The organism is Variovorax sp. Root411 (genome assembly GCF_001425205.1).
Taxonomy (GTDB): domain Bacteria; phylum Pseudomonadota; class Gammaproteobacteria; order Burkholderiales; family Burkholderiaceae_C; genus Variovorax.
Window position 1 is genome coordinate 1 of record NZ_LMDW01000006.1, and the last position, 57,671, is coordinate 57,671.

Here is a 57,671-nt window from a genome sequence, read left to right on the forward strand (position 1 = left end):
GTTCGGCCTGTCCGCGGGCATTGCGACCACCAGCCTGAAGTACGCCACGCACTTCAAGCGCCACAGCCAGGCCGGCATGGTGATGGTCAACCTGCCGACAGCGGGCGTGGACTACCACGTGCCGTTCGGCGGCCGCAAGGGCTCGAGCTACGGTCCGCGCGAGCAGGGCAAGTACGCGCAGGAGTTCTTCACTACCGTGAAGACGGCGTACACGGCAGCCGGTTGAAAAGCCATGACGCATCGTTGCGCCTGCTTCATCGCGCTGATGGGCCTGTCGGCTATGCCGGCAGTCGCTCACGCGGCGCTGGCACAGCCGTGGGACTGGCTGCTGGCCCCGCTCTCCGGCGCCATCGAGCATCACATTGCCGGCAAGGCAGCCTGGCATGCGCGGCTGATGGTGCTCGGCTGGGGCATCCTGTTGCCGCTCGGCGCGTTGGCGGCGCGCTTCTTCAAGATCATGCCGGGCCAGGACTGGCCGCAGCAGCTCGACAACAAGGCGTGGTGGCATGCGCATCGCGTGTTGCAGTACGCCGGCGTACTTGCGATGACCATCGGGCTCGGGCTCGCGTGGGGCCTCGGCGGCAGACGCGACACCGCGGCACAGGTGCATGCGTGGCTCGGCTGGGGCCTGTGTATCGCGGGGTGGGCGCAGGTTGCCGGCGGCCTGCTGCGCGGCGGCAAGGGCGGCCCTACCGATGCCCGGCTTCGCGGCGATCACTACGACATGACTCGCTGGCGCATCGGCTTCGAGTGCCTGCACAAATCGCTGGGCTGGCTGGCCATCGCCCTGGCGGTGCTGACCATCGCTCTCGGGCTCGTCATCGTCGACGCGCCGCGCTGGATGGCCACCGTTCTGGCCCTCTGGTGGGGCGCCTTCGCCGCGGTCTTCATCCGGCTTCAACGCCAAGGCCGCTGCATCGACACCTACCAGGCCATCTGGGGACCGAGCGCCGCGCACCCGGGAAATCGACGCCCCCTCATGGGTTGGGGAGTTCGCCGCTACACGGCGTCCGCCTGGCGAGCCCGTTGCGGCCGACCCTGACCCTTCCTTCAAAAACCAACTTCAAAGAGACAAGATGTCAGGACTGGAATTGAACAACGTGGTCAAGCGCTTCGGCGAGGTGACCGTGGTGCAGCAGATGGATCTCGCCATCGACGATGGCGAGTTCGTCGTGCTGCTGGGTGAATCGGGCTGCGGCAAGAGCACGACATTGCGCATGATCGCCGGGCTCGAGGAAGTCAGCGAAGGGCACATCACCATCGGCGGGCGCGACGTCACGCGCGTGGCGCCGATGGCGCGCGACATCGCGATGGTGTTCCAGAACTACGCGCTGTATCCGCACATGGACGTGGGCACCAACATGTCGTTCGCATTGCGCCTGGCGGGCCGGCCGAAGGCGGAAATCGACAGCAAGGTGGCTGCAGCCGCCAAGGTGCTGAACATCGGGCACCTGCTCGCGCGCAAACCCAAGGAGCTGTCGGGCGGCCAGCGCCAGCGCGTGGCGATCGGCCGGGCCATCGTGCGCGAGCCCAAGGTCTTTCTGTTCGACGAACCGCTGTCGAATCTCGATGCCAAGCTGCGCGGCCACATGCGCGCCGAACTGGCGCTACTGCACGAGCGCCTGGGCAAGACCACGGTCTACGTGACGCACGACCAGGTCGAGGCCATGACCCTGGCCTCGCGCATCGTGATCTTCGACAAGGGCCGCATCCAGCAGGTGGGCACGCCGTCGGAAGTTTTCACGCGGCCGGCGAGCCTGTTCGTGGCGGGCTTCATCGGCACGCCGACCATGAATTTCTTCAAGGCCCGCTATGCCGAGGAAAACGGCCGGCGCGTGCTGCGCGGCGAGGGTTTTGCCTGGCAACCGCCCGCCTGGCTGGCGGCCAATCCACCCGACCCCGGGCAGGAACTGACGCTGGGCCTGCGTCCGCAGGCGCTGCGCGCCAGCCCGGACGCGGCGCAGCTGACCGTCAAGGTGGAAGTGGTGGAGTACCTCGGCACCGAAAGCCAGATCGTGGGCCACATGGTCGCGCCCTCGGGCCAACGCGTGGCCGCGATGCTGCCGGGCGATGCCCATGCGCAGTTGCACCGCAACGTCCACCTGGGATTCGACAGCGAAGACCTGCACGTTTTCGACAGCGACAGCGGACGCTCCCTGCGCCGCTGATTCCGCTCTCATCCATCAACAAGAAATGAGACAGTCATGAAGAGAAGAGATTTCGTCAAGAGCAGTGCGGCGACGGTGTTCGGCGCCGGCCTGCCTTTTCACGGGGCGCTCGCGCAGAGCCGCTACGCCAGGTATGCGGGCCAGACCGTGACCTTCAGCATCCCGGCGCATCCGCACTACGACGCGATGCTGAAGATCCTGCCCGAATTCACCAAGGAGACCGGCATCAAGGTCGACGTGGACAAGCTGGCCATGGGCCGCATGAAGGAAAAGCAGCTGCTCGAAATGGCCAAGTCGCAGGGGGACTACGACCTGGTGAGCTACGTGGTGATGTGGAAAGGCGAGTATGTCGCCAAGAACCTCATCCATCCCCTGGAGCGCTTCTTCAAGAATCCTGCCCTGGCCGATCCCGGGTACGACCTGAAGGACATCATCCCGATCTACCTGGAGAACCTGGGCATGGTCGGTGGCCCCAAAGGCTACCTGGCAGGCCCTGGCGCCCAGCTCTACGGCCTGCCCTATGGCGCTGAAACCTCGGTGCTGGCCTACCGTCGCGACATCTTTGCCAAGCACAACCTGCAGCCGCCCGGCAACTACGACGATTTCGCCAGGCTCCTGCGCCTGCTGAAAGACAAGGAAGGCATTGGCGCATTGGCCTCGCGCGGACAGGCCGGCCACCAGTGCGTGCACGCCTGGCTGCTGCACCTGAACCCGCTCGGGGGCAGCATCTTCGACGACGAATGGAAGGTGCGCTTCAACGATCAGGCGGGCGTCAAGGCGCTCAAGTTCCTGCAGGAGGTGGTGGCCACCGGCCCGGCCGGCATCCCGGCCTATGGACAGGGCGAGAGCAATACGGCCTTCCTGCAAGGCCAGGCTGCGATGTACCTCGACTCCACCTCGCTCGCCGGTCTGGTCAACGACCCCTCCAAGTCGCGGGTCGCGGGCAAGGTGAGCTGGGCGCTGCACCCCATGGGCACCAGGCGCGCATCGCAGTCGGGCGGCCTGGGCCTGGCGATCCCGAAGAACGCGAAGAACGCCGATGCCGGCTTCCTGCTGATGCAGTGGCTCACCTCGAAAGCACAAGACAAGGCCTGCACCCGGGCCGGCGGCACGCCGGTGCGCAACTCCACGATGCTCGATGCCGAACTGGTGCGCCAGTACCCGGAATTCATCACCTTCAGGGAGGCATTGAAGTACTCCAATCCCGATTGGCGGCCGATCATCCCGGTGTGGGACAAGATCAACGTGCAGGCCCTGGGCGTCGGCATCTCCGAGGCACTCACCGGCAGGAAGACGGCCGAGGCCGCGCTCAATGACCTGGTGGGGCCGGTCACGCAGATCATGCGCGAAGCGAACTACAAGGTCTGATCGCGATGCGCACATCTCCCTGGATTCCGGCCTTCTACCTCGGCCCGGCCGTCCTCATCATGGTGGCGGCCTGCCTCTACCCCGTTCTGTCGGCCTTCCAGCTCGGCTTCTTCGACTGGAGCATGGGCACTCCGTGGAGCGACGCCCGCTGGGTCGGGCTCGACAGCTTCGTCTCGGCACTCTCCAATCCGCGCGTCTGGTCGTCGCTGTGGACCACCCTGCAATTCGCGGCGGTGAGCGTCAGCGTGGAGATGGTGGCAGGCATCGCCTTGGCGCTGGCGCTGGAACGCCCGGTGCGCGGCACGGCCTTCTTCCGCACGCTGTTCATCCTGCCGATGATGATCGCGCCCATTGCGGTTGGCCTGGCCTGGCGTTACTTGTTCGACGCGCAGTTCGGCCTCATCAATGCAGTCCTTGGCTTGTTCGGCATCGCCGCACGAGGCTGGTTGGCCGACCCGACCCTGGCCTTCGCCGCAATCGTCGTCGCCGACATCTGGCAGTGGACGCCCTTCGTCTTCATCATGATGGTGGCGGCCCTGGCCAACGTGGACGCGGCGGTGATCGAGGCCTCGCGCATCGACGGCGCCAAATGGTGGCAGATGACCTTCATGGTCAAGCTGCCGATGGTGATGCACGTGATCGCCATCACGCTGATGATGCGGCTGATCGATGCCTTTCGCGTGCTCGAGGTGATCTACGTGTTGACCTTCGGCGGTCCTGGCGATTCGACAGAAATCCTCGCCCTGCATATCTACAAGACGGCCTTCGTCGGCCAGCAGCTTGGCGCTGCGGCGGCGATCTCGGTGCTGTTGCTGGTGGTGGTCGTGGCCCTCTCCTGGGGCGCGTTGCGGCTGTCGAACCCGCTCAAGAACGATAGGTGAGACGACAAGCATGAAACAGCATTCCCCTCTTTTCGCGGCGCTGCACTACGCGATGCTGATTGCGCTCGCGGCGCTGTGCATCGCGCCGATCGCCGTGATCTTCACCACCAGCCTGCGCCAGCAGGTGCAGATCTTCGCCGAGCCACTGAACTTCATCTTCACGCCCACGCTGGCGAACTACCGCGCCGTGCTGCAGGAAGACAAGTTCAGCAGCTATCTGATGAACAGCCTGTTCGTCGGCATTGTCTCCACGGCCGTCACCCTGGTGCTCGGCTGCATGGCCGCTTACGGCCTGGCCCGCTTCCGCTTCGCGGGGCGCAACGTGGTGGCCTACACCACGCTGCTGCTGCGCACCGTGCCGCTGGCCGTGCTGGCCATTCCGGTCTTCATGATCTGGAACCAGTGGCACCTGGTCAACAGCCTGTGGGGCCTGGTCCTTCTGTACGTGGCGGTCAACCTGCCCTTCACCATCTGGCTGCTTTACGGCTTCGTGCTGCAGGTTCCGATCGAACTGGAAGAAGCCGCGGCCATCGATGGCTGCGGTCCGATCAAGGTGTTCATGAAAGTGCTGCTTCCGCTGATGGCGCCCGGCTTGGCCGCGGCTTCGATCTTCACCTTTCGCATCGCGTGGAACGAGTTCATCCTGGCCCTGGTGCTGACCGACCGCCACACCCGCACGCTGCCCGTGGCGGCCTCGCTGTTCATTACCGACATGGGCGTCGACTGGGGCAAAGTGATGGCGATGGGCAGCCTGATCGCGATCCCGCCGCTGATCTTCACGTTCGTCGCCGCGCGCCAGATCATCACCGGGCTCACCGCGGGTGCGGTCAAGGGATGATGGCCCTCCACCGCACCAGGACTGTCGAGGAAGCATGCTGAAGGATCGATCTTCGATTGGCCGGCGGACGCTGATACAGGCAGCAGGCGCATATGGTGCCGCTGGCTGGGGGCTCGGCGCCCGCGCACAGAACTCGAGCCAGCGCACCTGGGACAAGCTGCGCGGCCAGACCATCCGCGTGAGCTATCCCGGCCCGCACCCACACTACGATGCAGCCGAAGGGCTCTTCGACGATTTCACACGCGAGACGGGTATCAGGATCGAGCGCGACCGGACACCCTACCTTGAGATGAAAGACCGCCAGCTCGCGGGAATGCGCAAGCCCCAAGGCGACTATGACGCCATCACCTATCTGGTGGTGTGGAAGGCCGGGTACATCAAGGAAGGCCTGCTTCGGCCGCTGGACGAGATGCTGGCCGACCCATCGCTGGCCATGCCGAACTACGATTTCAAAGACCTGATTCCCGCGTATGTCCAGGCCATCGGCGTGGCTGGTGGTCCGAAGGCGTCTCTGCCCGGTCCGGACGCTCGGCTGTACGGACTGCCCTACGGTGCGGAAACCAGCGTGCTGGGCTTTCGGCGCGACATCCTGGAGCGACAGAAGTTGCAGGTACCGTCCACCTACGGAGAATTGCTGCACGCTTGCGAGGTGATTCACGACAAGGAAAAGATCGGCGGCGTAACCTCCCGCTCGCAGGCGGGCCATCAAATCACGCATGCTTGGCTGCTGCACCTTTCGCCATTCGGCGGTCAGGTGTTCGATGCCGGCTTCAGGCCTGTGCTGCACGAGGATCCAGGCATCAAGGCCGCCGAGACGCTTCGCCGCTTGGTCGAGACGGGGCCGGTCGCGGCCGGCAAGGCCGGTTTCGAGGAGATGCAGGCCGCGTTCCTCCATGGCGAATGCGCGTTCTATCTCGACACGCTGGCCGTCATGGGGCCGGCCAAGGATCCGAAGCGTTCGAAGGTGGTGAACAAGGTCGCCTACGCGATGCATCCGAGCGGCACCCGCCTGTCGGGGCAGACCGGCGGCTTCGGGCTTGCGATTCCGAAGAACGCGCGCCATCCCGAAGCCGCCTGCGTGTTCATCCAGTGGTTGACCAGCAAGGCAAACGATCTGCGTGTGGCAACGCTCGGTGGCAACGCGGGCCGCTGGTCGACATTGGCCAACGTTGATTTCAAGCTCAGGAATCCCGAGCAAGGCATGCTGCCTTTCGTGCTGCGCGCTGCCAACCCCGACTGGCGACCGTTGATCCCGGAATGGGACGAAATGAGCAAGAACGTCATCGGGCAAGTCCTGCCCGACGTGTTGACAGGCAAGCGCACGGCGCGCGAGGCCCTCGCTTCCACCGTGCCGCAGCTCGAGTCGCTGCTGCGAAGCGGTGGTTGGATAGGCAAGGCCGTACCCACGGGTGCTGCAAAAGGATGAAACGCATGGATACCCGGATCGAAATCTTCGATGCTCGCCTGGACCCCGTCGTCCAGGGTGCAAGGCTCGAGAAACTGTGCACCGGGGCGCAATGGAGCGAAGGCCCGGTCTGGATGCATGAGGACGACGCCGTGCTCTGGAGCGACATCCCGAACAACCGGATGCTGCGCTGGTCCGAGGTGGAGGGCATGAGCGTGTGGCGCACGGGCGTTGAATTCACCAACGGCCACACGCGCGACCTCGACGGCGACCTGCTCCACTGCTCGCACGGACTGCGCGCCATCGTGCGCACGCGTGCCTCGGCCGGAGGCGTGCTTGCCGATACACCCGACGAGATCGTGGTCGACCGCTACCTCGGCAAGCGCCTCAACTCGCCCAACGACGTCGTCGTGAAGCGCGACGGCACGATCTGGTTCACTGACCCGCCCTACGGCATTGCCAGCGATCGGGAGGGCCACCGCGCGGAGCGCGAGCAGCCGGCCAACTTCGTGTTCCGCTTCGATCCGGCGAGCGGCCGCCTCGACGCCATGACCGACGCGGTGCAGGAACCCAACGGCCTCGCGTTCTCGCCCGACGAATCGCGGCTCTACGTGAGCGATACCTCGGCCGCGATGCGCAGCGACGGCAGCGGCCGCCACCACCTGATGGTGTTCGACGTGCGCGGCAATGCGCTCGCCAACGGCCGCGTGTTCGCCGAGGTGAATCCCGGCCTGCCCGACGGCTTCCGCCTCGACGCCCAGGGCTGGCTCTACACCAGCAGCCTCGACAGCGTGCAGGTCTACCACCCTGACGGCAGCCTGCTCGGCAAGATCCATGTGCCGGAGAAGGTGGGCAACCTCTGCTTCGGCGGCACGCGGCGCAACCAGCTCTATATCGCGGCGAGCACATCGCTCTACCGAATCGCCCTTCATACCGAAGGAATCCAGCGTCCATGACCAAAGAGATCCTGCTGCTGGTGGAAAAGTGCAGCCACTGCTTCAGCTACTACGACATCGAAAGCGGCGAGCGGCTGCACAGCATTGCCCTCGAGGAGTTTCCGCACGAGTTCGTGGTGGACGCAGCGAAGCGTTTCGCCTACGTGGGCCACTACGGCGTCGAGACCTCGGGCCACCTGGGCCACGGCGGCACTCGCATCTTCCAGATCGACATCGCGGCGCGCAAGCTTGCACGCACTATCGACATCGCCCCCTTCAACCGGTTGCACGGCATGCAGATGGACGAACAGGGCCGCCTCTACGTGCTGAGCGAGGAGCGCGCGCAGCTGGTGGTGCTCGACCGTCCGGAGTCCGACACCACGCCGCGCCGCGCAGTACCCACCGGCGGCATCAAGAGCCACCTGTTCGCGCTCACCCGCGACGGACAGACCGCTTACGTGATGAACCTGCTCTCGCACACCGTGACCAGGATCCGGCCGCACGAAGCCACGGTCGCGCCGGTGCCCTGCTCGCCAGGCGAGAAGCCCGAGGGCTGTGCGCTCTCGGCTGACGAGAAGACGTTCTACGTCACCAACCGGTGGAGCAACACGCTGGCGGCCATCGACACCGCCACCATGAAGGTGCTGCGCGAAGCCCCCTCGCGCGAGGACGCGACGCGCCTCTACCCGTATCGCGACGGGCGTCTGGTGGTCACCAACTACGGCGATCGCAGCCTGTCGGTGGTCGACCCGGCGAGCCTGAAGGAACTGGCCTGCATTCCGATGGAAGCGCGCGCGATTGCACTGAGCTTCCATCCGACCCGGCCGCTCGCCTTCGTAAGCCAGGACAACGACCAGCTCGGCTACTTCAATATGGAGACGCTGGCCTTCGAACGCTTCATCGGCACGCAGCGCGAGCCGGACGTGTCGTGCGTGGTGCTCATGTGAAGCTGCGAAGCGGAAGGCTGATCCAGAAGGTCGTGCCCGCGCCGGCCGCGCTCGCAGCCTCGATGTGCCCGCCATGGCGCCGCACCACCGTGCGCACCACCGCAAAGCCCAGCCCCATGCCCCGGCGCCTGATGGGCGCATGGGGTTCGTCGGCCGAACCATGCATCACCTCGTCGTTGCTGCGCGACGGCCGCGTTCCACTCAAAAGACTGTTCAGTTGCGCATGGGGCATGCCCTCGCCGTCGTCGCTGACCGCGATGAAGGCCCGCGCATCTTGCTCTGCCCCGGCGCCGGGCTCGGCCGCGAGGCAGAGCGTGATGCGCCCGCCTGCTGCGCTGTGGCGGATGGCGTTGTTCAGCAGGTTCACGATCGCACGGGTGAGCAGCACACCGTCGGCCTGCATGGTGAGTTCGTCGGCGTCGCTGATGCGGGTCTCGATCTGCACCTGGCTGGCGCGCGCATAAGGCCAGACCTGGTCGCGCGCGTCGAGCAGCACGGTGCCTAGGTGGGTATCTTCCATGCTGTAGTCGTCGGAGCCCGCTTCCACGAAGTCCATGAATCCTTCCGCCAGGCTCACGGTGCGCTCGGCTTCGCGGCGCACCGCGTGCAGCAGCACGTCGATGCTTTCCGTGGGCCTGTACATCGACAGCAGGCTGAGGATCGTCATCTGGGGGCTGCGCAGATCGTGCGACAGCAGGCGGCGCCATTCTTCCCGCTGGCTCTGCGCTTCGCGCTCGGCGGTCAATTCGGGCAGCACGACGATCCAGTTGCGATCGCCTGCTTCCGTGGTGCCGAAGGCTTCGGCTTCGAGCTGAAAGATGCGGCCGTCGGATGTCCGGTACTCGCGCCGCAGATCCTCGCTCCAGTGGGCACCGATGGCTTCGATGCCCTCGCTCGCAACGCCGCCAAGGCTGCCGAGCAAGGTCGGCAGGTGCATGCCATGGGGCGGCCGTGCCGGGGCGTGCATGGTGGCGGGCAAGGTTTCGTCGAGCAGTCGCCGCGCCGCGGCATTGCTCGACCCGATGTAGCCGGTGTCATCGCAGATCAGCACGGCCGCCGGCATGATCTGGAGAGCCTCGTCCATCAGCGTCTGCATGCGGCCGATTCGCGCAATCGCGCGGTCGAGCGCCTGCTGCGGATTTGCCGGCGGAGCCTGCATCGGGATGGCCAGGGCCGCCAGCGCCTGGAAAGCGCTCGCGGGCAGGCTGTCGAGCGTTCTCGCGCGCTGCCGGAAATAGACGAACTGTGATTCGAGCCGGCGCCAGCTCCACAGCAGGTAGAGCGCCAGCATGCCGAGGACGGGCGCCGCCGGCGGCAGCCACCAGTGCAGCAGCGGCATGGCCAGCACGCAGAGCAGCAGCCACGAGAGCGCGAGGCCGGAAATGAACACCAGCGCATGGCGCCTGGCATGCACCAGGAGCAACAGCACCAGCCAGATCGGCAAGGTGGTCCATGCGGCATAGGCCAGCGGTGCCGGCATGCGCACGTTGCGGCCGTGCAGCAGTCCGTCGATCAGGTTGGCATGCACCTCGATGCCCGGCAGCGCGGCGACGCCTGCGTTCGGCGTCGGCACCTGGCCGCCGAGCCCGTGCGCCGTGGCACCCACCAGCAGCAGCTTGCCGCGCAGCAGTGCGGCCGGCACCTCGCCACGCAGAACGCTCACATACGACACCGTGCGGTAGCTGCCCCGTGCCCCGGCGAAGAACATGCGCACGGGCTGCTCGTGCTTCCAGTCGCCAGGCGCGATCGCTGCCGGCTCGGTGTCGGCCTCGGCCTCGGCCGCCGACCCGTATCCGGCCATCAGCGCGCCTACGTAATATTGACCAAGGCCGGCCGGACCTTCGCGCAGGTACAGCGTGCGCGACACGCCGTCCCCGTCGAGCGCCAGCTCCGCGTGGCCGACGCCGCGCGCATGGGCGGCGAACAGCGGCAAGGGTGGCAGGAAGCCCGGCCAGCGGCCCGGCGAAGGCGCAGTGCCGCTGTCGCGCAGCAGCGGCAGGTAGACGGGCAAGCGATCCATCGCCCGGGCCAGTTTCTCGTCGTCGCCGGCGTCCGGGCTGGGTTCCGTCAGGAACAGGTTGAGCAGCACCGCGCGGGGTGCTGCCTCTGCGAGTTCTTCCAGAAGCCGGGCATAGAGTTCGCGCCGCCACGGCCAGCGCCCCAACTCGCGCAAGCTTCGCTCGTCGATCGCAACGATCAGGATGTCCGGCGACGGCGCGGGCGCCGCGAGGGGCAACACGGAGTCGTAGACCATCGTGTCGAGCACTTGCAGCCAACCGGGCCGATCGGCGAGCCACAGCATGGCTGCGGGCAGCAGCAGCGCTATCAGCAGCCGCGCGACCATCGCACGTGGGCGCGTGCGGGCGGGGAGGCGCTGGCGATCACTCGATCGCTGCATCGAGTTTCGCGGGTCCACGGTTCAGGCGGCCGCTTCCAGCGTGGCGTCGAGGCAATAGCCCCGCCCGTAGACCGTGCGCAGGGTGAGCCCCTGCGCGGCCTCGAGTTCGAGCTTGTTGCGCAGCCGGTAGATGTGCATGTCCAGCGTGCGCGAGGGCAGGTCTCCGTCGTAGCCTGCGCTCTCGAGCAGGTGCGCGCGCGAAACCACGTGGCCGATGTTCTGGAACAGCATCAGCGCGAGCTTGAACTCGCGGCTCGAGAGTTCCTGGCGCCGCGGCGCTGCGCCGTCGTCGTCGTGCTCCGGATGGATCAGCACGCTGTGCGAGACCTGGTCGAACTCCCAGCGTCCGAAATGCCTGCGGTCGGACGGCTCGGGCGAATGGCTTCTCTTCAGCAGGCGGTGCAGGCGCGCTCCCAATTCCAGCAGGCGCACAGGCTTGACCATGTAGTCGTCGGCACCCAGGCCCAGGGCTTTTGCCACGTCGCGCTCTGAAGATCGCGAGCTCAGCATCAGGACCGGAACCGGACTCTTCTGCCAGGTGCGCAGCCACTGCAGCAGCTCGGCGCCGTCGAGCCCCGGCACGTTCCAGTCCAGCACGAGGAGGTCGAAGGTTTCGCGGCGCAGCGTTCTCTGCAGCGAAAGCCCGTCGGCGAACGCAACGCAGGTGCTGGTGACGTCTCCTTGCGTGAACTGCTCCTGCAGCACGCGGACCAACTGAGCCAACTGGTCGGGCTCGTCTTCGAGTACGGCGATACGCATGGGTTCGGTGGTCGGTGTCCGGTACCGAATGCGGAGCCTCGACTGCGAGCGGCTGCAGCCTTGGCGCCCACGAAGACTGGCGGTGACCAGGCAATAGAAGTGAGTAACAACTGTTAATAGTTTATCACCAAATCTCACATTTGTAAGACGGGCCAAATCGATCTTGGGATTATCCGGGCATGGGAAGCCATTGGATCACTGAGAGATGATGAAGATGTCTTTGAATGATGTTGACGTTCGAACCGAAAACCTGAATTCGAACGCGGGCGCACAGGATTTGATATTGCCGGATGTCCGGCTTTTCGTGAAAGCCGTTGAGGCCGGGGGCTTGATGCACGCAGCCGCGGCGCTTGGAATTCCCAAGGCCACCGCATCCAGGCAGCTCAAGCGGCTTGAATCGACACTCGGGCATTTATTGATGCACCGCAGTGCGCATCGATTCGGATTGACCGACGAAGGGCGTTCTTTTTTATCGGCTGCGCGCGACATTCTTGTCGCGGTCGACGACGCAATGGCGCAGCGTGCGAGCACGAGCGACGACCTGAGGGGGCGGCTTCGCGTCTCGGCCTCCAGCTATTTCGGCCGGGATCTGCTGGCGCCGCATCTTCCCGCTTTCATGGCAGCGCATCCCCGGCTCGAAATCACGGTGCGCCTGGGGTCCCACAAGGTGGATCTTTCCCGCGAGGAGGCCGACGTGCTCATCCGGGCGAGCCGTGAAGGGTGCGAAGACCTCGTGGCGCGCCGCGTCGCGAGCGAGCCGCTCGTGCTGTGCGCGGCGCCGTCTTACCTCGAACAGCATCCCGCGATCAAGGATCTGGAAGACCTCGCGCAGCACGCATTCCTGGCTTGCGACGCCGAGCGCCCTGGCCAGGAAATGATCATTCCGATTGCTTCCCGGGAGCACAGCGTGCTGCCCGCAGGCCTGTTTCGCTCCAACGATCCGGAATTGCTTTTGAGGCTCGCTTGTGCAGCCAAGGGCATTGCGCTGATTCCGCTGCTGCTGGCAAAACCCCAAATAGAAGATGGATCGCTCCTGGTTGTATTTCCGGCGCTCGAATTGAGGCCCATGGAATTCGACCTGATGTATCTCCCCGGCAAGCGAAATTCCCGCAAGGTCAGGGCCTTTGCCGATCATCTGCTTTGCGCCCTGAAGCGACCGCCCGGCCTTTTTCCGTTGGCAGCCTGAGGCTTGCGCTTTTTTCACATTTTTTCCAAAAACCGGTTGTTCTGCGGTTTCACGCAGATTGTTGCGCGTTCGCATCAGGCTCCGGTGTTGAGGCTTATATCGCTCGATAGTGGATTTTGAGATCCAAAGTGACGAGTTTGAGCGTGGTTAGTGCACTTTACTGGCTTGACCCATCCTTGGTTGTCCCGGCTGGAACCAAGGGTCTCGATCAAAAAGTGGAACTTTTATCGTAGAAAAATGGTAGATCGCTTACATAATTAACAGTTAGAAATAAATGTTTCCACCGCAGTCCCTTGCAGCCCGCGCTGCTGTTTTCCCCGCCGGCGATGGGCCGGCATGCCTGTGACTTTCGAACCCGGAGCAAGCATTCGTGCCAACTGAAAAATCGACTCAATCCTTTTCCCGCCACCGCATGGGCGGCTTCCCGGGGCTCGCGGCCCGAATGGCGGCCGGCGTGCTCGTGGCAGCCAGCCTGATGGCGCCTGCGGCAGCGCAGCGCGTCGCCGCGGCGGAGGCCGGCGCCGGCAGCAAGACGGTTGCCGTGGTGCTGACGCAGCACAAGGTCGTGAAGGCCGCCGACGGCAAGGAGCAGCTGCTGGAGGCCTCCTCGGTGAAGCCGGGCGACATCCTCGAATACCGCGCCACCTACACCAACAACACCGGCAAGGCGGTTTCCGGCCTGGTCGCCGACCTGCCGATTCCCGAGGGGCTCGAGTACCTGCCCCGCAGTGCCAAGCCCGGCGCGGCGCTGGTCAAGGCGGCCACCAAGGACGGCGTCTACGGGGCCGAGCCCTTGATGCGCAAGGCCGACGGCAACAAGACAGAACCGGTGCCCTACAGCGACTACCGCGCGCTGCGCTGGACGCTCGGCCAGCTGCCCGCCAATGGCGTGACTGCCGTGAGCGCGCGCGCCAAGGTCGAGGTCGTCGTTCCGCCTGCTCCCAAGGCCGCCGCCGCGGCCGTGCAGGCACCCGCCGTCACGGTGCAGCCCGCTCCCGCGCGCTGATCACCCGGACAGCGGTCTCTTTCTTGGGTTCATTCCGCTGATCGCACGCAACCCGGCCGATGTTCCGTTCGCGGACGGGGCCGGGATTTTTTTGTCCCCTTTCTTTGACAACAACCGAGGAGAAACCACGTGAGTCCCATCTCGCCAGCCAAGGGCGTCGGCTTCAGGCCGAACGCCACCTGGGCGGGCGCCGCAGTTTTGTCGCTGGGCTTCCTGTTCGGAAGCTCGAGCGTCTTTGCCGCGCCGCCGCCCGCCAACACCGTCATCGGTAACCAGGCTTCGGCCACCTATTCGGATTCCGCCGGGACAACGCAGTTGGCAACCTCCAACCTGGTGCAGACCACGGTGCAGCAGGTGGGCTCCTTCACGCTGGACACGGTCAACCAGGTCACGACCACGGTCGTCAACACCAAGCTGGGTGCCGCGGGCTCGGTGGTCTACGCGCCACACACCCTGACCAACACCGGTAACGGCACGGACAGCTTCACCATCACGGTGGACGCCGACACCAATGCCTTCTCGAAGGTCGAGGTCTATGCCGACACCAACGGCGACGGCGTACCTGACAACACCACCTGGCTGTGTACCGCCACCTCCGCCGCGGTCTGCAGCGTGCCCGCGCAGAACGTGCCGGGCAACAACGGCACCTTCCAGTTCGTGGTGGCGTACACCATTCCCGGCACGGCCACCACGCCGACGACGCCTTTCGACACGGCCACCATCACTGCCGTTCCCGGCACGCCGGCCCTGTACACGGCGCCGAACACCTCGGCGGCGGACAAGGACCAGGTGAACCTGACCATCGCGGCGGCGTTCAGTGCCAGCAAGAGCCTGAGCGTCCCTGCGGTCGCCTGGTCCGCCAACGGCGGTAGCTGGCCCGCGGCGTCGGTGAGCGGTCCCCGCTCGACGGCGGGCTGTGCCGCCACTGTCGCGGGTGCATCCACACCGGCCGCAGGCTGCGTCTACACCACCTACACGTTGAGGTTCAACAACTCGGGTGGGGCGGCCGGCAGGTTCGCGTTGACGGACACGCTGCCGAGCGGCTTCACCTACGTGCCCGGATCCGCGGTCTGGAGCAATGCGCCGGCCGTCGCGCTGACGGATGCGGCAGGCACCGATGCGGCAGGGATTGACTTCAAGGCAGCGGGCAATACGTTGACCTTCGTCGTTGACTCGCTGGCGCCCAACGTCACGCAGACGGTGAGCTTCGTCGTGATGGTCAACGAAACGGCCGCCATCGGCACGTCCACGACGACCAATACCGCCAATTACAACCCGCAGACAGCAGGTCCGAGCGCCGACTCCAACTCGCCCGGCTTGACCAACTCGCCGACCAATCCGGCGAGCTACACGGTCGTGGGCACCTTCGGCATCGTGCTTGGCTCCGCAAGCGGTAGCCCGACCACCTCGCTGGACACTGGCGTTGGCAACCCCAACGCGACCGCCGCGGATACGACGACTGTCGCCAGCGCGGCCGTGGGCACCACGGTGAAGTTCACCCAGACGATGTTTAACGCCGGAAATGCCACGGACCTCGTGAACCTCACGGCGGCGCTGGGCACCTTCCCGGCGGGCACGACCTTCAAATTCTTCGCCGCCGATGGCCTGACGCCGTTGATCGATAACAACGGCGACGGTATTCCCGACACGGGTCCGGTCGCAGCGAACAGCAGCGTCCAGTTCGTCTTGGCCGCCACACTGCCATCGCCTGTGGTCCTGCCGACCGGTCCGTTCAGCGCGATCGTGACGGGTGCCTCGACTGGCGACAGCACGAAGACGGAATCGACGCGCGACACGCTGGTGGCCATGGTGGGTGTGTTGGTCGACCTGACCAACACCATTACCGGCAATGGCATCGCAGGCAATACGGGCAACGGCGACGTGGGCACGGGCCCGAGCCCGAACCCGACGCAGCTGAAGAGCACGCCGGCCGGCACAGGCACGATCTTTACGCTGTTCATCAAGAACAACGACACGCAGCTCCGCACCTACAGCCTCGCGGCGAGCCAGACCAACAACTTCCCGGGCAGCCTGCCTGCGGGCTGGACGGTCAAGTTCGTGAACGCGGGTGCCGGTTGTGCTGGCGGTGCGATCACCACGATCGACGTTGCCAACGGTGCTCCAGCGACGCAGTTCGATGCCTGCGTGACGCCGCCTGCTTCGCAAGTGCCGGTCACCGGACAGCTGATCTACTTCCAGGTGCGTGCCACCACCGCGACCTCGGCGGGTGTCGTGGCGATCGACACCAAGACCGACGCCGTGACGGTGACCCAGGTCGTGACCTATGGCGCGACGCTGACGCCGAACAACAACGGCCAGATCGCTCCCGGCGGTTCGGTGGTGTACGCCCACACGCTGACCAACACCGGCACGCAGAGCTGCGCAGGCCCGTACGCCTTTACGGCTTCGCTTCTTGCTGCCGACGTATCGGCTGGCTGGACCACCGCGCTGTACATCGACGTGAACGGCGACGGCCAGATCGACAGCGGTGACACGCTGGTGACCGGCCCGATCGCAGGTCCGTTGGCTGCGGGCGGTACGCAGAAGCTGCTCGTCAAGGTGTTCGCACCGGGCGGCGCTTCGGCGGGCGCGGTCGATACGGCCACGGTCACGGTGACTTTCCCTGCGGGCGCCACCTCGTGCGGCACACCGTCGGCCAACGATGTGACCACGGTCATCACCGGCCAGATGCGCCTCGTGAAGACCCAGGCCATGGATCCGACCTGCGCAGGCACGGTGGTTCCGAGCTCGTCGGCACCGCTCGTGGCAAAGCCGGGCGAGTGCATCGTGTACCGCGTCGTTGCGACCAATGAAGGCGTCGCTCCATTGACCAACATGTCCATCAATGACGCTGTGCCGGCCTTCACCAGCCTCACGGGGGCCACGCAACCGGCGACTCAGTGCGTCTCCACCGGTGTGACACCCACCTTTACTGCGGCGAACTACACGTCGACCGCGACGACGGTGGCCTGCGGCAGCACCGCTAACACGGTCAATCCAGGCGCAATGGCAACGCTGACCTTCTCCGTGAAGGTCAACAACTGATCGCTGCCTGAATGAAGAGCCGACGGGCCTTGTGCCCGTCGGCTCCTTCCCAAGCATCAAGGGCTATCCCTTTTTTCTTTTGCGTCCTCTCCCGAGGGCGCAAAGGAAAGAGTTCTTTTCGTTTTTTGATCCCCAGGCGGTGATCGTTCAAGGGTTCGGGCCATGCTGTTCACTTTCAATCTCAGAGGCATACGCCGGCCGTCATGGCCCGGATGTGCCGCTGCGCTTGTCGCAGGTGCCGCATTGCTGCTGGGCAGCGCGTCACAGGTGAATGCAGCCCCCGCCCCCGGCGGCACTGTGATCCGCAACGTGGCAACGGCCACCTACGTGCCGGCCGGTTTTGCCCAGACCGAAACTTCCAGCTCCAACAGCGTGGTGGCGAACGTGCTGCCGGTCGAGGCGCTGGTGCTCACGCAGGACCAGGCCGTCACGCGCCCGCCCGCCGCCGTCGTTACGCTGAGCCACCTGCTCACCAACACCGGCAACGTGCCTTCGAGCTACACGCTGGGCTTTGCCAACAACGCCGGCGGCTGCGCGGCCGACACGCTGGACCTTTCGGCCCTGCGGGTGGTGCGCGACACCAACAACAACGGCGTGGCGGACCCCGCCGATCCGGTGCTGCCGCTCGGCGCCGGCGGCGCGCTGGCGCTGCAGCCCGGCGAGACGGCCGCGCTGCTGGTGCAGGGAACGATCCCGGCGAGCGCGAACGGCGTCGCCTGCGCCGCATTGACGGCCACCACCGCGCTGCAAAACCTGAGCGCCACCAACCGCGACGTCGTGACCGTCGGTGACGTGGCGGTGATCTCCATCACCAAGGCCGCGAGCTATCCCGGCATCGTCGTGCCGGGGCAGACGCGCATCGACTTCACCGTTTCCGGCACCAACATCGGCGCCCGCGATGCGCAGCCCGCGAACGTTGCCGCGCCGGCCGGCACGCCGGTGCTGGTGAACGGCGCGCCGGCCAGCCTCGTGCTGGTGCGCGACCTGGTGCCGGCCGGCACGCAGTACATCGCCGGCACGCTGCAGAGCACCGCCGCGGGCGCGGTGCGCCTGTTCCGTCTGCCGGGCGATCCGGCCTTCAGCTACCGCACCGCGGACGATGCCGCCGCGATCGAGGTGGCGATCGGCGTGCCCACTCCCGTGTCGCGCAACGCCTCCATCGCGATGCAGTTCGCGGTGCGGGTCAGGCCGGACCAGACCGGCGACATCCGCAACACCGCGCAGAGCTACTACAACGACGGCGTCGCGCTGGCGGTGTCGCCGTCCAACACGGTGCTCATCACCACGAGCCAGAGCCGCATCGGCGTTGCCAAGGCTGCGTCGGTGCCGCGCCCGAACCGCGGCGCCGATGGCCTGCTCGACGGAACCGCCACGGTGCGCTTCAGCGTGGACGTCCGCAACTACGGCGCTGTGTGGCTCTACGGCGTGCAGGCGGCCGACCTGCTCGAAGGCAGCGGTGCCACCCAGTTCGGCAGCTACACGACCGCGGCGGTGCCGGGCCCGAACCAGTACACGGTGGTGCCCGGCTCGATCGGCATCGCGGGCAACCAGGGCAACGGCGTGAGCGGCACCGTGGCCGCGGCCAACGCTGCCTTCACCGGCACGCCGGCCGCGCAGAACCTGCTGGCACCCGGGGCCGTGCTGCCGGTCGGGGCGCAATTCATCGTGCAGTTCGACGTTCGCATCAATGTCAACGGGCGCACCGGCACGCTGCTGAACAGCGTGCGCGCGCAGGGCGCGCTGACGCCCGGCGGCGCGCCCGTGGCCTTCGACGATTCGGTCGACGGCGCCAATCCGGACCCGGACGGCGACGGCAACCCGAACAACAACAGCTCGCCGACGCCGGTGTCCATGGAGCTTCCCTCGCTCACGCTGGTGAAGAGTGCCTCGCTGCCGCGGCGCATCGGGCAGGGCGTGTACGAGCTCGACTACCGGCTGCTGGTCACCAACACCGGCATCGCCCCGGCGCCGCACGTGCGCGTGATCGACAACCTGAACTGCACCTTCGACATGGACAAGCCGGACGGCTCGGTCGCGTCCTGGGAACTGGTCGGTGCGCCCAAGGCGCGCAGCGGACTGCTCGACGTCGCGGGAAGCTTCACCGGCCGCGCCACCTGCAACCGCGGCGCGCTCGCCAGTACCGACCCCTTCCAGCTGCCGACCGAGGCGGTGCTCAGCCTGAGCGACGGCAACCGCGGCCTGGCGCCCGGCCAGAGCGAGGAGATCGCCTTCACCGTGCGCATCACCGAGAAGGCCGGCGCGGTGGGCAGCCGCGTGGCGGTCACCAACAAGGCCTGGGCCGCGGCCTTCGACCAGAACACCATCAACGTCACGCCCGCCATGCTGGTGGCGGCCAGCGCGAGCTCGGTGCAGTCGTTGCTGGCCGATCCGGCAGGCACGGTCTACAACGCCGTGACGCGCGAGCCGGTCGCCGGCGCGGTCGTCACCTTCACGCGGCAGTCCTGCAGCAGCGGGGCCGCGACGCCGATCACGGCGGGGGAGATCTTTGGCGGGTCGTCGGGCGCCTACACGCTCAATGCGAACGGCAGCGTCTCCATGACCACCGGCGCCGACGGCAGCTACCAGTTCTTCCTGCAATCGCCGCCAGTCACCGGCATGTGCACCTACTCGCTCGGCGTGGTGCCGCCGGCGGGTACCGGCTATGTCTACCCGTCGCAGCTGATCCCGGTCACGGCCGGCACCTTCTCGAGCTGCGGCCAGATCGCGCCCAACGCCACACCGCCCAAGGGTGCCGATCCGACGACCCACTACTTCTCCGTCAACGCCGGCTTCAACGCCTCGGGCGCGGCCTGCGACATCGTGCACAACCACATCCCGCTCGACCCGGGCAACGTGCTCGGGCTGGTGCTGCGCAAGGACGGCAGCAAGCGCCAGGTGGAGTTCGGCGACTTCATCGACTACGCCCTGACCGTGACCAACAAGACCGGATTCCCGGTCACCGGCGTGCGCTTCAGCGACAGCCTGCCGCCGGGCTTCGCCTACGTGGCCAACAGTGCGCGCCTCAACACCGCCGCGGCCGGCAACCCGGCGGGCGGCGCGGGCCCGCAACTGGTCTTCGACTACCCGACGCTCACCCTCGGCATCGACCAGGCGGCCGTGGTGCGCTACCGCGTGCGCATCGGCGTGGGTGCGCCCACCAACGGCGACGCCGTCAATCGTGCGCGCGCCTTTTCGGGGCCGCTGCAATCGAACCTCGCGAACTGGACGGTTCGCGTCACGGGCGGCGTGTTTTCCGACGACGCCTTCCTGTTCGGCAAGGTCTACATGGACTGCAAGCCCGACGGCAAGCAAGAGGGCAGCGACGAGATCGGCGTGCCCGGCGTGCGCCTGTTCATGGAAGACGGCACCAACGTCGTCACCGACGTGGAAGGCAAGTGGAGCCTCTACGGGCTCAAGCCGCTCACCCACGTGCTGCGCCTGGACCAGACCACGCTGCCGCCCGGCGCCCGCCTGGAGCTGCTGGACAACCGCAACGCCGGCCGCCCCGAGAGCCGCTTCGTCGATCTGAAGAAGGGCGAGTTCCACAAGGCCAACTTCATCATCGGCAACTGCGGCGACCAGGCCGTGGTGGCCGACGTGGTGGCGCGCCGCGCCGCCATTGCCGCGATCCCGGACACCGAGGCCGAGGCCCAGGTGCGGCTGCGCCTGAATCCGGAAGGACAGATCGTTGCGGTGGGCGATCTCCGCTCGCTGCCGGCCAGCGGCCAGGCGCTCGCGAGCGGCAGCAGCGGCTCGACCCTGGCGTCGTCGGCGCCGCTGATCGCGATGCCCGATGCGCCGGCCAACGCCAGCAGCTTCGTTGGTGCCGCTTCGGGCAGCATGAGCGGCACGCTGGGCGCCACCGCGCCGGCGGCCGCAACGCCGGCCGGAAGCCTGTTCGCCGCGCTCAACGGCCTGCCGGCCGCTGCGCAAGGCGCGTCGGCCGCGGGTGGCACGGCGGCCGGCATCGGCGCCTTTGCCAGCCGGCCCGTCAACACCTCCGCCGCCATGCTGGAGCCGCGCAGCGTGCCGCTGCTGCCGCAGGCCGCGCCCAGCCCGATCGAGCTGGAAGTGCTGCTGCCCGAGCTCGACGGCAACGCCCTCGGCTTCCTCGGCCTGAAGGAAGGCGACACCGTTGCTGGCCAGTCGATCAACGTGCGCGTCAAGGGCGAGTCCGGCGTGGCGCTGCGCCTCTCGGTCAACGGCCAGGCCATCGACGAGCGGCGCGTCGGCAAGAAGACGCAGCTGCCGTCGAAGAACATCGGCGCCTGGGAATACATCGGCGTGGTGCTGCAGCCGGGGGCCAACCGCCTGCAGCTCGACGCGGTGGACGATTTCGGCAACGTGCGCGCCACCGAGCGAGTCGGCATCGTCGCGCCGGACAAGCTCGGCGCCATCCAGGTCGACCTGCCCGAGCTTGCCTATGCCGACCTGCGCACGCCCGTCGTCGTCAAGGTGCGGCTGGTCGACGCGGCCGGCGTGCCGGTGACCGCGCGCACCCAGCTCACGCTGGAGGCTGACCGCGGCCGCTGGCTCGACGAGGACCTGAACCCCGCCGAACCCGGCACGCAGGTCTTCATGGACGGCGGCGCGGCCGAGTTCCGCCTGCTGCCGCCCGGCGAGCCGGGCGATGTGCGCCTGCGCGTGAGCGCCGGCAGCTTCGTGAAGGAAGTGCGGCTCGCGCTGCTGCCCGAGATGCGCCCGATGCTCGGCGTGGGCATCGTCGAAGGCGTGCTGGACTTCACCAAGCGCGGCAGCGTGCCGCTCGGCGCTATGCCTGCCGGCGCGGCGTTCGAGGCGGAGTTGACGGGCCTTGCCGACGAGCGCAACGGCCGCCGCGCAGGCGCCCGCGCTGCCTTCTTCTTCAAGGGTGCCGTCAAGGGCGACTACCTGCTCACCGCCGCCTTCGATTCCGACAAGACGCGCGACGACCGGCTGTTCCGCGACATCCGGCCCGACGAGTTCTACCCGGTGTACGGCGACTCGTCGGTCAAGGGCTTCGACGCGCAGAGCACGCAGAAGCTCTACGTGCGCATCGACAAGAACCGCTCCTTCCTGCTGTACGGCGACTTCACCACCGCGAGCAGCACCGAGGTGCGCAACCTGAGCCAGAACAACCGTTCGCTGACCGGCCTCAAGCATGTGTACGAAGACCGCAACGTGCGCGCGACCAGCTACGTCTCGCGCACCGCGCAGACGCAGCAGGTGGAGGAATTCCGCGCCGTCGGCACTTCCGGCCCCTACTACCTGAGCGCGACCAGCGGCGAGTTCGTCGACAACAGCGAGCAGGTCGAGGTCGTGGTGCGCGACCGCAACCAGCCCGACGTCGTGCTGCAGCGCACGCCGGTCACGCGCTTCGTCGACTACACGGTCGAGCCGCTCACGCGCCGCATCCTGTTCACCCATGCGATCGCATCGGCCGATGCCAACCTGAACCCGCAGTCGATCCGTGTCACCTATGAAGTCGACAGCGGTGGCCCCAAGTTCACGGTGGCCGGCACCGACGTGCAGGTCAAGGTGGCGGAGCGCCTGCAGCTGGGCGTGGTCGCCAGCACCGACCAGAATCCCGAGAACCATCGCAAGCTGCGCGCGCTGACGGCCGTGGCCCGCATCGGCGACAACACCACGGCCGCGGCCGAACTGGTTCGCACCGATTCCGATGAGAAGGGCAAGGGCGAGGGCACCCGCGTCGAGGTGCGTCACCAGGACGAGAAGCTCGCGGTCGTGGCGCTGGCCGGCAAGACCAGCGCGGGCTTCGACAACCCCGGCGCCAGCTTTTCCGCAGGTCGCACCGAAGCCTCCGTGCGCGCCGAATACAAGGTCGACGCCAGCACCGCGGTGCGCGCCGAAATGATCTACAGCAAGGACGCCCTGCTCGAAGGCGACCGCAAGGGCGCCACCGCGAGCGTGCAGAAGAAGTTCGGCGACACCCTGGTCGCCGAAGTGGGCCTGCGCCAAGGCCAGCGCAGCAGCGGCCTCGCGTCCGGCTCCGGCTCCGGATTCGACTACGGCGAGGTCTCTTCCTCCAACGGAAGCCTCGGCAGCCGCGTGGGCGCCAACAACGTGACCGCGCTCGGTGCGGCCGCCACCGCCAATGCCGACAACGAGAGCCTGACCACCGTGCGCGCACGCCTGTCGGCGCAGGTGCCCGGCGTGACGCGGGCCCAGGTCTTCGTCGAAGGCGAGCAGGACCTGCACGACTCCGGTCGCCGCACGCTGGCCATTGGCGGCAACTACGCCATCACCGAAAAGACGCGTGTCTATGGCCGCTACGAGCTCGTCTCCAGCCTGTACGGCCCCGACGGGCTGAGCGCGACGCAATCCAACAACGTCGGCATCCTGGGCATCGAGAGCAACTACATGGAGGGCGGCCGCATCTACAACGAGTTCCGGCTCGCCGACAGCATCGACGGCCGCGCCGCGCAGGCGGCGACCGGCGTGCGCAATACCGTGAAGCTCACCGACCGCTTCAGCGTGACCGGCGGCCTCGAGCACACCCGCCAACTGGGCGGCTACGCCAACAGCGCGAACAGCGGCACCGGCTACGCGGGCGGTCTCGGCCAGTCCACCGCCATCACCGCCGGGGTCGAGTACCTCACCGACACCTACAAGCTCAGCGGCATCCTCGAGGGACGCAAGGGCGACGATGCGAACACCCGGCTCTTCAGTGCCGGCTTCGGCTACAAGATCAGCCCCGCCTGGAGCCTGCTGGCGCGCAGCGTGGTGAGCGACAGCGAAGGGCAGGGCACCAACGCAGGCAACGAGCGCCACCTGCAGCGCCACCAGATCGGCATGGCGTACCGGCCGGTCGACGACGACACCTGGAACGCGCTGATGCGCTACGAGCGCCGCTCCGAGCGCATCGTGGGAGGCGGCAATGCGGCCGGTGCGTTGAACGGCGGCAGCGCCTTCGGCAGCGGCTCTGGCAACAGCAGCCTGCCGGGCAGCACCAGCGCCGACATCGTCTCGGCCCACCTGAACTACAACCCGCAGCGCGGCAGCGTTCTCAGTGCGCGCTACGCCGGCAAGATCTCGCGCGCCGACGACGGCTTCCTGGCGAGCAGCTACTGGGCCCATCTGCTGCATGCGCGCTACACCCGCGACATCAACAAGGACTGGGACTTCGGCGTGCAGGCCGGCGTGCTCTACGGCAAGGGCGGCGCGCTGCAGAAGACCGCGGGCGTCGAGCTCGGCTACCAGGTGGCCAAGGACCTGTGGGTCTCGGCCGGCTACAACTTCGTCGGCCTGCGCGACCGCGAGCTGACGGCCAACGAATACACCAGCAAGGGCGCCTACATCCGGCTGCGCTTCAAGTTCGACGAGACCGGGCTGGGCTTCGCGTCGGCCAGCGCCCCCGCCGCATCGGCCTCTCGGAAAAACACGGATCAGGCAAGCGAACATGCAAAGACTCAAGATTAGGCTGCGCTCGCATGCGGCCTCCGCGCGGCGATGGCTGCTGCTCGCGGCCTGGCTGCTGGCCTTTCCGCTTCTCGGGCACGCGCAGCAGGTGCTCGTGCCGCAGGGGGCGGTCAGGATCAACGGCACCGTGGTGGGCACCAACGACGGCCAGGTCGTGCAGACGGTTTGCGCCAACGGCTTCCCCACGGGACTGACCATGTGGGAGCGCATCAACGGCCCCGAGGTCAGCGGCACCTTCGCCAACCTGACCGGCGGATTGCGCGCGGTCGAATTCGGCTGCACGCCATTCACCGTGAGCGAAGGCGCGGGCGCGGCGACCATCGCGTTCGGCGCGTCGGCCTCGGCGGGATGGTGGGGCCGGCCGATCAACGGCATGACGCAGCGCGGTCCCCAGGTGTGTCCGGCCGGCACCGTGATCGCCGTGCTCGGCGGCTTCGACCGCATGTTCAACGGCGCCTCGGGCAACATCTATCCGACGCAGATCACCTTCGTCTGCCGCCCGGTCATGGTCACCGCGGGCGACTGGTTCCAGGCGGCATCCAGCGGGGGCGCGAACTTTACGCTGGGCCTTACCTCGGACGACGGCGGCACGGGGCCAGGCTCCGCGGTGCCCGGGCCCGTGAATGCCGAAAAGACGGTCTGCCCGTTTTCCGCGACGGGCACCTGCAGCGGCCTGGTCGATACCGGGGGCGGTGAACTGATCGATGGCTTCTCCGGCGTGAGCGGCAAGTTTCCCGACGCACGCGTTTCGCAGCGCATCAGTTTCGTCAACTACGCGTGGAACCAGACGCTCGGCAGCAGCACGAACACGGCCGCCTGGCGCCCGAGCGTTGCCGGCGTGGTCTTCTATCCACCGGCCGTTTCCAACAACACGGCGCGCTACCAGCAGACCTACGAGACCTACACCTCCGCGGGCACCAACTACAGCGGCAACGCCCTGCCGCCGACCGGGACCAACACCAACAGCTACTCGAAGACCGGCACCTGCGCCACCGCGCACGCACTCGGCGCCAACGAGGACTACACCTGCTCGAACATCATCACCGGCCGTCCGGACCTGCAGGTGCAGGTGGTCGTGCCGAGCGATGCCTGGACCAGCTACGGCCAGCAGCGCAACGTCAGGCTCATCGCCAAGAACTTCGGCCCCGCGCCGACCACGGGCTCCGACAATTCGACCGCGGTGCTGACCCTTCCGGCCGGATGGGACACGGGCACCTTGCCCGCCAACTGCGCGAAGGCCGGTTCGCCCGTGGTGGTGACCTGCCAGGTCAACCCCACGCCGCTGGCTGCTTCCAGCGGCCCGAACCTGGCTGACGGCGGCGAGGCCGGCTTCGACATTCCCGTGTTCCCGCAGCCCAGCGTGGCGACCGCCAGCTACTCGGTTCCGAACGGCGCCAAGGTGTGCGTGCAGGCCGCGACGCCTGGCGCCACGCACTTCTGCACGGTGCCCAACGACGCGGACCCGAACAACGACGACGGCGTCAACGTCAATGAAACGGCGACCCTCGTGCTCGCCTACAACACGCCGCCCAAGGTGGCGCCCAGCATCACGACAACCGTGGTCTCGAACGGCGGCGTGGGGTCGTTCGGCTACCTCGGCAACAACGGCGCGGCCGCCAGCCCCATCGTCACGACTTCGCCCGGGGTCGGGGCCTCCGGACCCGCCAAGTTTCTGACCACGCCCGCAACCTCGACGTTCATCCTGCAGAGCTCCGCGCCTGCCGGCTTCGTGCTGACCGGCATCAGCTGTACCGGCATGGCGCCCGGCGGCACCGCGACCTACGATCTCTCGACCCGGAGAGTGACCTTCGATGCGGCCGCCACCGACTACGGCGCCACCATCTTCTGCACCTTCACCTACACCCGCGTGGCCGTGACCGTGAGCAAGGTCACCCAAGGCGGCACGGGCAGCTTCGGCTTCAGCGGCACCAATGGCTTCACCGCGCAGAGCATCGCAACCACCGCGGCCGGCACGCCCGCGGCCGGTGAGCAATCGGGCCTCACCACCGTGGGGGCAGCCACCACCATCACCGAAGACGCGCCGCCCGCCGGCTGGAAGCTCAAGAGCATCGTCTGTACCGGCATGGGTGCCGGCGGCACGGCCACGCCGGACCTCGCAACGAGGTCCGTCGCGCTGAATGCCGCTGCCACTGCGGCGGGCAGCAACATTGCCTGTACCTTCACCAACTCGATCGAGCCGCAGCTCAATCTGACCAAGACCGCCAGCGCGCCGAGCTTCGCGGTCGGCACGCCGGCCAGCTACACGCTGACGCTCGCCAATACCGGCCCGGTGGCCACGACCGCCGTGGCCACCATCAGCGATACGGTGCCTGCGACGCTGACGCTCGGCACCATGCCCGCCGGCTGCAGCGCCACCGGACAGGCCGTGAGCTGCACGGTGCCCGCGGGGCTCGCGGCCACCACTGGCAGCGTCTCCTTCGTCATTCCGGTCACGCCGCTGCCCGGTGCGGTGCCGAGCGTGGACAACACCGCGACCGCCAGCGGCGGCGGCGATCCGGCCTGCAACGCCGCGGGCAACTGCACGAGCAGCGTGACGACCCCGGTGCTCGCGCAGCCCCGCATCACGGTGCGCAAGACCAAGACCAACGTGACGGGCACCCACACCTTCGGCTACACGCTGACCGGTGTCACCAATCCGGCGGACAGCATCGACGTGACGGCGCTGTTCACGCCGCAGGCCTCGGCCACGGTCCATCTGGGCACGGCCGGAACCGCGGCGACGGTGCAGGAGTCGAGCGTGCCAGCGGGGTGGCCGGCCAATCCGGTCTCGGCGTCCTGCCTGGATTCGGCGGCCGCGACCAGCGGCAATCCCGCGACCGAACTGGCGACGTTCGCCGGCAACACCGCGACCCTGCCCGCAAGCGCGATGCGGCCCGGCGCGGTCATCGCCTGTACCTTCACCAACACCGCGGCCCCGGTGATCGCCGTGGACAAGACCGCGCCCGCGACCGTGGCAGCCGGCGGCAACATCGCCTACGGCCTGAGCCTGGCCAACACGGGCGCGGTGGACTCGGGCACCTCGCTCGTCGTGAGCGAGCAATTGCCGCCGGGCGTGGTGGCCACGTCGGCCGTGGCCGGCACCGGCGTCACCTCGGTGAACTGCGGCACGCTGCCCAGCGCCGCCGGTGCGCTGCTCAGCTGCACGGTGACGCTGCCTGCCGGCGGCATCCCGGCCTCCACCGGTGTGCGCGGCTTCACGCTGAACGCGACCGCACCGATCGCGGCAACCGGCACGGTGCTCACCAACTACGCCAGCACCAGCACGAGCGGCGTGGGCGCGCCGGCCACGGCAGCCGGCGCGGGCTGCGTGTCCGGCAACGGCGTGAGCTGCGACAGCGCCCAGACGAGCATCGTGGTCGGCCCCGGCATCGGGAGCCAGTCGGGCCTGCGCGTCGTCACCGACAACCAGCTGGCCAACGGCGCAGCGCAGGACGTGCTCGAGGTCTTCATCCGCGACGCGGCCGGCAACCCGGTCGCGGCCGGCACGGTGGTGAGCTTCGGCGCCACGCCGAACGTCGCCTTCAACGGCGGCGCGGTGGGCGCGGCCGGCAGCTGCACGACCACGGCGGCCGCGACCTGCCAGGTGACGGCCACCAGCACCGTGGCCGCCGTCTACAGCACGACGCAGGTGACGGTGGGCGGCGCGGTCCTGAGCGGCAGCTTCAGCGTCGGCGCCAACAGCTACCTGCCGAGCCCGCAGCCCTACAGGTTCGGAACCATGCCGACGGTGACCATCCGCAAGACCTCGCTCGGCGGCACCGGCACCTTCAGCTTCACGGGCACCAACGGCCTCGCGGCGACCCAGAACATCACGACCACGGTGGACGGCACGCCGGCCAGCGCGGCGACGCGTTCGCTCGCGGCAGCCAACACCGCCACGACCATCACCGAGGGCGTGCCGCCGGGGACCTATGCACTGGTTGATGCTTCCTGCACCGGCATGGGCGCGGGTGGAACGGCCTCGCGCAATGGACGCGTGCTCACGCTGGATGCGGCCGCGACCGCGCCCGGCAGCAACATCGTCTGTACCTTCACCAACACCGCCGACACCAATCCACCTTCGCCGCCCATCGCGCCGACGGTGATGTGCTCGACCCATGCGGCGATCTTCAACACGGGCTTCGACGGCCCGGCCGGACCGGCGCTGACCACGGGCCGCGATCCGGTGTGGGAGTCGGGCATCGGCGCGGCGACGGGCGGGCCCGGCACCGTCGCCACCTGGGCGCGCTCCTACGTCGGCAACAAGGCGCCGGGGGCCTGGATCAACTCGCCCTTCAATAACGCCAACTGGATCTCGCAATACCTGACCACGCACGTCGGCAATGTCGACATCTACCACCGCTTCACCTTCAACATGGCGGCGTCGGTCAACCCGGCGAGCTTCTTGCTGAAGCTGGACTTCTATTCCGACAACTCGGTCGCGGAGATCTACGTCAACGGCGTGCTGCAGAGCATTGCAGGCGTGCCGCAGGACACGGCGAACCCATACATCTTCCAGGGCTACCGCGCGGGTGCCGCCGCCAGCGCCACGCTGGCGAGCAACTGGCAGTCCGGATCGAACACGGTGACCGTCCACATCAAGAGCGGTGCCCCCCAGCAGGGCTTTCTCGCCCAGGCGACCACCAGCGCACTCTGTTCGCCGGCCACGGTCACCTTGCAGAAGACCACGACAGGCGGCACCGGCGGCCCCTTCAACTTCACGTTGACCAACACCACCCAGGCAGCCGGCAGCGTCAGCACCGTGGCCGCCGGCACGCCGGCGCAGGTGGACGGCAACACGGCGGCCGCGGGCACGCAGGCCTTCACCGCCAGCGCGAACGGTGCGGTCATCAGCATCGCCGAAGCCGCGGTGCCCGGCTGGAACCTGACCGGTGCGACCTGTACCGACGCAGGCACGCCGGTGGGCAGCCTCGGCACCGGGGCGAGCGGCCGGACCTACACGATCCCCGCGGCCAGCGTGCAGCTGGGCAAGGCGCTGCAATGCACGTTCACGAATGCCGCATCGGCGAGCGTGACCATCCGCAAGGTTTCCGTGGGCACCACCGGCACCTTCGGCTTCACGGGCGACAACGGCCTGGCGGCGCAGAGCATCACCACCACGGCCGCCGGCACGCCCGCCGCGGGCGCGGCCCAGACCCTGACCACGCCCGGCGTGGCGACGACCATCACGGAAGATCCGCTGCCGGCCGACTACGCGCTGACGGGCATCAGCTGTACCGGCCTGGGCGCCGGCGGAGCCGCCACGCCCGATCTGCCGAACCGCAAGGTGACGCTGAACGCCGCCGCCACCGCACCGGGCAGCAGCATCGCGTGTACCTTCACCAACACCTATTCGCCGCCGTTTCCCCGGGTCCAGATCGTCAAGACCACCGTCGGCGGCGTCGGCAGCAATCTCTTCGGCTTTGCGCTCAGCGGCCTTTCGACGGCCACCGACAGCATCACCGTGACGGGCGAAGGCAGCGCGAGCGGCGCCGCCAACATCACGGGCACGGCAGGAACCGGCGTCACCATCCGGGAAAGCTCGCCGGACGGCTGGCCCGCCAACCCGATGAGCGCCAGCTGCGTGGACGCGAACAGCGCCACGCCGACCACCGCGTTCGGCACGCTCACGGGCAACCAGCTGACCATTCCCGCCGCCAAGATGGTGGCCGGGGCGGCCATCACCTGCACCTTCGTCAACGGCTATCCCAGGAGCGTGACGGGCCGGGTGTTCCTGGACAACGGCGTGGGCGCCGGAACCGCCAACGACGGCCTGATCAATGGCGCAGAGGCTGGCATTCCCGGCATCACCGTGCGCCTGACCGATTGCGCCACCACCACGCTCGCCACGGCGACCACGAACGGCAGCGGGCAGTACGCGCTGGGAGCGCCGCTCGGCCTCGGCTTGAACGATCCGGTGTGCGTGGAAGAGACCAACGCCGCTTCGCGCATCTCCACGGGCGCCTCTCTCGGCAGCCTCTCGCTGCCCTCCGGCCAGGCGGTCGCCAGCGCCGGCATCAGCTACACCTACACCCGCAGCGGCACGCCGGACCGCATCGCCTTCACCTGGAACGGCACCGGCCACGCGGGGCTCAACTTCGGCGACGTGGACCGCAACACGCTCGCGGCCGACGGCGCGAAGACCGGCCAGCCCGGCAGCACCGTGAGCTATCCGCACACCTTCATGGCCCGGACCGCCGGCGTCGTGAGCTTCGCCATCCCGAGCTCGATCGACACGCCCGCCGTCAGCGGCTGGAGCGGGAAGATCTTTGCCGACGCGGGCTGCACCGGTTCGCTGCAGGCGGGCGCCGCGCTGCTGTACCCGCCGGCCGCGCCGGTGAACGTCGTGGCTGGGCAGAGCGTCTGCATCCTGATGCAGGAGTTCATTCCCGCCAACGCGGCGACCGGCAACGGCAACGCCAGCGTCGTGCAGGCCAGCTTCGTGTTCACCAATGCCAGCCCGGCCCTGAACGCCACCTACACGGTGACAGACACCACGACCGTCTCGACCAGCGCGCTGGAGCTCAAGAAGGAAGTGCGCAACGTGACGCAGGGCGGCAGCTTCGGCATCAACAACCAGGCGAAGCCTGGAGAGGTGCTGGAGTACCGCATCACCTACACCAACAACGGCTCCAGCCCGATCAGCGGCATGACGGTCAACGACACGACGCCGCAGTTCACCGCCTTCGTCGCGGCGCAGGCGGGCACGACGCCCGCGACGCTCGCGAACTGCCAGAAGCGCACGCCCGCCAATCCGGTTCCGGCGCCCACGGAGGCCTGCGCAGCGGCGCAGACCGCCGGGGGCACGGGGTCGCTGAGCTGGCAATTCACGGGGTCGCTCGACCCGGGTGCTTCAGGGGCTGTTCTTTTCACGGTCAAGGTGAACTGAGGCCGAAGAGATGCGGGCCGAATCCGACGCGGCCGGCGGGCGCACGCGGTTGCAACCGCCCCGGCCCCATGACACCATGCCCGCATGCCCTACCAACTCCATTACTGGCCCACCATCCAGGGCCGCGGTGAATTCGTGCGGCTCGCGCTCGAGGCGGCCGGTGCCGACTACGTCGACGTGGCGCGCCTGCCCGAAGCCGAGGGCGGCGGCGAATCCGCGCTGGGACGGCGGCTGGGCGACCCCGACAGCGCGCGGCCCGCGTTCGCGCCGCCCTTCCTCGTCGACGGCGACATCGTGGTCGGGCAGACGGCCGCGATCCTGCTCTACCTCGGGCCCCGGCTCGGGCTGTCGGGCGTGGGCGAATCGGACGGACTGTGGACACACCAGCTGCAGCTCACCATCGCAGACGTGGTGGCGGAGGCGCACGACACGCACCATCCGATCTCGACCGGCGCCTACTACGAAGACCAGCGCGACGCGGCCATGCAGCGCGCGCGGGCCTTTCGCGACGAGCGCATCCCGAAGTTCCTGAACTGGTTCGAGCGCGTGCTGCAGCGCAACCCCGCGGGCAGCCTGCATCTGGTGGGCGACGTGCTGACCTATGCGGACCTGTCGCTGTTCCAGCTGGTGGACGGCCTGCACTACGCGTTCCCGAAGGCCACGGCCCGCGCGCTGGACGCCACGCCTGCGGTCGAGAAGCTGCATGCCAACGTCGGACGCCGCCAGCGTGTGCACGACTACCTGCAGAGCCCGCGCCGCATCGCGTTCAACGAGGACGGGATCTTCAGGCGCTACGCGGAGCTGGATGGCTGAGGCCTGTGCGCCAGTCCTCGGGCCAACAGCTTATGCGGGCTTCCCGCTCGCGCCGGCGAACGGGATCGCTTGCTCGACGGTGTCCCAGATGAAGCGGCCCGAAGGGCTTTGCTGCTCCTCGACGATGTGCGCCACCAGCCCCGCGGCGCGCGAGATCACGGCGAAGCCGCGCATCACCGCGGTGGGCACGCCGATTTCGCCGAGCAGCGCGGCCACCGCGCCGGTCGCGTTGATGGTGATGGGGCGGCCAGCGATGGCGTCCACCGCGGCGGACAGGCGCTCCAGCGCCCGCACCTTGTCGCCGGCCAATTCGGGCTCGGCGCGCGCCATGTCGAGCAGCTTGTAGGCGCGCGGGTCCACCGGCTTGTGCAGGTGGTGGCCGAAGCCGGGCACCGGGCTTTCGAGCTCCCTGCAGTGGCGCGCGATGGCCATCGCCTCGGCATCGGGGTCCGTGGCGGCGCCGATGCGATCGAGCAAGCGGGAGCAGTTCTCCATGGTGCCCACGAACGAGCTGCCCACGGCCAGCAGCCCGGCCGAGACGGCGCCCTGCAGGTTCTCGGGCGCACTCATGTAGATCAGGCGCGTGGCAATGGCGCTGGGCGTGAGGCCGTGCTCCATCAGCACCACCAGCACCGCATCGGCGATGCGCAGGTCCACGCCGCGCGGCGTCCGGTTCAGGATCTGCATCAGCATCACGTCGGTGAAGGTCTTCTTGCCGAGCAGGTCTTCGACCAGGTCGGCATCGCGGTAGTGCAGGCTGGTGAGCGTGTGGGTGCACAGGCCGGTGACGGGAGTTTCGGAAGCGGAAGTCATGGCGTGGTCTCTTTCATTCAGGAAGTGGCGGCGGTGGCCATGGCGAGTTCGCGCACGGCGCTCTTGAGCACCTTGCCCACGGGCGAGCGCGGCAGGGCTTCGTGGAAATGGATGTGCTTGGGCGTTTGCACGGGCCCCAGGCGCTCGCGCACGAAGGCGATCAGCTCGGCCTCGGTGGCGCGCCGGCCGGGGCGCAGCTGCACGGCGGCCTGCACCGCCTCGCCCCACTTGTCGTCGGGAATGCCGAACACCGCGCACTCGTGCACGGCCGGGTGCTGGCCGAGCGCGTTCTCCACGTCGACCGGGTACACGTTGAAGCCGCCCGTGATGACCATGTCTTTCAGGCGGTCCTTCAGGTAGAGGTAGCCGCGCTCGTCGATCAGGCCCCGGTCGCCGGTGTGCAGCCAGCCGTCCACCAGCGTCTCGGCGGTCTTTTCGGACAGGCGCCAGTAGCCGGTCATCAGCAGGTCGCCGCGCGCCACCACTTCGCCGACCTCGCCGGCGGGCAGCAGCCGGCCGTCCGGCGCCATGATGGCCACGTCGCTGAACCAGGCGGTGCGGCCCACGGCGGCCCAGTTGCGCTCGTCCTCGAAGTCCGCAGGAAGCATCACGGTGAGGATCTGGGGTGCCTCGGTCTGGCCGTACGTGGTGCCCAGCACCGGGCCGAAGAATTCGCGCACCTCGCGGATCTTCTCGGAGGGCATCGGCGCGCCGCCATAGATCAGCCGGCGCAGGCGCGGAAAGTCGGCGCGCGACGCGCTCGGCAGCGCCATCAGCATGTAGACCAGCGTGGGGGGCATGAAGCACGCCGTGCCGCCGCGCTCGCGGAAGGCCGTGCGCACGGCCTCGGCGCCGGCCGCGGGCAGCACCACATGGCAGCCGCCCTGCGCCAGGATAGGCAGCACGTAGGTCGAGGTGCCGTGCGTGATCGGCGCCGCCACGACATAGCGCTCGTGTTCGTCGAAGCCCCAGGCGTGGATCTGGTTGGCGATGTTGGCCAGCCATGCGCGGTACGGCTGCATCACTCCCTTGGGCGCGCCGGTGGTGCCGCCGGTGAACTTGATTGCCTGCGTGGCGTCCAGCGGCAGCGCGAAGGAAGGGCGCGGCGCGCCGGCGTGCCGGGCCACCAGTGCCGCGATGGTGGCTTCATGCCGCGGCGCCGTGCCGGTGTGGATGCGCGCGCCGGGTGCGCCCTCGAGCAGCCCGGCGCAGATGGCGTCCAGCACGAGGATCGAGGGTTCGGTGGCATCGACGATGCGGCGGATCTCCGGCCGAGTGCTCTGCGGATTCAGCGGCACCCAGACCTTGCCGCAGGCCAGCACCGCGAGCAGCGCGGCAATGTGCTCGGCGCTGTTCTTCGCGCAGATGGCCACGCGGCTTTGCGGCGCGGGGTCGAGGGCGAGCAGCGCGGCCGCCAGCGCCGCCACCTGGGCGGCCAGCGCCTTGTAGCGGATGGTGCCTTCGGGGGCGTCAATCGCAATGTTGTCGGGCCAGCGCGCCGCGGCGCGCCAGAAGAAGTCGATGGGATACATGGGTCGGTGTGCTCCTGTGGAGGCTTTCTTGTCGTCGTCACTCGGCCTTGGCGCCGGACTCCTTCACCACTTCGCGCCAGCGTTTGATCTCTGCCGCGGCGAAGCTGCGCATCTGCTCGGGGGTGCCGGGCTCGGGAGTGGCGGCCAGGTCCTGCAGGCGCTGGCGCACCTCGGGCGCGGCCAGCACCTTGCCGAGCGCGGCATTCAGGCGGTCGATCACGGGACGCGGCGTGCCGGCGGGGGCCGCGAGGCCGAACCACGACTGCACGTCGAAGCCCGGATAGCCTGACTCGGCGAGCGTGGGCACGTCGGGCAGCAGCGGCGAACGCTTGGCGCTGGTGATCGCGATGGCACGCAGGCGCCCGCCCTGCACGTGCGGCAGGGCCGAGGGCGTGTTGTCGAACATCGACTGCACCTGGCCGCCCAGCAGGTCGGTGACTGCGGGCGCGCTGCCTCGATAAGGCACATGCAGCATGTTGAGCCTGGCCTGCATCTTGAACATCTCGCCCGACAGGTGGATGGACGAACCGCTGCCGGACGACGCAAAGGTGATGCCTTCCTTGGACTCCTTGGCGAAGCGCACGTAGTCGGCCACGCTCTTCACGGGCAGCGACGGGTTCACCACGAGGATGTTGGGAATCTTGGCGATCAGGCCAACGGGCTCGAAGTCCTTGACGGGGTCGTAGCCGAGCCTGCCGTAGAGCGAGGCATTGATCGTGTTTGCGATGGTGTAGACGTAGAGCGTGTAGCCGTCGGCGGGCGCGCGGGCCACGTACTCGGCGCCCACGTTGCTGTTGGCGCCCGTGCGGTTGTCCACCAGCAAGGGCTGGCCGAGCTGTTCGCCCAGCTTGACGGCGACGAGGCGCGCGATCAGGTCCGTGGCGCCGCCGGCGGCGTAGCCGACTACGAGCTTCACGGGCTTGGAGGGCCAGGCGGCGGGCTGCGCCTGCAGGGGCAGCGCGGCGCAGCAGGCGAGGGCGGCGGCGAACGCCAGCCCACGCCGGCGGGGTGCGGAATACGAGGTCACTTCTTGTCTCCAGTTGGGTATGCAATGCTTGTCACGGGCCGCGTCCTGCCGTGCTGCGGCACACTGCGCGATGGCTCCGTTGACCGAGAAATTCTTTCGCATGCCTTCCCGAACCGCGAACAGAAACGTCCGCCAGCCGGACGTTTCCATCCGTACCGCGCCCGCGGACACAACCGGTGCCGAGTCCGGCGACGACCCCGGCAGCCGTACGCTGCGGCGCGGCCTGCAGCTGCTGGACGCCGTGCTGGGCAGTGGCCGCGAAGGCCTGCGTGTGGTGGATCTGTGCCGCGCGGCGGGGCTGGAGCGCGCCACGGTCCACCGCCTGCTGGCCACGCTGGTGGAGAGCGGCTATGTTGCGCAGCGCGGGCGCTTTCGCTACGTGGCGGGACTGCGCCTGTCGGCCATGGCGCAACCCGCCGGCATGCCCAACATGGCGGTGCGCCTGCGTCCGGTGCTGGAACGCGTGAGCGCGGCTTGCGGCGATGCGGCTTTCGCGATCGTTCGCGAAGGCCCTGCGTCGCACTGCATCGCGCGTCACGTCGGCACGCATCCGGTGCAGATCCTGGTGATCCAGGTGGGCACACGCCAGCCGCTGGGCGTGGGCGCGGCGGGGCTGGCGCTGTTGTCGGCGCTGCCGGACGACGAGATGGCGTCCGCCATCGCCGCCGATGCCCCCGTGCTCGGGCGCTACGGCGGCATGACGCCCGAGCGCATGGCGCTCCTGGTGCGCGCGACGCGCGAGCGTGGCTGGTCGGTCATCGGCAACCATGCCACCGATGGGGTGCTGGCCGTGGGGATGGCAGTGCGCAGCACAGAAGGCGAGCCGGTGGCCGCGATCAGCGTGGCGTCGACCCTGGACCGCATGCCGCGCGAGCGCCAGCAGCTGATCGCGCGCTGGATGCGCGAGGCGCTGGCCGCGCTGCTGCCGGGCGGGCTGTAGGCCCGCAGGAAGCGGCTACGCGCCGTCTTCGTCCTCGTCGTTATTGCGAATGCGCAGCGCCGCGTCATACAGCGCATTGCGCGGCGCGCCGCTTATCTCTGCCGCCAGCTTCACGGCAGTCTTCACCGGCAGCTCGGTCAGCAGCAGGCGCAGCACGCGTTCGCCTTCCGCGCCGCCGTCGCCGCTCACCGCCACCGGGTGCAGCACCAGCGCGAACTCGCCGCGGATGCGGTCGCGGTCGGCGCCGAACCAGTCGGGCAGGGTGCTGGCCGCGACCGTCGCGATTTCCTCGAACTGCTTGGTGAGCTCGCGGCCCACGGTGATGCGGCGCTCGCCCAGCGTGGCCAGCGCGCGCGCCAGGCTTTCGATGCGGTGCGGCGCTTCGAGCAGCACCACGGCGCGCGGCTCCTGCGACAGCGCCTGCACGGCCGTGTCGCGCTCGCCGGCCTTGCTCGGCAGGAAGCCCGCGAAGACGAAGGCGCTGCTGCTGGCATTGCCATCGCTGCCATCGGCCACGAGGCCGGCCGCGCCGACCAGCGTGGTCACGCTGCTGGCGCCCGGCAGCGGCAGCACGCGCTGCCCGGCCGCGCGCACAGCCGCGGCCAGCCGCGCGCCGGGGTCGCTCACGCCCGGCGTGCCGGCGTCGCTGACGTAGGCGATGCGCTCGCCCTGCGCAAGCCGCGCGACCACGGCCTGGGCCGCCTCGGCCTCGTTGTGCTGATGCACCGCGAGCAGCCGCGCGCCGGGGCGGTCGATGCCGTAGGCGCGCAGCAGGCTTTGCGTGTGGCGCGTGTCCTCGCAGGCGATGGCGTCCACCAGCTGCAGCACATGCAGCGCGCGCAGCGTGATGTCGGCCAGGTTGCCGATGGGCGTGGCGACCACGTAGAGCGTACCCTGCGGATAATGCTGCGCACCCGCGGCGTCGTGCGCGGCCGCGAGGGCGGCGCCGAAAGAAGCAGGGGCGAGTGAAGCCAAGGGGTTTCTCCGTGAGAACGAACAAGAAGATTGATTGCAGGCAGGGAGCCATGAAGACCGACACCACAACGAAGCGCCGCGGCGATGCGGCGGAAGACGCCGCACTCGACCATCTGCAGGACGCCGGCCTCGTGCTGGTCGCGCGCAATTATCGGACGCCGGGGCGCGGCGGCGGCGAGATCGACCTGATCATGCGCGATCCGCGCCATTCGCCGCAGGGCACCCTGGTGTTCGTCGAGGTCCGCCAGCGCAGCACCGGCACGCACGGCGGCGCGGGCGGCAGCATCACCGGGCTGAAGCAGCGGCGCATCGTGTTCGCCGCGCAGCATTACCTGAGCCGGCTGCGCACCGTGCCGCCATGCCGTTTCGACGTGGTGCTGGTCGAGGAGAAAATCACCTGGCTGCAAGCGGCCTTCGACGCCGGCTGAAGCGCTCCCGCCAAGGGAACCGAAGCCTTGGCCGGCGGCTCCACATACGTCTTGTTTCACAACCCCCAGTTATCATCCCGCCTCATGCTCGAGCAACGGATTCAGCAGCACTTCATCGACAGTGCCGACCTCAAGTACCAGACCGGACCGGTCCTCAGCAAACCCATCTCCCAAGCGATGCAGGCCATCCTGGCGTGCGTGACCAGCGGCGGCAAGGTGCTCGCCTGCGGTGCTGGCGTGTCGGGGCTGCTGGCGGCCCAGTTCGCCGCGCAGTTCGTGGGCCGCTTCGAACGCGAACGGCCCGAGCTCGGCGCCATCGCGCTGCCCGGCGACACCACCGACCCCGAGGCCGACAGCGCCAGCGCGACGGACGTCGACCGTTTCGCTCGCCAGGTGCGCGCGCTCGGCCAGGCCGGCGACGTGCTGCTGGCATTGAGCGCCAGCGGACAGTCGGCGTCGGTGCTGGCCGCTGTGGCGGCCGCGCACGAACGCGACATGACCGTGGTCGCGCTGCTCGGCAACGCCGTCTCGGGGGCGCCCTCGGCGCCGGGCGCGGGCAGCAGCGGTTCGGGCGGCGCCATCGGCCGCGCGCTGCGCGAGACCGATGTCCAGATCAGCGTGCCGCACGAGCGTGCGGCGCGCATCCACGAAATCCACCAGATCGCGCTGCATTGCCTGTGCGACGGCGTGGATGCCCAGCTACTCGGAGAACAGGAAGCTTCCTCATGACCATGACGACCATGACGATGACATCATCGACCCGGCGTTTCGCCCTGGCCCTCACCCTGGGTGCCGCACTGGTCGCGGGCCTTTCCGCCTGCGTGCCGCTCGTCGTGGGCGGTGCGGCCGTGATGGGCGTGGGCATGGTGGCCACCGACCGCCGCAGCTCCGGCGCGCAGCTGGACGACCAGGGCATCGAGCTGCGCGCCGCGGCCCGCGTGCGCGACATCGCCAACGACCAGATGTACGTGAGCGTCACCAGCTACAACCGCCAGGTGCTGCTGACCGGCGCCGTGGGCAGCGATGCCGACCGCCGCCGCGTCGAGGAGGAAGTGAGCCGCATCGTGAACGTGCGCTCGGTGGTGAACGAGCTGACCGTCGGCTCCTCGAGCACCTTCCAGGACCGCTCGAACGACCTCTACATCACCGGCAAGGTGAAGGCCTCGCTGCTCGACGCCAAGGACATCTTCGCCAATTCCTTCAAGGTGGTGACCGAGCGCGGCGTGGTCTACCTGATGGGCATTGCCACGCGGCGCGAAACCGATCGCGCCACCGACATCACGCGCGGCGTCTCGGGCGTGGTGAAGGTCGTGCGCGTGGTCGAGGTCGTGAGCGAGGCGGACCTGGCGGCCAGCCAGGCGGCGAACCAGGCTGCGGCGCAGCGCGGCGGCACGGGTCCGGCGCCGGTCACGTCGGCGGCGCCGTCCGCGCCTTCGTCATCGCCAACGCCTTCTTCCTCCAACTCGCGCGTGCCGCTGCCGCCGATGGAGCCGCTGCCCGCAAGCGGCGCGACGACGTCGCCGATCCGCTGAAGAACGAGCGCGAACAAAAATGCCCGCTGCCTTAGCGGGCATTTTTTCGTGGAACACCGAGGAACCGGCTTTGCCGGGCCTCAGGTGTTGCCCCCGGTAGGGGGAAGGCGTAGCGACACGAAGTGCGCGCAGCCTGGGGGCGAGCCTATTTCAACCGGATGATGAGGCTCGACGTGTCCCAGCGCCTTCCGCCGGCTTGCTGCACGTCGGCATAGAACTGGTCGACCAGCGCCGTCACAGGCACGCGCGCGCCGTTGCGCTTGGCTTCGTCGAGCACCAGGCCCAGGTCCTTGCGCATCCAGTCGACCGCGAAGCCGTAGTCGAACTTGCCTTCGATCATGGTCTTGCCGCGGTTTTCCATCTGCCAGCTCTGGGCCGCGCCCTTGCTGATGACGCCGAGCACCGCCTCCATGTCGAGCCCCGCGCGCTGGCCGAAGGCGATGGCTTCCGACAGCCCCTGCACCAGGCCCGCGATGGCGATCTGGTTCACCATCTTCGCTAGCTGGCCGGCGCCGCTTTCGCCCAGCAGTGTGACGGCGCGCGAGAAGGCCATGGCCACCGGTTTGATGCGCTCGAACACGGCCGCGTCGCCGCCGCACATGACCGTGAGCGCGCCGTTCTGCGCGCCGGCCTGTCCGCCCGAGACGGGCGCGTCGATGAAGTGCAGGCCCAGCGCCTGAGCGGCCTTGGAGAGCTCGCGTGCCACGTCGGCCGAAGCGGTTGTATGGTCGACGAACGCCGCGCCCTTCTTCATGCCGGCGAAGGCGCCGTCGTCGCCCAGCACCACGGAGCGCAGGTCATCGTCGTTGCCGACGCAGCAGAACACGATGTCGGCGCCGGCCGCAGCTTCGCGCGGCGTGGGGGCGTGACGGCCCGGCGCGCCGAACTCGGCGACCCAGGCCTGCGACTTGGCGGGTGTGCGGTTGTAGACCGTGACCGTGTGGCCGGCCTTGGCCAGGTGTCCGGCCATGGGCCCGCCCATGACGCCGAGGCCGAGGAAGGCCAGCGTCTGGGCGGGAACGGATTCGTAGGTGCGGGAGTTGATGCTGCTCATGGCCACAGCTTAAAGCCAAAGAAAGCCGATCCCCTCAGGCATGAAATCGGCGCGCCCCAGTCGCGAGACACCGCAGAACCGGCTTCGCCGGGCTGCAGGTGTCGCCCCCGGTAGGGGGAAGGCGAAGCGACACGAAGTGCGCGCAGCCTGGGGGCGAGCCTTTATACGATCGCGAAGTGCTCCGTGCCCGCCGACAGGTCGGTGCTGCGCGCGCGCTGGCTGTTGAGCTTGATCTGCAGCCGCAGGTCGTTGGCCGAGTCGGCGTTTCGGATCGCGTCCTCGAAGTTGATCGAGTGGCTTTCGAACAGGTCGAACAGCGCCTGGTCGAAGGTCTGCATGCCCAGGTTGCGGCTCTTCTTCATGATCTCCTTGATCTCGCCCACCTCGCCCTTGAAGATCAAATCGGAGATCAGCGGCGTGTTCAGCAGCACTTCCACCGCTGCCACGCGGCCCGTGCCGTCCTCGGTGGGCACCAGTCGCTGCGACACCAGCGAGCGCAGGTTCAGCGACAGGTCCATCAGCAGCTGCGCGCGGCGCTCTTCGGGGAAGAAGTTGATGATCCGGTCCAGCGCCTGGTTGGCGCTGTTGGCGTGCAGCGTGGCCATGCACAGGTGGCCGGTTTCGGCAAAGGCCACTGCGTGCTCCATGGTTTCGCGGTCGCGGATCTCGCCCATCAGGATCACGTCGGGCGCCTGGCGCAGCGTGTTCTTCAGCGCGGCTTCCCAGCTGTCGGTGTCGATGCCCACCTCGCGCTGCGTCACCACGCAGTTCTTGTGCGGGTGCACGAACTCGACCGGGTCTTCCACCGTGACGATGTGGCCGTAAGAATTTTCGTTGCGCCAGTCGATCATCGCGGCCAGCGTGGTCGACTTGCCTGAGCCGGTGGCGCCCACCAGGATGCACAGGCCGCGCTTGGTCATCGACACGTCCTTCAGAATCTGAGGCATGCCCAGCCCGTCGATGGTCGGCAGCTTGGCGGGAATGGTCCGCATCACCATGCCGACCTTGCCCTGCTGAACGAACGCGTTCACGCGGAAGCGGCCGATGCCGGTCGGCGAGATCGCGAAGTTGCACTCCTTGGTGCGCTCGAACTCCGCCGTCTGGCGGTCGTTCATGATCGAGCGCGTGAGCGCCAGCGTGTGCTGCGCGCCCAGCGCCTGCTGCGACACCTTGGTGACCTTGCCGTCGACCTTGATGGCCGGCGGAAAGTCGGCGGTGATGAACAGGTCGCTGCCGTTGCGGCTCACCATGAGCTTGAGCAGGTCGTTGATGAACTGGCTGGCTTGATCGCGTTCCATGAGAGCGCTCCTTGATTGTCTAGATTGACCTGCCTGCGGCCGACCGCCGGGCCGCCCCAAGGCGGCCGCGCCTCCCCCCTGGGGGGTGGAGTTACACGCAGCGCAGCGAAGTGAAAAGCCGGGGGGGCTCATGACTAGCCGGGGAAATTCTCGGGGATCTTGGCTTTTCCGCGGGCTTCGGCTGCCGAGATCGTATTGCGGCGCACCAGTTCCGTCAGGTTCTGGTCGAGCGTCTGCATGCCCGAGCCCTGGCCGGTCTGGATGGTGGAGTACATCTGCGCGACCTTGGCCTCGCGGATCAGGTTGCGGATGGCGGGCGTGCCCAGCATGATCTCGTGCGCCGCCACGCGGCCCTGGCCGTCCTTGGTCTTGCACAGCGTCTGCGAGATCACGGCCTGCAGCGACTCCGACAGCATCGCGCGGATCATTTCCTTTTCCTCGCCCGGGAACACGTCGATGATCCGGTCGATGGTCTTGGCGGCGGACGAGGTGTGCAGCGTGCCGAACACCAGGTGGCCCGTTTCGGCCGCGGTCATCGCGAGGCGGATGGTTTCGAGGTCGCGCAACTCGCCCACCAGGATGGCGTCCGGGTCTTCGCGCAGGGCGGAGCGCAGCGCGTTCGAGAACGACAGCGTCATCGGGCCCACTTCGCGCTGGTTGATCAGGCACTTCTTCGATTCGTGCACGAACTCGATCGGGTCTTCCACCGTGAGGATGTGGCCGTACTCGTTCTCGTTGAGGTAGTTGACCATCGCGGCCAGTGTGGTCGACTTGCCCGAGCCCGTGGGGCCCGTCACCAGCACCAGCCCGCGCGGCTTGAGCGCGAGTTCGCCGAAAATCTTCGGTGCGTTCAGTTGTTCCAGCGTCAGGATCTTCGAGGGAATGGTCCGGAACACGGCGGCCGCGCCGCGCGCCTGGTTGAAGGCATTCACGCGGAAGCGCGCGAGGCCGTCGATCTCGAACGAGAAGTCGACCTCCAGGAACTCTTCGTAGTGCTTGCGGTGCGTGTCGCTCATGATGTCGTACACCATGGCGTGAACGCCCTTGTGATCGAGCGCATCGACGTTGATGCGGCGCACGTCGCCATTGACGCGGATCATGGGCGGCAGGCCTGCGGAAAGGTGCAGGTCGGAGGCTTTGTTCTTGACGCTGAACGCCAGCAATTGGGTGATGTCCACGGGGCTCCTCGGCTCGAGTTTGGTGACGTTTTGATACGATTTTGGACGATTATGACGATGATTGGCGACGACCTCCAGCAAGTAAACAGCCGGATCGCGAAGGCATGTGTAACTGCCGGCCGCGCGCCCGGCGAGGTCCGGCTGCTGGCGGTGTCCAAGACCTTCGGGCCGCAGGCCGTGCGCGAGGCGCATGCGGCGGGCCAGACGGCCTTCGGCGAGAACTATGTGCAGGAAGGCCTGGACAAGATCGAAGCCCTCGCCGACCTGCGGTCCTCCCTCGAATGGCACTGCATCGGCCCTCTGCAAAGCAACAAGACGCGGCCCGTGGCCGAGCACTTCGACTGGGTCCACAGCATCGATCGGCTGAAGATCGCCGAACGCCTGTCGGCCCAGCGGCCGGCGCATCTGCCGCCGCTGCATGTATGCCTTCAGGTTAATGTGGACGGCGGTGCCAACAAGTCCGGCGTGCCGCCCGAAGAGGCGCTGGCGCTGGCGCGCGCTGTGGCGGCCTTGCCACATCTGCGGCTGCGCGGGCTCATGGCAATCCCCGAACCGGCGACGGACTTCGAGGCGCAGCGCGATTTGTGCCTGCGCGCGCATGCGGTGTACCGGTCGATCCGTGACGCGGGCATCGCGCTCGACACGCTGTCGCTCGGCATGAGTGCCGATCTTGAAGCAGCGATCAGCGCGGGCAGCACGATGGTGCGCGTCGGCACCGCCATTTTCGGCGGCCGCTCGTACGGCAAGCCGGCCTGACCGGCCCGTGCTTCAGATCCCCAGCGGCAACCGCGCGCTGCTCTTCACTTCTTCCATCACCGCATAGGTCCGCGTCTCGCGCACGCCGGGCAACTGCCACAGCACGGTGCCGGCGAATTCGCGGTAGGCGGCCATGTCGGCCATGCGGGTCTTGAGCAGGTAGTCGAAGCCGCCCGCGACCATGTGGCATTCCATGATCTCGTCGCGCACCTGCACGGCCGCCTTGAACTGGTCGAACACGTTGGGGGTGGTGCGGTCGAGCAGCACCTCGACGAAGACGGTGAACCCGCGGCCCAGCTTGTGCGGATCGAGCCGCGCCTCGTAGCCCTGGATGAAGCCGTCGCGCGTGAGCCGCTGCACGCGCGCCAGCACCGCGGTGGGCGAGAGCGCCACCGCCTCGGCCAACTTGAGGTTGGTGATGCGGCCGTCCTCCTGAAGGATCTTCAGCAGCCGGAGATCGATGCGGTCCAGGTCGAGCATTGGAGAATTATCCGGCTTGAACGTCGATTTCTGGCGGAAGATGCGGCCTATGGTTGCTGGCCATAGGAGATAGAACCAGTGAGTTGCCGGCGGCCTACCCTTGCCTACCCAACGCGCCGCATCCGCGGGGCCGGTGAGCCGCGGTGCCTGTCGCTCGCCGGACGGAATCATTCCCTCCCTTGATGGCCTCGACCTTCACGCGGTCCCAACCTCTCTTGCATAACCGCCAGCGCGGCGCGCATAAGCCATGGCGCAGCGTGCGGGAGAGGTCTATCGTTGCGCCCATCCGATCAACCAAGGGATCTCTCATGAGCGAAAAACTCTCCTTCGTCAATCCGACCGCCGACAGCCCGTGGGGCACGTATCTTTCGCAGGTCGACCGCGTCGTGCCGTACCTCGGCCCGCTGGCCCGCTGGGTCGAAACCCTGAAGCGCCCCAAGCGCGCGCTGATCGTCGACGTGCCGATCGAGATGGACGACGGCACCATCGCCCACTTCGAGGGCTACCGCGTGCAGCACAACATGAGCCGCGGCCCGGGCAAGGGCGGCGTGCGCTTCCACCCCGACGTCACGCTGGAAGAAGTGATGGCGCTGTCGGCCTGGATGACCATCAAGACCGCGGCCGTCAACCTGCCTTACGGCGGCGCCAAGGGCGGCATCCGCGTCGATCCGAAGAAGCTCTCGCTGCAGGAGCTGGAGAAGGTCACGCGCCGCTACACCAGCGAGATCGGCATCATCATCGGCCCGCACACCGACATTCCCGCGCCCGACGTGAACACCAACGCGCAGATCATGGCGTGGATGATGGACACCTACTCGATGAACGTCGGCGGCACCGCCACCGGCGTGGTCACCGGCAAGCCGCTGCACCTGGGCGGCTCGCTGGGCCGCGTGAAGGCCACCGGCCGCGGCGTGTTCGTCACCGGCCGTGAAGCCGCTCGCCGACTGGGCATGGACCTGCGCGGCGCGCGCATCGCGGTGCAGGGCTTCGGCAACGTGGGCTCGGTCGCGGCGGAACTGTTCGCCGAAGCGGGCGCCAAGATCGTCGCGGTGCAGGACCACACCGGCACCATCGTCAACAGCAACGGCCTCGACCTTGCGAAGCTGGTGCCCATCTCGCGCACCGACGGCGTGGTCGGCTTCAAGGCCGGCGGCGACATCGTGCCGAACGAGGACTTCTGGAACACGCCCTGCGACATCCTCATTCCGGCCGCGCTCGAAGGCCAGCTCACGGCCGAACGCGCACAGAAGACCACCGCCAAGCTGGTGCTCGAAGGCGCCAACGGCCCCACGGTGCCGATTGCCGACGACATCCTCGCCGAGCGCGGCGTGCTGGTGGTGCCCGACGTGATCTGCAATGCCGGCGGCGTGACGGTGAGCTACTTCGAATGGGTGCAGGACTTCTCTTCGTTCTTCTGGGACGAAGACGAGATCAACGTGCGCCTGGACCGCATCATGATGAATGCGCTGAACCATATCTGGGACACGTCGGACAAGCACAAGATCACGCTGCGCACGGCGACGTACGCAGTGGCTTGCGAGCGCATCCTGATGGCTCGCCAAGAGCGCGGCCTGTATCCCTGATTCTCTGACGCAAGAGGACGGTACGCTCGGGGGATGACCACCATCCCCGCACCGCAGCTACCTTCCCTCGACGCGGACAGCGCCGCCCGCCTGCGAGCCCTGATGGCCAGCGGGCGGCGCAAGCTGCTGGGCCTCGTCGGCGCGCCGGGCGCGGGCAAGTCGACGCTCGCGGCAGCGCTGCTCCGGTCGGTGGGCGCCGGCCGCGCCCAGGTCGTTCCCATGGACGGCTTCCACCTCGCCAACGTCGAGTTGCAACGGCTCGGCCGCGCTGCCCGCAAGGGCGCCCCCGATACCTTCGACAGCGCCGGCTACGTCGCACTGCTGCAGCGCTTGCGGGAGCAGCGGCCCGACGGCGACATCGTCTACGCGCCCGAGTTTCGCCGCGAGATCGAAGAGCCGATCGCCAGCGCCATTGCCGTGCTGCCGTCGACGCAACTTGTCATCACCGAAGGCAACTACCTGCTGCACGACGCCGGACCGTGGGCCGCCGCGGCGGCGATGCTCGACGAGGTCTGGTACGTGGACATCGACGACGCGGTGCGCGAAGAGCGCCTGGTGCGCCGCCACCAGCAGTTCGGCCGCAGCGCCGAGGAAGCGCGCGCCTGGGTGGCGAGCACCGACGCACCCAATGCGCGGCTGATCGCGGCGACGCGGATGCGCGCGCACCACGTGCTGCCCTGGTCCTGAAATTCCCGCGTGGCAGGGAACGCAGGCGCGGCGGCGCGCTCGAAGCCATGCCGGCGAGCCGCCGGTTAGCATTCGCCGCTCCATGCCGTCCACGCACCCCACCCACTTGTCTTTTGCCCGCGCCCCGGTCCTCGTGCTGGGCCTGCTGTCCGCCTTCGTGCTCGCCGGCTGCGGCAGCACTTCGCGCCGGGTGTCGTACGAGCCCGAAGCGTTCGGCTCGACCACCACCCACACCCGCGACTACGAGGCCACCGAGGCCCAGACCTGCGAAGCCGCGCGGCGCGCGCTGCTGAGCCAGGGCTACATGATCACGGCCGCCAACACCGACCTCGTGACCGGGCGCAAGAGCTTCCAGCCCGCGGCCGAGGTACACGTCGAGGTCGAGTTCCGCGTGGTCTGCGCGCGCGAGAACACGAGGGGCGGCAAGGCCAGCAAGAGCACCGTGGCCTTCGCGACCGCGCTGCAGGACCGCTACGGCATCAAGAAGGTGAACAACTCCGCCAGCCTCGGCGTGGGCGCGATCGGCTCGCTCTCGCTGCCGTTCTCGAGCAGCGACGACGCGATGGTGAAGGTCGCGAGCGAGACGCTGACCGACGAGCGCTTCTACGACCGCTTCTTCGCGCTGCTCGACCGTTTCCTCGACGGTCCGGAAGGCGAGGAAGAAGCTGGGGCACCCGCGGAAACGCCGGTCGCCTCCCCGCCCGCCGCCGTGCCCGCCGTCACCTACCCGGTGAGTTCGTCGCCCAACCGGGGCTGACGCCGGGACGCCGAAATACCAAGATGCGTCTTACAATTCGGGCATGGCTTCCACTATTCCGGATCCGGCGCAATGCGCCTCGCGCCTGCGCACCTCGGTGTCGCTGCTGTCGCGCCAGTTGCGCAGCGGCAGCGCCACGCCCGACGGCCCGAGCGTGGCCAAGCTCAGCGTGCTCGGCCAGCTGCATCGGCACGGGCCGTGCACGCCCACTGCGTTGGCGGGGCTCGAACGCGTCAAGCTTCAATCGCTGACCCGGCTGTTGGCCGAGCTGGAGGCCGAAGGCTGGATCGGCCGCACGCCGCACCCGAGCGACGGACGCCAATGGCTGCTGTCGCTCACGGCCGAGGGCGTGCGCCGTCTCAAGGCGCTCATGCGCAGGCGAGAGGCGGCGCTGGCCGAGGCAATCGGCGCCACGCTGGATGCCGGCCAGCGCGCCTTGCTGCTGCAGGCCTGCGGGCTCATCGATGGCATCGCCGCCGCGCTGGACAGCGATTCAGCGGCTGCCAAGTCATGATCGGCGCCCCGGCTCTCCAACGCCTGACGGATCCCTGGCGCCACGGCCGCTGGCGCCCCGGCGTGCAGCTGGCGGCAGCAGTGGCCATCGCCTGGGGCGTGGCCGTCGTCCTGCATCTGCCCGAAAGTTTCTGGGCGGTGATGAGCGTGCTGATCGTCATGCGCCCGAGCGCCGGGTCCACGCTCGATGCCGGATGGAACCGGGTGCGCGGCACGGCAGCCGGCGCACTGTGCGGCCTGGCCGGCGTCTGGCTGCAGCACCACGGCGCCCCGGCGCTCGCGACCACGCTGGCCGTTGTCATGCTGCTGTCCTTTGCCAGCGCGGCCGCGCCGGGCCTGCGCAGTGCGCCGGTGGCCGCGTTGCTCATCCTGGCGGCGGGCGGCATTCCCGGCCATTCGGCGTTGCAGGTGGCGCTGCTGCGCATGGTGCAGATCGGCATTGGCGTCGGAGTGGCGCTGGCTGTCTCGACGCTCATGTCCGAGTACCACGCGGGCGCGCGGTTCGACGAGGGCTGCGCCGCATTGCTGCACGGCATCGCGAAGCGCATGGCGGCCGCACGGCGGCCCGCCGATGCCGAGGCGGAGAGCATTCAGGCGGGCACGCGCGCCGCGCTTGTCCGCCTGGCCGTGCTGGCCGGCAGCGCGGACCTGGAGGCGCGGTGGTGGCGCCGCGGCGCTGGGGGGAGCACGGCGCGAGGCGCTTACCGCGACAAGGCCCGGTTGGCGGCGCGCATCTTCCAGGACGCCGTGGTGTTCGACCGCGTGTTCCGGCAAGCGCAGGACACGCAGGCCGACGCCACGTGGCGAGAAGCCGCACGGGCTGCCGGGACCGCCATCGCCGGCATGGCCGATGCGCTCGCGGGAAGGAGCGCGCCGCCGGACCTGGGCGGGCTCGACCGCTGCGCGCAGGCGTCGCGCGACGTGCCGTCGAATGCGCTCCTGGCCGCACCGCTGAGCCTGCTCTTCGACGACTTGCGCCGCCTGCAGCACGTGCTCGGCGCACGCTCGCCGTCATCCACCTAAGTGACCCGAGCCCCGGAACCTTCCGAAAATCCGATCGTTTGTCTTCAGCGCACCAGCGTCGACTTGCCGAACAGGCTCTCGATGAGTTCGACCGCCACCTCGGCCGTCTGGTTGCGCACGTCGAGCGCCGGGTTCAGTTCCACCACGTCGAGCGAGCCTAGCCGCCCGGTATCGGCGATCATTTCCATGCACAGCTGCATCTCGCGGTAGGTCGGCCCGCCGCGCACGCCGGTGCCCACGCCGGGCGCGTCGGCCGGGTCGAGGCAGTCGAGGTCGAAGCTCACGTGCAGGTGCGTGTCGTCGTCCACGTCCTGCAGCGCCTCGGTCATGGTGGTGCGCATGCCGTGCTCGTCGATGTGGCGCATGTCGAACACGTTCAGGCCCAGTGTGCGGATGGCTTCCTTCTCGTCGCTGTCGACGCTGCGGATGCCGATGAAGCGGATGGCGTCGTGGTGCAGCGCCGCGCGCTCGCCGCTCCAGCCCGTGAGCACCGCGGGCCCGTGGCCCAGCAGGCACGACACCGGCATGCCGTGCAGGTTGCCGCTGGGGCTCGTGGTCTCGGTGTTGACGTCGGAGTGCGCGTCGAGCCACAGCACGCGCAGCTTCTTGCCGCGCTTGCGCGCATGCCATGCCACCGCGCTGATGGAGCCGATGGCCAGGCAGTGGTCGCCGCCCATCATCAGCGGCACATGGCTGGCGCCCAGCGCGGTGTCGACGGCCGCGTACACCGAGCGGTTCCAGGCAATCACCTCGTCGAGATGGCGCAGCCCGTTGGCCGGCGGCGCCCACGGCGTGGCGGGGCCGGCAAGGTTGCCGCGGTCGACGACGACATAGCCCTGCCGCGCCAGCGCCTCCGGCAGGCCCGCCACGCGCAGCGCATCGGGGCCCATGCCGGCACCGCGCACGCTGGCGCCGATGTCGGTCGGCGCGCCGATCAGTTCGAGGGTGACGTTGGCATTGCTCATTTCAACTCCTCAGGTGGTGCCACAGGTACGCGTAGCCCAGCGCGTCCATGAAGGCGGACTCCTTGTTGTCCGCGGCTGCGCTGTGGCCGCCTTCCATGTTCTCGTAGAAGCTGCTGGCGTACCCCAGCGCGGACAGCTTCGCGTGCATCTTGCGCGCATGCACCGGGCCCACGCGATCGTCGCGCGTGGAGGTGGTGAACAGCGCGGGCGGATAGGCCTGGCCCGGCTTCGCGTTCTCGTAGGGCGAGAAGGTGCGGATGAATTCCCACTCTTCGGGCTGGTCGGGATCGCCGTATTCCGCGATCCAGGATGCGCCCGCCGACAGGTGCGTGTAGCGCCGCATGTCGAGCAGCGCCACTTCGCTCACGATGGCGCCGTAGAGCTGCGGGTACAGCGTGAGCATGTTGCCCATCAGCAGGCCGCCGTTGCTGCCGCCCATCGCGCCGAGGTGCGCGGGCGAGGTGATCCCGCGCGCGAAAAGGTCTTGCGACACGGCCGCGAAGTCTTCGCAGGCGCGCAGCCGGTTTTCCTGCAGCGCGGCCTGGTGCCAGCGCGGGCCGTACTCGCCGCCACCGCGGATGTTGGCGATGACGTACACGCCGCCCTTGTCGAGCCACGCGCGGCCGATGCTGCCGCTGTAGCTCGGCTGCAATGAAATCTCGAAGCCGCCGTAGGCGTACTGCAGCGTGGGATTCCGGCCGTTGGCCTGCAGGTCTTTGGCGGCGATCTCGAAGTAGGGCACGCGCGTGCCGTCCTTCGAGGTCGCGAAATGCTGGCTCACGCGATGGCGCGAGGCGTCGAAGAAGGCCGGGCTGTCCTTCAGCACCTGGGGCTCGCCCTGGCCGACCGTGCCGATGTAGAGCGTGGTCGGTTGCAGGAAGCCGCTCACGGTGAGGAAGTAGTCGTCGTTCTCGTCCTCGTCGATGCCGCCCGCCGCGATGGTCGAGAGCGCGGGCGCGCCGCCGAGGCTCTCGCGCTTCCAGGCGCCGGTGCCGTTCGATGGGGGCGTGAGCACCTCGAGGCGGTTCACCACGTCGTGCATCACGTTGACGATCAGGTGATGGCGCGTCCACGAGTGGCTGTCGAGCGCGGTGGTGTCGTCGGGCTCGAACAGCACCGTGAGCTCGCGCCGGCCCGCCATGTAGTCGTCGAACTTCGCAGCCAGCAGCGAGCCCGACTTGTAGGTGGTGCCGCCCACGGTCCAGTCGGTGCGCGGCTCGATCAGCATCCACTCGCGCGTGATCTCGGCCAGCGAGTCGTCGGGCACATCGATCTTGGCGAGGGTGCCGTCGGCGCCGCGCAGCCAGGTCTCGCTTTCGTAGAAGTCGATCTGGCGCGAGACGAAGTCGCGCTCGAAGCCGGGCGTGTTGTCGCGGTAGGCGCTGATGGACATGTCCTCGTGCAGGCCTTCGTACACCGTGGCCGCGCTCGCGAGCGGCGTGCCGCGCCGCCACTCCTTCACGATGCGCGGATAGCTGGAGCTGGTCATCGAGCCGGGGCCGAAGTCGGTGGCCACGTAGAGCTGGTCGATGCCCTTCCAGCCCACGTGGTTCTTGGCCTCGGGCAGCGAGAAGCCGCCTTCGACGAACTGCTTCGATTCGAGGTCGAACTCGCGCACCACGTCGGCATCGGCGCCGCCGCGCGACAGCGAGACCAGGCAGCGCTTGTAGTCGGGCTCCAGGCAGTCGGCGCCGTGCCAGACCCAGTTCTCCTTGTCGGCCGCGGCCAGCGCGTCGAGGTCGAGCACGCTCTCCCACGCGGGCTGCGGCTTGCGGTACTCGTCCAGCGTGGTGCGGCGCCACAGGCCCTTGGGGTGCTCCTTGTCGCGCCAGAAGTTGTAGAAGAAGGGACCGATCTTGCGCACCATCGGAATGCGGTCGTCCGAGTCGAGCACCTCGAGGATGCCCTGCTGGAGCGCCTCGAACGCCGGCGACTGCGCATAGGCCTGCACGGTGAGTGCGTTCTGTTCGCGGGCCCAGGCGAGCTGCTTCTCGCCGTCGATGTCTTCGAGCCAGAGCTGCTCGTCTTGCGGATGCTGCGGGGGGAGGCTGGATGTCATGGCCTCAGTGTACGGAGCCCGTGTGAAAGAGGGCCTTGTGAGCAGTTGCCGCGTGCCCGCCGGGCGCCCGACACTTTTTCGCTACTTCGGGCAAACCCCTGTCGCCCCGGTGCCTTGCCCCCGGTGGAAACACTGAAGAACGCGGGGCCCACGAACGCAATGCCCGCGCTATCCTGCCGGACGGCGCACGCCCCACCTAGGAGACACAACACATGAAACACCTGAGCGGTCTTGATGCCACCTTCCTGCACATGGAAACGCCGGAAATGCCGATGCACGTGGGCTCCCTGAACGTGCTCGACCTGCCCAAGGGCTACAAGGGCGACTTCTACGAAGACGCCAAGAGCTTCATGGCCAGCCGCATCCACCTGGCCGACGTGTTCACGCGCAAGCTCGCGCTGATGCCCTTCGACATGAGCAACCCGGTGTGGGTCGAGGACGACGACATCGACCTCGACTACCACGTGCGCCACATCACGCTGCCCAAGCCCGGCACCAACCGCCAACTGCAGCAGTACGTGGCGCGGCTGCATTCCGCGCTCATTGACCGCAGCCGGCCGATGTGGGAGTTCTACATCATCGACGGCCTCAAGAGCGGGCAGGTGGCGCTCTACACCAAGGTGCACCATGCGGGCATCGACGGGCAGGCCGGCGTGGAAGTGGGCAAGGCCATCTTCGACCTCGAGGCCACCGGCCGCGTGGTGAAGCCGCCGCGTTCGCGCCCGCGCGGCAGCGGCTACCAGCTGGGCATGGCGGAGCTTGCGACCGCGGCGCTGCGCAACACCGCGCAGCAGTACGTGAAGCTCTTCAAGATGGCGCCGGCCATCGCGCGCGCCATCGGCGGGCTGGCCAAGCCCGACGAGAAGGCGGCCGAGAAGGACTCGGCCGCCGCGCCGAAGAAGTTCAATCTCTTCGCGCCGCGCACCTCGCTCAATGTGTCGATCACCAACCAGCGCACCTTCGCCGGGCGCACCATCTCGCTGGCCGAGACCAAGTACATCGCCAAGCACTTCGGTGTGTCGCTCAACGACGTGGTCATGGCCACGGTGTCGGGCGCGCTGCGCCACTACCTGGCCGACAACAACGAGCTGCCGGCCAAGCCGCTGGTGGCCGGCGTGCCGGTCAGCCTGCGCGAGGCCGGCGACCAGACGGCCAACAACCAGGCCAGCATGATCCTCGTGAGCCTGGCCACCGACATCACCGATCCGGTGCAGCGGCTGAAGGCGATCAACGCATCGTCGACCTCGTCGAAGTCGACCATGAACCGCTTCAAGGCGGTGATCCTCGATGACTTCCCGACCTTCGCCGCGCCCTGGCTGATGTCGGGCCTCGCGTCGATGGTGGGGCGCTCGGGCATCGTCAACCTGCTGCCGCCGGCGGCCAACGTGGCCATCTCGAACGTGGCCGGCGCGCCGTTCCCGATGTACTTCGCGGGCGCGCTCGTCACCTGCTACTACCCGGTGTCGATCGCCGGCCACGGCACGGCGCTCAACGTCACGGTGCAGAGCTACAACGGCCGCATGGACTACGGCCTGATCGCCTGCCGCCGCGCCGTGCCCGACATCACCGAGATCGGCGACTACCTGCTGGCCGAGCACAAGCTGCTGATGGAGCTGACGCAGAAGCATCCGGCGGCCGCCGGTGCGGCGCCCGCGCCGGTGCCGGCGAAGATGGCCGAAGACCCGTCGGACGAGGCCGCGCCCGCGCCCGTTGCCGCGAAGAAGAAGCCTGCCGCGCGCAAGAAGGCGCCGGTCAAGGCCGTGGCGAGGAAGGCTCCGGTGAAGGCTGCCGTGAAGAAGGCGCCCATCAAGGTCGCGCCCAAGCCACCGGCCCGCAAGGCCGCACCGGCCAAACGCTCCGGCACCCCCCGGGCCGCTGCGGCATGATCGGCGCACGGGGCCCGGCCTGCAGAAAATTGGGGCAGTTGGACTAGTTTTCCGACCGTTCTAGTTTTTCAGGCCTAGGCCCCGCGGAAGAAGATAGGCCCATCGCGACAGACACATCCGTTTCCTTCGCGAGCCCATCAACTTCAAGGAAATCACCACCATGTCCACGCAAACCACCATCGCTTCGGCAGCCGTTCACGTCGTCGGCCAGTACAACGACGCCGGCAAGACCCTGGTCGGCGCCTACCGCACCGGCGTGCATCGCCTGCTGGGCGGCGCCGCTTCGCGCTACAGCGAGTTCCTCGGCAGCCGCCAGATTCCGCTGGTGAGCGAGCAGGTCAAGGCCAACCTGATCGGCGCGCAGGAAAAGATCAATGGTTTCCTGGCCAACCGCCTGGACATCGACACCAGCCGCATCGTGTCCGTGATGGACCGCGTTGCAGCCGGCACCACCAGCGGCATCGAAGCCGTTGCCGGCCGCGTGGCCCGCGTCGAATCGCCGGTCGCCACCTCGGTGATCAACGCACTGGGCGCGCTGAACCAGCCGATCGCCACCGTCTCGGTGCAGATCGCCGACAAGATCGCCGCCGGCACGAAGCAGATCGAAGCCCGCGTGAGCGGCGCCGAAGAAGCCAAGCCGGTTCGCACGGTGAAGGCCAAGGCCGCCGCCGCCAAGAAGCCGGTTCGCCGCGCTGCTGCCCGCAAGGCGGCCTGACCCCGGGGCGCGTGAAAGCGCCCTTTTTCCTTTTTTCCGGCATCTGGAGCACTGCATGGCGACCCGTCCTGACGAAACTGCAAAGTTGAAGAAGAGGGCGGCGCCTGCGAAGAAGATACCGGCTGCCAGGAAGGCGCCCGCGGCAACGAAGAAGCCCGCGGAGCCCGGCAAGGCTGAAGTCTTGCTGCGCGCCGGCCTGAAGGCGCTGGACAACGTGCGCAACGACGTCGCCAAGCGTCAGGCCAACGTGATCGAAGGCCTGCTCGGCATCGGGCAGGGCAAGGTCCCCGGGCTCGACAGCTTCGGCATCCGCAAGTTCGAGGACGTGTTCGACCAGCGCGTCGCCACCGCCATGCAGCGCCTGGGCATGCCCGGCGCAGAAGAAGTGCAGGCCCTGCGCGACGAGGTCGCGCAACTGCGCGCACGCGTGGCGCAACTCGAAGGCACCGGTGCCGCCGCCCCCCGTGGCCGCGCCAAACGCTGAGCGACAACCCGACAAGCCGGTTGTGGCCAGTTCCAACACCACACGCGACCGCATCCTGCAGGCCAGCCTCGCGCTGTTCAACGCGCAAGGCCTCGCGGCCGTGTCGACCCACAAGATCGCGGCCGAGATCGGCATCAGCCCGGGCAACCTGCACTACCACTTCAAGGCCAAGCAGCTGATCGTCGAATGGCTGTTCCGGCGCTTCGAGCAGCGGCTCGAGGCCCTGAACGGTTCGTCGGCATCGATCGCCGCGATCGACGACCTCTGGCTCGCGCTGCACCTGCGCTTCGAGGCCATCGATGAATACCGCTTCATCTACCGCGACATGGCCTTCCTGGCCAGCGAGTACCCGGCGCTGGGCCAGCGCGCGCAGGCTCTCACTGCGCAGAACCTGCTGGCCGCGCAAACGCTGTGCGAAGGCCTGGTGGCCTCGGGCGTGATCGAGACCAGCGCCGAACAGGCCCGCATCCTGGCGCTGCAGATGGTTTTCACCACCACCTGCTGGCTGTCGTTCGAGCGGCTCGTGCCGGGGCGCGACGCGCTGGCGCAGGCCGACCCCGGGTTGGCGGCTTTCTACACGCTCACGCTGGTTTCTCCGTATGTTTCCAGCGAATCGAGGGCTTACCTCGATTACCTGAGGGGTAAATACCTCGGATAAATGTCGCTGTCGTCCGACGGGTCATTGGTTCCGTCGCACTCATGTTCGTCTTGAAGCAGATAAAAACCACAAAGGAGCCATCCATCTCATGACCACTGCCACCTACGCCAAGGAACCCGTCGCACCGCCGTCGCGCCTGCTGCTGCTGGCCGAAGCCCGCGCGCTCTGGGAAACCGGCGCCGGCATCGCCATGTGGCCGCTGCTGCAGCTCACGCCGCGCGGCGACGGACACCCGGTGCTCGTGCTGCCGGGCCTGGTGGCGGGCGACGGTTCCACGCTGCTGCTGCGCCGCTACCTGTGCAGCCGCGGCTACGACGCGCACGGCTGGGGCCAGGGCCGTAACTTCGGTCCGCGCGAAGGCGTGGAAGACGCCATGGTCGAATTGCTGAAGAGCCTGCACGACAACAGCGGCCAGAAGGTCAGCGTGATCGGCTGGAGTTTGGGCGGCGTGTATGCGCGGCTGCTGGCGTCTTCCTATGCGCCCATGATCCGCAACGTCATCACGCTGGGCAGTCCGTTCTCCGGCAGCGCGCGCGCCACCAACGCATGGCGCGTGTACGAAGGCGTGAGCGGCCAGAGTTCGCACGACCCGCGCCGCATGAAGTTCGTGCAGCCCACGCCGCCAGTGCCGACCACCTCGATCTTCAGCCGCACCGACGGTGTCGTTGCATGGCGCTGCAGCATCGAGAAGACCGGGCCGCAGTCCGAGAACATCGAAGTCGTCGCCAGTCACCTGGGACTGGGCGCGCACCCTGCGGTGCTCTATGCGGTGGCCGACCGGCTGGCGCAGCCCGAGGGCGAGTGGAAGCCCTTCAACCGCGGGCTGCTCGGGCCGCTGGTCTATCCGGATCCCGATCGCGATATCTGAGCCCCGGCGGGCTTCTCAGCTTCCGGCCCACACGTCCAGCACGTAGCGCTGGTCGGCGATCATCTTGTCCATCCACGCCGTGCTGTCGTGCCCGTGTTCGCGCGCGAGGTCGCTCAGCGTGCGCCGCACGTCGGGCTCCATGCGCGAGCCATCGCCGCACACGTACACCACCGCGCCCGCTTCCAGCAGCTTCCACACATCGGCGGCCTGCTCGCGGATCAGGTCCTGCACGTAGACCTTGCGCTCGCCCGCGCGAGAGAACGCGGTGTGCAGCTTCATCACGCCGCGGTGCGCCCAGGCCTGGAGTTCGTCGGCGTAGATAAAGTCCTGCTCGGGATGGCGGCAGCCGAAGAACAGCAGCGCCTCGCCGAGCGGATTACCTCCTTCGATCTGTGCTGCGCGCTCCTGCAGGAAGCCGCGGAACGGCGCGAGGCCGGTGCCCGGTCCGACCATGATGAGCGGCCGGCTTGCATCCTCCGGCAGCCGGAAGCCCTCGGCCGTGGTCTCGCGCACCACGCCGTGGACCGTGTCGCCGGCTTCGGCACGCGCCAGGAAGTTGGAGCACACGCCCTCGAAGGTGCCGGTGCCCGACTTGGCCGGGCCGCTCACCACGCCCACCGTCACGCTGCACTTGCCCGGCGTCATCGTCGGGGAGGAAGAGATCGAGTAGTAGCGCGGCGACAGTGGCGACAGCATTTCGAGGAACACCGCGAACGGCACCTGGCAGGCGCGATGTTCTTCCAGCAGGTCGAGCAACGACTTGCGCTTGTGCAACACCTCGGCCTTGTACGTTGCCTGCGAAGCCTCGTCGCTGCCCGACAGCGCCGCGAGCTTGGGTTTGGTGAAAGGGCACTCGGTGTACGCCGCGAGCGTGGCGATCTGCTTGCGCGTGGCCACGTCCTGCAGCTCGACGTAGTCACCCAGCAACCGGTCGACCGCGATCACCTGCTCCACCGGCAGCGCCGCCTTGCGGCCCGCGCCCGCATGCAGGCGCACGTGGGCCGTGCGGTCGAAGCCGAAGCGCGCCATCGTGCGTTCGACCTGGGCCGGGCCATTGCGCGGCACCACGCTCAGGTGATCGCCGGCGCGGTAGGCCACGCCCTCGGGCAGCATCAGCTCGACGTGGCGCGTGGAGCGGCCCGCTTCCCCGTTGCCGCCGTTCTGCAGCTCGCGGTTCTCGATCACCCGCAGCGCCACCGCGCCCAGCGCGTCGACGATCGCGTTCTTCTGCGGCGGCGGCAGCTCCTCGAGCGTGTAGAGCGGCTCGCTCTGCGCGGGCGTGTCGGCGCCGGTCTTGATGCCGAAGGCCTTCACCAGCTCGGGCCACAGCGCATCGCTCCAGTCCTGGAAGGCGCCGTCCATGTCTTCGCGCGCATCGCCTTCGCCGCGCGGATGCACGCGCG

43 protein-coding genes (1 of these 43 running past the window's edge) are annotated in these 57,671 nt (G+C 68.2%); 30 read left to right on the forward strand and 13 right to left on the reverse strand.

Annotated elements, in window-relative coordinates; translation table 11 throughout:
* From ASC92_RS10035 to ASC92_RS10075, 9 genes are all read left to right on the forward strand, one after another.
* Positions 1–226 (forward strand): aldehyde dehydrogenase family protein (locus tag ASC92_RS10035; RefSeq protein WP_056514151.1); only part of this gene is annotated, 226 nt, incomplete at its 5' end.
* Between the two features lie 6 nt (positions 227–232).
* Entirely contained in the window at positions 233–1,042 is an 810-nt protein-coding gene (locus ASC92_RS10040; RefSeq protein ID WP_235505765.1) for a cytochrome b561 domain-containing protein, read from the forward strand.
* Positions 1,043–1,076: 34 nt separating this feature from the next.
* Positions 1,077–2,168, forward strand: coding sequence for an ABC transporter ATP-binding protein (locus tag ASC92_RS10045; RefSeq protein WP_056514154.1), 1,092 nt, complete (start codon positions 1,077–1,079; stop codon positions 2,166–2,168).
* A gap of 36 nt (positions 2,169–2,204) precedes the next feature.
* Complete coding sequence (locus tag ASC92_RS10050) at positions 2,205–3,536, forward strand: ABC transporter substrate-binding protein (protein ID WP_056514157.1); 1,332 nt, start codon at positions 2,205–2,207, stop codon at positions 3,534–3,536.
* A 5-nt stretch (positions 3,537–3,541) separates the two neighbouring features.
* A complete protein-coding gene (locus ASC92_RS10055; protein ID WP_056514160.1) occupies positions 3,542–4,417 on the forward strand; it encodes a carbohydrate ABC transporter permease in 876 nt (291 codons plus the stop codon).
* A 10-nt stretch (positions 4,418–4,427) separates the two neighbouring features.
* On the forward strand, positions 4,428–5,255 hold the full coding sequence (locus ASC92_RS10060; protein WP_056514164.1) for a carbohydrate ABC transporter permease: 828 nt from the start codon (positions 4,428–4,430) through the stop codon (positions 5,253–5,255).
* 34 nt (positions 5,256–5,289) lie between these two features.
* Positions 5,290–6,681 carry an ABC transporter substrate-binding protein gene (locus ASC92_RS10065; protein WP_157609030.1) on the forward strand — a complete coding sequence of 464 codons (1,392 nt, stop codon included), beginning with the start codon at positions 5,290–5,292 and terminating at the stop codon, positions 6,679–6,681.
* 5 nt (positions 6,682–6,686) lie between these two features.
* Positions 6,687–7,616 carry an SMP-30/gluconolactonase/LRE family protein gene (locus tag ASC92_RS10070; RefSeq protein ID WP_414820404.1) on the forward strand — a complete coding sequence of 310 codons (930 nt, stop codon included), beginning with the start codon at positions 6,687–6,689 and terminating at the stop codon, positions 7,614–7,616.
* A complete protein-coding gene (locus ASC92_RS10075; protein ID WP_056514172.1) occupies positions 7,613–8,542 on the forward strand; it encodes a YncE family protein in 930 nt (309 codons plus the stop codon). The genes ASC92_RS10070 and ASC92_RS10075 overlap by 4 nt, the downstream gene beginning before the upstream one ends.
* Here ASC92_RS10075 and ASC92_RS10080 read toward each other — a convergent pair.
* Together ASC92_RS10080 and ASC92_RS10085 are read right to left on the reverse strand one after the other, a co-directional pair.
* Positions 8,535–10,940 carry a CHASE2 and HATPase_c domain-containing protein gene (locus ASC92_RS10080; protein WP_235505766.1) on the reverse strand — a complete coding sequence of 802 codons (2,406 nt, stop codon included), beginning with the start codon at positions 10,938–10,940 and terminating at the stop codon, positions 8,535–8,537. The two genes, ASC92_RS10075 and ASC92_RS10080, sit on opposite strands and share 8 nt — an antisense overlap.
* A 21-nt stretch (positions 10,941–10,961) precedes the next feature.
* Positions 10,962–11,699, reverse strand: coding sequence for a response regulator transcription factor (locus ASC92_RS10085; protein ID WP_056514178.1), 738 nt, complete (start codon positions 11,697–11,699; stop codon positions 10,962–10,964).
* Positions 11,700–11,904: 205 nt separating this feature from the next.
* On the opposite strand from ASC92_RS10085, the gene ASC92_RS10090 reads away from it, so the two are divergent.
* The 6 genes from ASC92_RS10090 (at position 11,905) to ASC92_RS10115 (ending at position 32,057) form a co-directional block, all read left to right on the forward strand.
* Positions 11,905–12,885 carry a LysR family transcriptional regulator gene (locus ASC92_RS10090; protein WP_235505767.1) on the forward strand — a complete coding sequence of 327 codons (981 nt, stop codon included), beginning with the start codon at positions 11,905–11,907 and terminating at the stop codon, positions 12,883–12,885.
* 370 nt (positions 12,886–13,255) lie between these two features.
* Positions 13,256–13,891 carry a hypothetical protein gene (locus tag ASC92_RS10095; RefSeq protein WP_157609031.1) on the forward strand — a complete coding sequence of 212 codons (636 nt, stop codon included), beginning with the start codon at positions 13,256–13,258 and terminating at the stop codon, positions 13,889–13,891.
* A 129-nt stretch (positions 13,892–14,020) separates the two neighbouring features.
* Entirely contained in the window at positions 14,021–16,936 is a 2,916-nt protein-coding gene (locus tag ASC92_RS10100; RefSeq protein ID WP_056514184.1) for a beta strand repeat-containing protein, read from the forward strand.
* 162 nt (positions 16,937–17,098) lie between these two features.
* On the forward strand, positions 17,099–24,355 hold the full coding sequence (locus ASC92_RS10105) for a hypothetical protein (RefSeq protein ID WP_414820405.1): 7,257 nt from the start codon (positions 17,099–17,101) through the stop codon (positions 24,353–24,355).
* On the forward strand, positions 24,336–31,244 hold the full coding sequence (locus ASC92_RS10110; RefSeq protein WP_056514186.1) for a DUF11 domain-containing protein: 6,909 nt from the start codon (positions 24,336–24,338) through the stop codon (positions 31,242–31,244). The genes ASC92_RS10105 and ASC92_RS10110 overlap by 20 nt, the downstream gene beginning before the upstream one ends.
* An 84-nt stretch (positions 31,245–31,328) precedes the next feature.
* Positions 31,329–32,057, forward strand: coding sequence for a glutathione S-transferase (locus tag ASC92_RS10115; RefSeq protein ID WP_056514190.1), 729 nt, complete (start codon positions 31,329–31,331; stop codon positions 32,055–32,057).
* Between the two features lie 30 nt (positions 32,058–32,087).
* Here the strand turns inward: ASC92_RS10115 and ASC92_RS10120 are convergent, their stop codons facing one another.
* The 3 genes from ASC92_RS10120 to ASC92_RS10130 are packed head-to-tail and all read right to left on the reverse strand — an operon-like array spanning position 32,088 to position 35,429.
* Positions 32,088–32,870 (reverse strand): citryl-CoA lyase, encoded by a 783-nt coding sequence (locus ASC92_RS10120; RefSeq protein ID WP_056514193.1) that lies wholly within the window; start codon positions 32,868–32,870, stop codon positions 32,088–32,090.
* A 17-nt stretch (positions 32,871–32,887) separates the two neighbouring features.
* Positions 32,888–34,402 carry a class I adenylate-forming enzyme family protein gene (locus ASC92_RS10125; protein ID WP_056514195.1) on the reverse strand — a complete coding sequence of 505 codons (1,515 nt, stop codon included), beginning with the start codon at positions 34,400–34,402 and terminating at the stop codon, positions 32,888–32,890.
* Between the two features lie 37 nt (positions 34,403–34,439).
* Complete coding sequence (locus ASC92_RS10130; RefSeq protein ID WP_056514198.1) at positions 34,440–35,429, reverse strand: tripartite tricarboxylate transporter substrate binding protein; 990 nt, start codon at positions 35,427–35,429, stop codon at positions 34,440–34,442.
* Positions 35,430–35,529: 100 nt separating this feature from the next.
* Between ASC92_RS10130 and ASC92_RS10135 the strand changes: the two genes are divergently transcribed.
* A complete protein-coding gene (locus ASC92_RS10135) occupies positions 35,530–36,369 on the forward strand; it encodes an IclR family transcriptional regulator (RefSeq protein ID WP_056514334.1) in 840 nt (279 codons plus the stop codon).
* A gap of 15 nt (positions 36,370–36,384) precedes the next feature.
* Here ASC92_RS10135 and rsmI read toward each other — a convergent pair whose 3' ends face one another.
* The gene (rsmI, locus tag ASC92_RS10140) at positions 36,385–37,344 is read right to left on the reverse strand and encodes a 16S rRNA (cytidine(1402)-2'-O)-methyltransferase (RefSeq protein WP_056514201.1); all 960 of its coding nucleotides are present in this window, start codon (positions 37,342–37,344) and stop codon (positions 36,385–36,387) included.
* A 50-nt stretch (positions 37,345–37,394) separates the two neighbouring features.
* Here rsmI and ASC92_RS10145 point away from each other — a divergent pair, with 50 nt between their 5' ends.
* The 3 genes from ASC92_RS10145 (at position 37,395) to ASC92_RS10155 (ending at position 39,304) form a co-directional block, all read left to right on the forward strand.
* Positions 37,395–37,772, forward strand: coding sequence for a YraN family protein (locus ASC92_RS10145; RefSeq protein ID WP_056514206.1), 378 nt, complete (start codon positions 37,395–37,397; stop codon positions 37,770–37,772).
* Between the two features lie 84 nt (positions 37,773–37,856).
* Complete coding sequence (locus tag ASC92_RS10150; RefSeq protein WP_056514209.1) at positions 37,857–38,501, forward strand: SIS domain-containing protein; 645 nt, start codon at positions 37,857–37,859, stop codon at positions 38,499–38,501.
* Positions 38,498–39,304 carry a BON domain-containing protein gene (locus tag ASC92_RS10155; protein ID WP_200935967.1) on the forward strand — a complete coding sequence of 269 codons (807 nt, stop codon included), beginning with the start codon at positions 38,498–38,500 and terminating at the stop codon, positions 39,302–39,304. Before ASC92_RS10150 ends, ASC92_RS10155 begins: the two co-directional genes overlap by 4 nt.
* Before the next feature lie 145 nt (positions 39,305–39,449).
* Here the strand turns inward: ASC92_RS10155 and ASC92_RS10160 are convergent, their stop codons facing one another.
* From ASC92_RS10160 to ASC92_RS10170, 3 genes are all read right to left on the reverse strand, one after another.
* Positions 39,450–40,358 (reverse strand): NAD(P)-dependent oxidoreductase, encoded by a 909-nt coding sequence (locus tag ASC92_RS10160; RefSeq protein WP_056514212.1) that lies wholly within the window; start codon positions 40,356–40,358, stop codon positions 39,450–39,452.
* Positions 40,359–40,519: 161 nt separating this feature from the next.
* Positions 40,520–41,656, reverse strand: a complete 1,137-nt coding sequence (locus ASC92_RS10165) for a PilT/PilU family type 4a pilus ATPase (RefSeq protein WP_056514214.1) — start codon at positions 41,654–41,656, stop codon at positions 40,520–40,522.
* A 134-nt stretch (positions 41,657–41,790) separates the two neighbouring features.
* Positions 41,791–42,834 (reverse strand): type IV pilus twitching motility protein PilT, encoded by a 1,044-nt coding sequence (locus ASC92_RS10170; RefSeq protein WP_007833310.1) that lies wholly within the window; start codon positions 42,832–42,834, stop codon positions 41,791–41,793.
* Between the two features lie 51 nt (positions 42,835–42,885).
* On the opposite strand from ASC92_RS10170, the gene ASC92_RS10175 reads away from it, so the two are divergent.
* Positions 42,886–43,590, forward strand: a complete 705-nt coding sequence (locus ASC92_RS10175; RefSeq protein WP_056514217.1) for a YggS family pyridoxal phosphate-dependent enzyme — start codon at positions 42,886–42,888, stop codon at positions 43,588–43,590.
* Positions 43,591–43,602: 12 nt separating this feature from the next.
* Here the strand turns inward: ASC92_RS10175 and ASC92_RS10180 are convergent, their stop codons facing one another.
* Complete coding sequence (locus ASC92_RS10180; protein ID WP_056514219.1) at positions 43,603–44,070, reverse strand: Lrp/AsnC ligand binding domain-containing protein; 468 nt, start codon at positions 44,068–44,070, stop codon at positions 43,603–43,605.
* Positions 44,071–44,378: 308 nt separating this feature from the next.
* Here ASC92_RS10180 and ASC92_RS10185 point away from each other — a divergent pair, with 308 nt between their 5' ends.
* The 5 genes from ASC92_RS10185 to ASC92_RS10205 all read left to right on the forward strand — a co-directional run bounded on the left by ASC92_RS10185 (position 44,379) and on the right by ASC92_RS10205 (position 48,633).
* Entirely contained in the window at positions 44,379–45,653 is a 1,275-nt protein-coding gene (locus tag ASC92_RS10185; RefSeq protein WP_056514222.1) for a Glu/Leu/Phe/Val family dehydrogenase, read from the forward strand.
* A gap of 33 nt (positions 45,654–45,686) precedes the next feature.
* Positions 45,687–46,340, forward strand: a complete 654-nt coding sequence (locus ASC92_RS10190) for a nucleoside/nucleotide kinase family protein (protein WP_056514225.1) — start codon at positions 45,687–45,689, stop codon at positions 46,338–46,340.
* 82 nt (positions 46,341–46,422) lie between these two features.
* On the forward strand, positions 46,423–47,097 hold the full coding sequence (locus ASC92_RS10195) for a DUF2242 domain-containing protein (protein WP_056514227.1): 675 nt from the start codon (positions 46,423–46,425) through the stop codon (positions 47,095–47,097).
* Between the two features lie 43 nt (positions 47,098–47,140).
* A complete protein-coding gene (locus ASC92_RS10200; protein ID WP_056514229.1) occupies positions 47,141–47,611 on the forward strand; it encodes a MarR family winged helix-turn-helix transcriptional regulator in 471 nt (156 codons plus the stop codon).
* Entirely contained in the window at positions 47,608–48,633 is a 1,026-nt protein-coding gene (locus ASC92_RS10205) for an FUSC family protein (protein ID WP_056514232.1), read from the forward strand. Before ASC92_RS10200 ends, ASC92_RS10205 begins: the two co-directional genes overlap by 4 nt.
* Before the next feature lie 44 nt (positions 48,634–48,677).
* Here the strand turns inward: ASC92_RS10205 and rocF are convergent, their stop codons facing one another.
* Positions 48,678–49,598 (reverse strand): arginase, encoded by a 921-nt coding sequence (rocF, locus tag ASC92_RS10210; protein ID WP_056514235.1) that lies wholly within the window; start codon positions 49,596–49,598, stop codon positions 48,678–48,680.
* 1 nt (position 49,599) lies between these two features.
* Positions 49,600–51,657 (reverse strand): prolyl oligopeptidase family serine peptidase, encoded by a 2,058-nt coding sequence (locus ASC92_RS10215; protein WP_056514238.1) that lies wholly within the window; start codon positions 51,655–51,657, stop codon positions 49,600–49,602.
* Positions 51,658–51,869: 212 nt separating this feature from the next.
* Between ASC92_RS10215 and ASC92_RS10220 the strand changes: the two genes are divergently transcribed.
* The 5 genes from ASC92_RS10220 (at position 51,870) to ASC92_RS10240 (ending at position 56,268) form a co-directional block, all read left to right on the forward strand.
* Entirely contained in the window at positions 51,870–53,543 is a 1,674-nt protein-coding gene (locus ASC92_RS10220; RefSeq protein WP_056514243.1) for a WS/DGAT/MGAT family O-acyltransferase, read from the forward strand.
* Between the two features lie 160 nt (positions 53,544–53,703).
* Entirely contained in the window at positions 53,704–54,258 is a 555-nt protein-coding gene (locus ASC92_RS10225; RefSeq protein WP_056514245.1) for a hypothetical protein, read from the forward strand.
* 55 nt (positions 54,259–54,313) lie between these two features.
* The gene (locus ASC92_RS10230; RefSeq protein ID WP_056514247.1) at positions 54,314–54,742 is read left to right on the forward strand and encodes a phasin family protein; all 429 of its coding nucleotides are present in this window, start codon (positions 54,314–54,316) and stop codon (positions 54,740–54,742) included.
* Between the two features lie 22 nt (positions 54,743–54,764).
* A complete protein-coding gene (locus tag ASC92_RS10235) occupies positions 54,765–55,400 on the forward strand; it encodes a TetR/AcrR family transcriptional regulator (RefSeq protein WP_056514338.1) in 636 nt (211 codons plus the stop codon).
* A gap of 88 nt (positions 55,401–55,488) precedes the next feature.
* Positions 55,489–56,268 carry an esterase/lipase family protein gene (locus tag ASC92_RS10240; protein ID WP_056514250.1) on the forward strand — a complete coding sequence of 260 codons (780 nt, stop codon included), beginning with the start codon at positions 55,489–55,491 and terminating at the stop codon, positions 56,266–56,268.
* A 15-nt stretch (positions 56,269–56,283) separates the two neighbouring features.
* Here the strand turns inward: ASC92_RS10240 and ASC92_RS10245 are convergent, their stop codons facing one another.
* Positions 56,284–57,671 carry the 3' end of a bifunctional cytochrome P450/NADPH--P450 reductase gene (locus ASC92_RS10245; protein WP_056514253.1) on the reverse strand. 1,831 nt of this gene lie beyond the right edge of the window, so 1,388 of the gene's 3,219 nt are visible here — the last part of the coding sequence; its start codon lies off the right edge, out of view — the gene reads right to left on this strand; its stop codon occupies positions 56,284–56,286.

Excerpts from the sequence above, each read along its gene's own strand:
- ASC92_RS10230 (WP_056514247.1), top strand. The coding sequence starts at position 54,314 with ATGGCGACCCGTCCTGACGAAACTGCAAAGTTGAAGAAGAGGGCGGCG.
- rocF (WP_056514235.1), bottom strand. The coding sequence starts at position 49,598 with ATGAGCAATGCCAACGTCACCCTCGAACTGATCGGCGCGCCGACCGAC.
- ASC92_RS10225 (WP_056514245.1), top strand. The coding sequence starts at position 53,704 with ATGTCCACGCAAACCACCATCGCTTCGGCAGCCGTTCACGTCGTCGGC.
- ASC92_RS10185 (WP_056514222.1), top strand. The coding sequence starts at position 44,379 with ATGAGCGAAAAACTCTCCTTCGTCAATCCGACCGCCGACAGCCCGTGG.
- ASC92_RS10155 (WP_200935967.1), top strand. The coding sequence starts at position 38,498 with ATGACCATGACGACCATGACGATGACATCATCGACCCGGCGTTTCGCC.
- ASC92_RS10220 (WP_056514243.1), top strand. The coding sequence starts at position 51,870 with ATGAAACACCTGAGCGGTCTTGATGCCACCTTCCTGCACATGGAAACG.
- ASC92_RS10070 (WP_414820404.1), top strand. The coding sequence starts at position 6,687 with ATGGATACCCGGATCGAAATCTTCGATGCTCGCCTGGACCCCGTCGTC.
- ASC92_RS10190 (WP_056514225.1), top strand. The coding sequence starts at position 45,687 with ATGACCACCATCCCCGCACCGCAGCTACCTTCCCTCGACGCGGACAGC.
- ASC92_RS10150 (WP_056514209.1), top strand. The coding sequence starts at position 37,857 with ATGCTCGAGCAACGGATTCAGCAGCACTTCATCGACAGTGCCGACCTC.
- ASC92_RS10045 (WP_056514154.1), top strand. The coding sequence starts at position 1,077 with ATGTCAGGACTGGAATTGAACAACGTGGTCAAGCGCTTCGGCGAGGTG.
- ASC92_RS10040 (WP_235505765.1), top strand. The coding sequence starts at position 233 with ATGACGCATCGTTGCGCCTGCTTCATCGCGCTGATGGGCCTGTCGGCT.
- ASC92_RS10085 (WP_056514178.1), bottom strand. The coding sequence starts at position 11,699 with ATGCGTATCGCCGTACTCGAAGACGAGCCCGACCAGTTGGCTCAGTTG.
- ASC92_RS10160 (WP_056514212.1), bottom strand. The coding sequence starts at position 40,358 with ATGAGCAGCATCAACTCCCGCACCTACGAATCCGTTCCCGCCCAGACG.
- ASC92_RS10055 (WP_056514160.1), top strand. The coding sequence starts at position 3,542 with ATGCGCACATCTCCCTGGATTCCGGCCTTCTACCTCGGCCCGGCCGTC.
- ASC92_RS10195 (WP_056514227.1), top strand. The coding sequence starts at position 46,423 with ATGCCGTCCACGCACCCCACCCACTTGTCTTTTGCCCGCGCCCCGGTC.
- ASC92_RS10080 (WP_235505766.1), bottom strand. The coding sequence starts at position 10,940 with ATGCAGCGATCGAGTGATCGCCAGCGCCTCCCCGCCCGCACGCGCCCA.
- ASC92_RS10110 (WP_056514186.1), top strand. The coding sequence starts at position 24,336 with ATGCAAAGACTCAAGATTAGGCTGCGCTCGCATGCGGCCTCCGCGCGG.
- ASC92_RS10200 (WP_056514229.1), top strand. The coding sequence starts at position 47,141 with ATGGCTTCCACTATTCCGGATCCGGCGCAATGCGCCTCGCGCCTGCGC.
- ASC92_RS10205 (WP_056514232.1), top strand. The coding sequence starts at position 47,608 with ATGATCGGCGCCCCGGCTCTCCAACGCCTGACGGATCCCTGGCGCCAC.
- ASC92_RS10075 (WP_056514172.1), top strand. The coding sequence starts at position 7,613 with ATGACCAAAGAGATCCTGCTGCTGGTGGAAAAGTGCAGCCACTGCTTC.
- ASC92_RS10145 (WP_056514206.1), top strand. The coding sequence starts at position 37,395 with ATGAAGACCGACACCACAACGAAGCGCCGCGGCGATGCGGCGGAAGAC.
- ASC92_RS10060 (WP_056514164.1), top strand. The coding sequence starts at position 4,428 with ATGAAACAGCATTCCCCTCTTTTCGCGGCGCTGCACTACGCGATGCTG.
- ASC92_RS10165 (WP_056514214.1), bottom strand. The coding sequence starts at position 41,656 with ATGGAACGCGATCAAGCCAGCCAGTTCATCAACGACCTGCTCAAGCTC.
- ASC92_RS10065 (WP_157609030.1), top strand. The coding sequence starts at position 5,290 with ATGCTGAAGGATCGATCTTCGATTGGCCGGCGGACGCTGATACAGGCA.
- ASC92_RS10180 (WP_056514219.1), bottom strand. The coding sequence starts at position 44,070 with ATGCTCGACCTGGACCGCATCGATCTCCGGCTGCTGAAGATCCTTCAG.
- ASC92_RS10090 (WP_235505767.1), top strand. The coding sequence starts at position 11,905 with ATGATGAAGATGTCTTTGAATGATGTTGACGTTCGAACCGAAAACCTG.
- ASC92_RS10125 (WP_056514195.1), bottom strand. The coding sequence starts at position 34,402 with ATGTATCCCATCGACTTCTTCTGGCGCGCCGCGGCGCGCTGGCCCGAC.
- ASC92_RS10135 (WP_056514334.1), top strand. The coding sequence starts at position 35,530 with ATGCCTTCCCGAACCGCGAACAGAAACGTCCGCCAGCCGGACGTTTCC.
- ASC92_RS10120 (WP_056514193.1), bottom strand. The coding sequence starts at position 32,870 with ATGACTTCCGCTTCCGAAACTCCCGTCACCGGCCTGTGCACCCACACG.
- ASC92_RS10240 (WP_056514250.1), top strand. The coding sequence starts at position 55,489 with ATGACCACTGCCACCTACGCCAAGGAACCCGTCGCACCGCCGTCGCGC.
- ASC92_RS10115 (WP_056514190.1), top strand. The coding sequence starts at position 31,329 with ATGCCCTACCAACTCCATTACTGGCCCACCATCCAGGGCCGCGGTGAA.
- ASC92_RS10050 (WP_056514157.1), top strand. The coding sequence starts at position 2,205 with ATGAAGAGAAGAGATTTCGTCAAGAGCAGTGCGGCGACGGTGTTCGGC.
- ASC92_RS10105 (WP_414820405.1), top strand. The coding sequence starts at position 17,099 with ATGCTGTTCACTTTCAATCTCAGAGGCATACGCCGGCCGTCATGGCCC.
- ASC92_RS10215 (WP_056514238.1), bottom strand. The coding sequence starts at position 51,657 with ATGACATCCAGCCTCCCCCCGCAGCATCCGCAAGACGAGCAGCTCTGG.
- ASC92_RS10175 (WP_056514217.1), top strand. The coding sequence starts at position 42,886 with ATGACGATGATTGGCGACGACCTCCAGCAAGTAAACAGCCGGATCGCG.